The following is a 48,612-nucleotide window of genomic DNA, read 5'->3' on the forward strand; positions in this document are numbered from 1 at the left end:
GGTGTCGTCGATGCGGCTGTGGATGCCGAGCGTGAGACCGAAGCCAGTGGCGTTGATTTGCTCGACCACCTTGTCCAACTCCGAGCCCTTCCAGCGGATCACGTGCAGCACGGGGCCGAACACTTCGCGGGTGAGCACGTCGAGCGACGGGATCTCGTAAGCACGCGGCCCGAAGAACGTACCGTTCGCGGTGGCGTCGTTGAGCGGCACCTCGCCGATCTTCTTCGCTTCCTTGTCCATGCGTGCAGCATGGTCGACGAGGATCTGCAGTGCGTCGTTATCGATCACCGGGCCGACGTCGGTCGAGAGCAGGCCGGGATCGCCGATCTTCAGCTCGGCCATGGCGCCGGCGAGCATCGCGGTGACCTTGTCGGCGATATCTTCCTGCACGAACAGGACGCGTGCCGCCGAGCAACGCTGGCCTGCGGATTGGAAGGCCGAAGCGATCACATCCTTGACGATCTGTTCCGGCAGCGCCGACGAGTCGGCGATCATCGCGTTCTGGCCGCCGGTCTCGGCGATCAGCGCGGCGATAGGCGCGTTACGCGCGGCCAGGGCACGGTTGATCGCCCAGGCGGTGTCGGTCGAGCCGGTGAAGGCCACGCCGGCCACGCGCGGGTCACGCGTGAGCGCGGCACCGACGGTGGCACCGTCGCCCGGCATGTACTGCAGGATGTCGGTCGGTACGCCCGCGGCGTGCAGCAGCTTCACCGCGGCATAGCCGATCAGTGCGGTCTGCTCGGCCGGCTTGGCGATGACGGCATTACCGGCGGCGAGCGCCGCGGCGACCTGGCCGAGGAAGATCGCCAGCGGGAAGTTCCAGGGGCTGATGCAGACGAAGACGCCGCGGCCGTTGAGGAACAGCTGGTTGCTCTCGCCGGTGGGGCCGGGCAGCTGCTCGGGCTGACCGAACAGGCGGCGCGCCATGGTGGCGTAGTAGCGGAGGAAGTCCGCGGCTTCGCGGATTTCCGCGATGGCGTCGGGCAGGCTCTTGCCGGCTTCGCGCACGCACAGCGCGATGAACTCGGCGCGGTTGTGCTCGAGCTGTTCGGCGGCGTGCTCGAGGATCGCAGCGCGGCTGGCAGCCGGCAGGCGGTCCCACGCGGGCTGGGCCTTCACCGCGGCAGTCAGGGCACGATCGACCAGTGCCGGGTCCGTGTTCTCGACCGTGCCGACGATGCGGCGACGATCCGACGGATCGGTCACCTCGACCTTCGTGCCACCCGTGGCGCCACCGGCGACCAGCGGGGCGGCGGTCCACGGACCACTGTGGCGGTTGACGGCGTCGGCGAGCTCGTGGAGCTCGTTGTCGTTAGCGAAGTTCATGCCCATGGAATTCTTCCGAAGTTCACCGTACAGATTGACCGGCAGGGGGATGCGGGGATGGGGAATGGAGGCGAAGGCGCGCACCGTCTCGCACGGGTCGGCGACGAGGTCGCGCACCGGTACGCTCTCGTCGACCACGCGGTTGACGAAGCTGGTGTTGGCGCCGTTCTCGAGCAGGCGGCGCACGAGGTAGGGCAGGAGGTCTTCATGCGTACCGACCGGCGCATAGACACGGCACGGTACGTTGAGCTTGTCCTTGCCGATCACTTCGGCATAGAGGTCCGCGCCCATGCCGTGCAGGCGCTGGTTTTCGTACGGACGGCCCTGCGCCAGGTGGTTGATCGCGGCGATCGTATGCGCGTTGTGCGTGGCGAACTGCGGGTACACCGCGTCGCCGCCGGCGGCGAACAGGCGGCGTGCGCAGGCGAGGTAGGAAACGTCGGTGTTCGGCTTGCGCGTATACACCGGGTAGCCGGTCAGGCCATTTTCCTGCGAGCGCTTGATCTCGGCGTCCCAGTAGGCGCCCTTGACCAGGCGCACGAACCAGCGACGGCCGGTGGCACGGGCCTTCTCGGTGACCCAGTCGATGACGAAGGGCGCGCGCTTCTGGTACGCCTGGATCACGATGCCGAGACCGTTCCAGCCCTCCAGCGACGCGTGCTCGAAGACATCGCCGATGATGTCCAGCGAGAGCTCGAGGCGATCGGTCTCTTCGGCGTCGACCGAGAGCGCGATGCCGTTCTTGTGGGCCAGCTGCGAAAGCTCGAGCAGCTTGGCGCCGAGCTCGATGCGCGCGCGGGCGCGGTTGGCCACTTCATAGCGCGGATGCAGCGCCGAGAGCTTCACCGAGATCGACGGGGCTTCGAGATTGCTCTTGAACGGGCCGCGGGCACCGAGCGCGTTGATCGCGTCACGGTAGTCCTGCTGGTAGCGCTCGGCGGTTTCCTGGGTGAGCGCCGACTCGCCGAGCATGTCGTACGAGTAACGGTAGACCGCGTGTTCCTTCTCGGCGGAACGGTCCAGCGCTTCCTTGATGGTGCGGCCCATGACGAACTGGTGGCCCATGATGCGCATGGCCTGGCGCACGGCCAGACGCACGACGGGCTCGCCTGCGCGACCGACCAGGCGGCGCAGCGCGGAGGTGAAGTCGTGGCGGGTCTCTTCGGCGAGGTTCACCAGGTGGCCGGTGAGCATCAGGCCCCAGGTGGACGCGTTGACGAACAGCGACTCACTCTGGCCCAGGTGCTTCTTCCAGTCGGCCTCACCGAGCTTGTCGCGGATGAGCTTGTCCGCCGTCGCCTTGTCCGGAATGCGAAGCAGGGCCTCGGCTACGCACATCAGCAGGACGCCTTCCTCGGAGGAGAGGTCGTACTGGCGCATGAAGGACTCGACCGCGCTCTGGTCCTTGGCTCGCGCGCGGACGCGCGTGACCAGGCCGGCAGCGACGTCGATGACGTGTTCGCGCTCGGTGGGCGGCAGGGTGGCCTGGACCAGCAGGTCGTTGACGGCCTCGGTTTCGTCGCGCAGCCAGGCGGCCGTGATACGCGCGCGCGCCGGCTCGGCGCCAGTCGGGAGTTCGGGGAGGAGGATCGATGGGTTCACGGGGGAGTGGGGTGCGTGAGGAGACCGCCCATTGTAGGGGAGCGGGGCCCTGGGTGTGTGTTGCATAGCGGAAGGGTGCCCTGCGGCGTGCGGCCTGCGACAACACGTCCCTTCCCAACCTTGCCGCTTCTTGACCAGCGCCCTATCATCCCTCGGGTTCCAGGCACGCTGGACTTTCCATGAACGTGCTTCGACCGACCGTCGCGGGTCAGCCGCGCGTGTTGTGGCTCAGGCCCAACCGTGCGCTGGACAAGCTTGGTCTGCGTCGACTGATCATGGGTCTGGCGGCGATAGCCCTGGCGACGGCGTCGTTTGGCGCGTGGCAGGGGAATGTCTTCGCTCCCGTGTTCGCCCTGATCGAAACCTTCGTCGTGGGGTTCGCGCTTGGCGCGGCCTGGAAGGCCGGCGACAGGGGTGAACGTATCGCCATCGGGCCGGATACGCTGGAAGTGAGGGTGGTGCCCGGACGCCGGGTGCAGCGCTTCCAGACGTATTGGGTCAGGGTGGGTCTGGCTCCGGGGGACGGACGCCAGCGTCTGTTGCTCAAGTCACATGGCAACGAGCTCGAAATCGGCGCCTTTCTCGGGGAAGAGGAACGGGTCGAGGTGTCAAGGAAACTCATGGTGCTGCTGGCCGAAGTCTCGAGCCAGACGCGCAGGTAGGTTCATTAAAGGTGCAAGACATGACATCTGGCGGCATCGGACGATCGGTTTCGGCGTGGGCGGCAGGCGCGATGGCGCTGTTCGGCGGGGAGGCGTGGGCCAATCCCGTTCCTAACCAGATGAACATGACCCAGGGTGTGAGCGAGTGGTCGCCTTACGCCATGCACATGGTGGCCCTGTGGGTCTGCGTGGTCATCGGCGTCATTGTCTTCGGCGCCATGTTCATCGCGATGTTCCGTTTCCGGAAATCGCGCGGGGCCGTCGCCGAGAAGTGGGCGCACAGCACGAAACTGGAAATCGTCTGGACGGTCGTCCCGGTCATCATCCTGATCTTCCTGGCCAACCTCGCCACGGGGGGGCTGACCACGTTCGCCGACACCACCGGCGCCGACATGACGATCAAGATCACCGGCTATCAGTGGAAGTGGCGCTACGACTACGTCGACTACAAAGGCAAGGGCGTCGACAAGGTCGGCTTCGTGTCCAAGCTGGAGGAGTCCTCGGACCGTACCCGCCAGCTCAAGTCCAACCTCGACCCGGACAAGATCCAGGTCGACGGCTACAACACCTATCTGCTCGATGTCGACAAGCCCCTCGTGGTGCCGGTCGGGGTCAAGATTCGCTTCATCATCGTCGGCGGCGACGTCATCCACTCCTGGTGGGTGCCGGCGCTTGGCTGGAAGATGGACGCGATTCCGGGCATCGCCAATGCGGCCTGGACCAAGATCAAGGAGCCCGGTGTCTACCGCGGCCAGTGCGCCGAACTGTGCGGCCAGGACCACGGCTTCATGCCGATCGTCGTGAAGGCCGTGCCGAAGGCCGAGTTCGAACAATGGCTGGCGACCCAGGAAGACGAGGCCAAGATCCAGAAGGCCGCGCAGACCGCCCAGAACGCTCCCGCCCCGGTCCCCCAGGGTTAACCGAACAGTCTTTTGCAGGTAGAGGTGCAAGGCCATGGCGCACGCAGCCACCCACGACCACGATCACCACGGAGCCCCGAAGGGCTTCTTCCAGCGATGGGTGATGTCCACGAACCACAAGGACATCGGCACGCTGTACCTGATCTTCTCGCTGACGATGTTCTTCATCGGCGGCGCTTTCGCGATGGTTATCCGCGCGGAGTTGTTCAAGCCGGGCATGCAGCTCGTGCAGCCGTATTTCTTCAATGAAATGACGACGATGCACGCCCTGGTGATGATCTTCGGCGCGATCATGCCGGCCTTCGTCGGCCTGGCGAACTGGATGGTTCCGCTGATGGTCGGCGCGCCGGACATGGCGCTGCCGCGCATGAACAACCTGTCGTTCTGGATTCTGCCGTTCGCCTTCTTCATGCTGCTGTCCACCCTGTTCATGCCGGGCGGCGGCCCCGCCGGCGGCTGGACGATGTACCCGCCGCTGTCGCTGCAGGGCGAGTCGGTGGCTTACGTGATCTTCGCGATCCACCTGATGGGCATCAGCTCGATCATGGGCGCGATCAACATCATCGCCACCATCCTCAACATGCGCGCGCCGGGCATGGACCTGCTGAAAATGCCGGTCTTCGTCTGGAGTTGGCTGATCACGGCGTTCCTGCTGATCGCGGTGATGCCGGTGCTTGCCGGTGCGGTCACCATGCTGCTGACCGACAAGTACTTCCACACCAACTTCTTCAATGCCGCCGGTGGCGGTGACCCGGTCCTGTTCCAGCACATCTTCTGGTTCTTCGGGCACCCCGAGGTCTACATCATGATCCTGCCGGCGTTCGGGATCATCTCGGAAATCATCCCGACCTTCGCCCGCAAGCCGATCTTCGGCTACCGCGCGATGGTGTTCGCGATCGCTTCCATCGCCTTCCTGTCGTTCATCGTCTGGGCGCACCACATGTTCGCCGTGGGCCTGCCGATGGGCGCGGAGATCTTCTTCATGTACGCGACGATGCTGATCGCGGTGCCCACGGGCGTGAAGGTCTTCAACTGGGTGTCGACCATGTGGGGCGGCTCGATGACCTTCGAGACCCCGATGCTGTTCTCGATCGCCTTCGTGATCCTGTTCACCATCGGCGGCTTCTCCGGCCTGATGCTGGCCCTGGCCCCGGCCGACTTCCAGTACCACGACACCTACTTCGTGGTCGCGCACTTCCACTACGTGCTGGTGACCGGCGCCGCGTTCTCGATCATGGCCGCCGCGTACTACTGGATCCCGAAGTGGTCGGGCCACATGTACAGCGAAACCTGGGGCAAGATCCACTTCTGGTCCAGCGTGATCTCGGTCAACGTGCTGTTCTTCCCGCAGCACTTCCTCGGATTGGCGGGCATGCCCCGACGCATCCCGGATTACAACGTCGCCTTTGCCAACTTCAACATGATCAGCTCCATCGGCGGCTTCTGGTTCGGCGCCTCGCAGCTGATCTTCCTCGGCGTGATCATCCACTGCGTCTTCTTCTCGAAGAAGAAAGCGGCGGACCGCTCGTGGGAAGGCGCCAAGGGCCTGGAGTGGACCGTGCCGTCGCCGGCACCGTTCCACACCTTCGACGTGCCGCCGGTCATCCACGACGACGAGCTCGCCCACGGCAACACGGACCACTGATCGATGCAGGACATGACGGACATCGAGATGACAGCGCGCCGCAAGCGCGCCCGCGTTACCGCACTCATCGCGGGCGGCTTCGCGGTGGCGGTGTTCCTACTCTCGATCGTGCAGATGCTGAAGGTCTGAGCGGCTAAACCAAGCGACATCCACGGGAAACCACCATGGGTCACCAGCAACAAGACGTCTATTACGTACCGAGCAAGAGCTACTGGCCCATCGTGGCGGCGGTCTCCATGTTCGTCACCGTGTACGGTGCCGCGCACTGGCTGAACTCGCAGCCCGGCGACAGCAGCGCCTTCGGCAAGCCGATGTTCTGGGTCGGCTTCGCCATGATCCTGGGCATGTTCTTCGGCTGGTTCCGTTCGGTCATCCGTGAATCGATGGCGGGAAGCTACAACGGCCAGGTGGATCGCTCATTCCGCATGGGCATGATGTGGTTCATCTTCTCCGAAGTGATGTTCTTCGGTGCCTTCTTCGGTGCGCTGTTCTACGCCCGCATTTTCTCGGTGCCCTGGCTGGGCGGTGAAGGCCATGGTGTCCTTACCCACCAGTTCGTCTGGCAGGGTTACGAGGCTTCGTGGGGCGCGAACGGTGGCGGTGGTCCGCAGAAAATCGGCGGCTCGTTCCAGACCATCGCGGCCTGGGGCCTGCCTTTGCTCAACACGCTGATCCTGCTGTCGTCCGGCGTGACCATCACCATTGCGCACCATGCGCTGAAGGCTGGTCACCGCAAGGCGCTGCTGATCGGTCTCGGTGCGACGGTGCTGCTCGGTTGCGGCTTCCTGTGGTTCCAGGCCCACGAGTACGCCGAAGCGTACGAGCACTTCAACCTCACGCTGGGCAGCGGCGTCTACGGCGCCACGTTCTTCATGCTCACCGGCTTCCACGGCCTGCACGTGACGCTGGGCACGATCATGCTGGCGATCATCTGGCTCCGCTGCGCCAAGGGCCATTTCACCAAGGACGATCACTTCGGTTTCGAAGCCGTCGCCTGGTACTGGCACTTCGTCGACGTGGTGTGGCTGGCGCTGTTCCTGTTCGTTTACGTGCTTTGACCTGTGACGTAGGCGCTGCCATGTGAATCGAAGAACCCGCCGTGAGGCGGGTTTTTTTTGGTTCATCGCGGAATGTCGGGAATGCCACGGAGGGCTTAGGCGTCGCGTCGTAGAGCCCTCGATGCTCGGACGCAGCGGAGCAGAGCCTTCGGTGCCCACCCTCGCTGCTCAGACAGGTCCTCCGCGTTCCGTATCGGAAAGTCCGCTGCGCGGGCCATGTTCTTATAGGCCTACGGCCGCTCCACTTGTGCGGAACTCGCCTCGAGGGTGGGCACCGAAGACTCTTCCCATCCTGAGGCTCGTGTGGGTCGAGCCGACGAAGCAACACTGCTTCGGCTGCTGGCGCGTCGACATTGTCGGACGGTCGAGCCGAGCGCGCCGGTCGAGATCGTCCGCGCGAGCTTAAGAGTGCCCGGTCTGAAAGCTGAGCGCCCGGGCCTGATAATCCGCGATATTTTTTTAGGAAAGTACGCCATTGACGCACGTACGTCAATGGCGTACTTTTACCTCGTGACCTTCGTAGAGACGCCTGCTTTCACCAGGCGGATCACGGAATGGCTGGAGGACGACGAGTACGCCCGACTTCAGGGCTGTCTCGCGGCTCATCCCGATGTCGGGGATGTGATGGCAGCGCAAGGCGCTTCAAAAAATCATCGAGACATGGAAGCGACACTTTGAGCAAATTCTTTGAAGACTTGATGGGAAGCGTCCAGGAAATGGACGAAATCCTGCGCGGCGAGCGACCGCCATCCCGTGTGTTCCACGTCGATCCTGCAGCGATCAAGGAGCTTCGGGAGACCACGGGTCTTTCGCAGGCGAAGTTCGCGTTGTTGCTAGACGTCGATGTGGGAACGCTGCGCAACTGGGAGCAGGGCAGGCGGGCGCCGACAGGGCCAGCCCGGGCGCTTCTCCGTGCCATCCGTAAAGATCCCAAGCACGTACTTGCCGCACTGGCTTGACTTACTCGCGAACGAGCGAGGCTATTCGCCCGTCGAGCGGGGATCCGATTCCGCGGTTCGCTCACGTGTCAGTTGCCAGATTCCAGCAACGACAAGGACGCCGTCCAGCCCGGCGATCCACACGCCGAATATGACGCGCTGATACATCGAGGGCGCGAGGCTCACGTATCCCCCGAGAAACAAGGCCATAAACAAGGCACAGACGTAGGGTCGCCGGCCACGGGTGAGGAATGCGCCGGCGGCCATCGCGGCGGTCATACCCCAGCCCGTGAGTAGTGCGGGAGATGCCTCGTGAAAGCTCTTCAGGGCGGCCGCGTAGCGGGTCGGGAAAATGCCGAACATCCCTTCGAGTCCTGTCATGACGACCGAGAAGGCCAACCATCCGACAGGAATCAGCGCGAAAAACAGCGCGGTAGGCAACGGCCTGCGTATGGCTGACGTCATCCTTGCTCTCCCCTTGTGGCTAGCCTATGGCACCCGTCGCCGCTCGTGCTCTGGCTGGCAGTAAAAAAAAATCAGAGAAATGCCCTAAAAGTAAAAAAAAATGTGGCAAAGTAAAAAAAATGAGCCGATGTGGCCCTTTTGAACCTTTCCACAGGCCTCCCATGAGCCGACTAGGTTACGCCTATCTGCACTCCTCTCTAGGTCTGACGGCTTTCGAACCCCGGCGTCCTGCGTTGGTGAAGCCCGTCTCGAAATTGGTGGAGAACGCTGATCACCTGGCCGTGCCGGCTGCCGTTGTGGAGCGCATGGAGCTCGACCATGGCGGGATGCTAGCCCACCTCTTGTTCGCCCTGAAGCACGAGGGCACGAATCTAGCCATCCTCATGGAGGCACTGACGCACCTTCCGGAGGAGGCGCTAGTCGCGGCAATGACGCGCACCCCGGGTAGCGTCTTCGTTCGAAAGGCCTGCTATCTCTGGGAGGCGGCCAATAGCCGGACATTGGACGCAGCGCCGGCCGCGAAGGGTGCCATGGTGGATCTCTTCGATCCGGCCCGTTATGTGACGATGGAAGGAGAGCGACACCCCAAGTGGCGTGTCCATTTCAACGGTTTGGGCTCCCTTCGCTATTGCGCCACCGTCGAGCGAACCGATGTTGTCGAAAAGGCTCTGGCGAGCGAGCTGATCGAACGGATTCACCGGTATACCGATGATGTCGGAACGGCGGTGAGGGATCGGGCCCTTGAATGGGCCTACCTCGACGAGACACGTAGCAGCTTTGCGATCGAGCGGGAAACGCCGAGTGAAGAGAAGCAGCGCGCCTTCGTAGCCCTCCTGCATTCTGCACACAAAAAGCGGGATATCAGCGAAGACTATCTCGTTCAACTGCAGACCACCGCCGTGACCAATCCGCTTGATCGTGCGTTGGGTTTCCGCGCGCAACAGAACTATCTGCAAGGGCCGCTCCGTGGGGCTCCAGGCGTGACCTATGTGCCGCCACCGCCCGTTCTTGCAGGCGAATTGATGGACGAGTTGATGGCTTTCATCAACCGTGCGCCGACAGCCCTTGACCCACTTGTCGCGGGTGCCGTGGCTTCGTTCGGATTCGTCTTCGTTCACCCCTTCATGGACGGCAACGGCAGACTTTCACGCTTCCTCGTTCACTACGCCCTGTGCCAGTCGGGTCGCATGGATAACGGGCTCATCCTCCCTGTTTCGATCGCCATGAACGCCCATGAGGCTGATTACCTATCCACCCTCCAGATTTTCTCGGTACCCGCGCGCGAACGTTGGCGCGTCGGCTGGATAGGCGAAGACGAGTACGACCTGCACTATGAGGGCAGCGCAGGGCACGAGCTCTACCGCTATTGGGATGCGACCCCCGCCGTCGAGTTCTGCTACCGGATGGCCGATCAGGCGCTGGAGGTCAACCTTCGCGAAAACACCGAGTTCATCCTTCGCTACGACCGGGTCGTTCGTGAAGTGGAGCGCCGCTACGATCTTCGCGGGAGCGACCTGGCCACGCTGGTGACGAGTGCTCTGACACAGAATGGCGTCGTTTCGAAGCGGCGCCGCGATCAGTTCGCTGACCGTGTCCCGGCTGCCGTATTCGACCTTATTGAAGAAACGTCGAAGGCGGCCCTCGCTTTGACCGGATAATCCCCGTTGCGATCAACCCCTGTAGTTACCCCACGGCACCAAATGCCGCACCGCGCCTTGGCCCCCCGGCCTGGCGCGTTAGAATTGGCCGACCCCATGGGGGTGCAGCCAGCCCATGAAGATGCCCAGCGCGACCATGGCGATGAGCAGCAACGACAGACCAATGCGACGGGTGAGCGCCCACACCGTGCGCTTGCTCTGGCCTTTGTCGGTCATCATGAAGAACAGGGCCTGGCCAAGGTTGAAAAGCACAACCAACAGCAGGATCACCAGCGCGTACTTATAGATGGTTTCCACGTGACCCTTCCGCCTGATATCGACAATCCGAGTATAGCGGTGGCCACGGGGCGTCTGGCATGACCTTCTTGCGTCGTCCGACGTGGTTCGCTGTCGCACTTACCGTGGTCGGCGTGCTGGCCTTCGTGCGCCTGGGTGTCTGGCAGCTGGATCGCGCCGACGAGAAGGACGAGCTGCTGCGGCGCTACGCCGCATCCGCCGCCGCGGCCGTGGAGGACTTCGGCATGATTGCCGACGCACCTCCGGTGGATCGCTACCCGCGTGTGGCGTTGCATGGCCAGTTCGTGCCTGGCCACACCTACATCCTCGACGACCAGACCCATGCGGGCCAGGTCGGCATCCATGTTTACGTGCCGTTCTCGCCGCACGGACACGTGCCGTACGTGCTGGTGGACCTCGGATTCCTGGCCAAGGAGGCCGGCGCCAACCCGCGACTGCCGCCGTTGCCCAGGGGCGAAACGACGATTCGCGGGCTGTACGTGCCGTCGCCCGGTGTCGGTGTTCGCCTGGGCGGCGATCGCCTGCCGGAACAGCACGGTGCGGAAAAATCGATGGTGTATGTCGACATAAAGGAGATCGGCGCCGACGTCGGCCGCGCGCTGTATCCTCGCGTGTTGCTGCTCGATGCCGATCCGGCCAGCATCTATACGCGCGACTGGACGCCCGGCTTCATGCCGCCGGCGCGGCATCGCGCCTATGCATTCCAGTGGTTCACCTTCGCGCTCGCCGCGGTGGTGATCTTCGTCCTCCTGCATCGCCAGCGACGCCCGAAGCGGCCCGAGCAACCATGACCGATCCGAACGTCTCCACCAAGAACATCCGTAGTAGCCGCATCAAGCTGATCCTGATCATGCTGGTGTTCCTTGCGCCCATCATCGCTGCGGGGCTGCTTACCCTCAGCGGCTGGCAGCCGGAAGGGAAGGGCAACGGCCGGCCCATCGTGCCTCAGCGCAGCGTCAACGATGTGCGTATCGACGTGAACGGCAAGCCCTGGGTGTGGCGAGACAGTGAGCCGCGCCTGACCCTGATCGCCTTGCCGGGTCCCGGCTGCGCCGACCATTGCCTGCAGACCCTGGCGCTGATGCGCAACGCGCGCATCGTGCTCAACGCCAATGCGGATCGCCTGCGCCTGCTCTATCTGGGAACGCCGCCGACCGCGCCGGGTGCCGATGGCGTCATGCCTTCCTGGAAGGTGGGCGGTGATATCGCCGATGCCTTCGGAGAATTCCGTTCGACCGAGCCGGACAGTGTCTCCGCCGTGCTTATCGAGTCCAACGGCACAGCGTTGTCTTACTATCCCGCCGGTTTCGACCCGAGCGGCCTACGCAAGGACATGCAGAAGGTGATCCGCTGATGCCGCCGCGTACCGTGAAAATCCTGCGCACGCTCGGGCTTCTCGCTGCACTGTTCGCCTTCTGCATCGTGATGTTCGGCGCCTTCGTCCGTCTTTCCAATGCCGGGCTTTCCTGTCCGGATTGGCCGACCTGCTACGGCAAGGCCTCGTGGCCCGGCCACGCGCAGGACATCGCGCAGGCGAACGAAGCGTTCCCGGATCGCCCCTACGAAACGCACAAGGCCTGGCGAGAGCAGGTCCATCGTTTCCTCGCCGGTGGCCTGGGCTTCATGGTGCTGGCCATCGCGCTGATCTCGGCCTGGCGCCGACGCGTGGCGGTGGTCGCGGTACTGCTCGCCGCCGCGTTCGCCGTGGTGGGCGTCGTGATGTACATGCGCGGCGAGCATGTCGTCTCCTCGTTCCTTTCCGCTTTCGCGATTGCCTTGCCGCTGATCGCCGCAGCAACGCTCGACCGACCGGGTGCGTGGAAGATCGGCATCGCGGCGCTGGCGGTGATCATCTTCCAGGCCATGCTCGGCATGTGGACGGTGACCCTGTTGCTGAAGCCGATCGTGGTGATGGGCCATCTGCTCGGGGGCCTTGCTACGTTCGCCTTGCTAGCGTGGGCTGCGCTGCGCTGGTGGCGCGTAGGAACGCCGGACGACCGCTTCGCCGCACTGCGTGCGCCCATCGCGATCGGCATCGTCGTGCTGGTCTGCCAGATCGCCCTGGGCGGATGGACGAGCTCGAACTACGCGGCGCTCGCCTGCGGCACGGATTTTCCGAAGTGCCTCGGCCAGTGGTGGCCGCAGACCGATTTTCCACAGGCCTTCGTACTCTGGCGCGGCATCGGCGTGAACTATGAAGGCGGTGTGCTCGATATGGCGGCACGCAGTTCGATCCAGCTCGCGCATCGCATCGGTGCGCTGGTGACGTTCTGTTACCTGGCGTGGCTCTCGCACAAGCTGGCGCGCGCCGGTCTGCGCAGGATCGGTATCGCGGTCGGCGTGGTTCTGATCGCGCAAGTCCTTCTTGGTGTCGGCAATGTCCACCTCGGACTGCCGCTGCCCGTGGCGACGGCGCACAATGGCGTGGCGGCCCTGCTTCTCTTCACCCTGCTCGCGGCCCTGGCCAGCACGCAGCGCCTGCCTGCGACGACGGAGTCCCTGTGAGCAAGATCGCCCAATACTACGAACTGACCAAGCCGCGCGTCGTCGCGCTGCTGGTTTTCTGTGCGGTTATCGGCATGTTCCTCGCCGTCGATGCCTCCGGCCAGCGCGTGTTGCCGACCTGGCATGCGGCGGTCTTCGGTACGCTCGGCATCTGGCTGGCATCGGCTTCGGCGGCGGCGTTCAATCACCTCATCGACCAGCGCATCGACAAGCTGATGGCGCGCACCTCGCACCGTCCCCTTGCGACGGGGCAGCTCACGCCGATGCAGGTGTTCATCTTCGCGATGTCGCTCGGCATCGTGTCGATGCTGGTGCTCGTGTTCCTGGTGAACATGCTCACCGCCGTGCTGACCTTCTTCTCGCTGATCGGCTACGCGGTGATCTACACGGCGTACCTCAAACGTGCGACACCGCAGAACATCGTGATCGGTGGTCTCGCTGGTGCGGCGCCGCCCATGCTCGGCTGGACGGCGGTGACCGGTTCGCTGCATCCGTATGCGTTGCAGCTGTTGCTCATCATTTTCGTCTGGACGCCGCCGCACTTCTGGGCCCTGGCGATCTTCCGCGTCGATGACTACTCGCGTGCGCAGGTGCCGATGCTGCCGGTGACCCATGGCGTGGTCTACACGCGCTGGCACATCCTGTTTTATACGATCCTGCTTTGCGTGGTGACGTTGCTGCCTTTCTTCACCGGCATGAGCGGGCTCATTTACCTGTTCGGCGCGGTGATCCTCGGCGCGGGCTTCCTCTGGTACGCCATCCGCATGCTCAACCCGCCGGACGAGCTGTTTGCGATGAAAATGTTCAACTATTCCATCGTGTACCTGATGGTCTTGTTCGCCTTCCTGCTGGCGGACCACTGGCTGGTGGATCCGATGGTGCAGCCGGCGTTTAGGCTGGAGCCGGTGGTCTGACGGGACAGCATCGCCGATGAATCGGCTCCCACAGAGAGCTCCGCAGACATGTGGGAGCCGCTTCAGCGGCGATGCTTCAATGCCCGTGTAGGAGCCGATTCATCGGCGATCCTACAGCGCGCTGCGCAACCACTCGGCCACAGCCCCCGGATGCTCCAGGTGCAAATGATGCCCCCCGTCCATCCGCGTGACAGTGATGTCATCCACGCAATCGATCCGTACCTGCAACGCCTCCGGTTCCAGATACGGCGGATGCGGTCGCGCCAGTAACAGCGACGTCGGCGCCGCAAGGCCGAGCAACAGCGACATCACCTGCGTCTCGGCGAGGCGGATGGCCGTCGGCTTCGACAGGCGCGGATCGCTGCGCCAGCTGTAGCCACCCTCTACTTCCCGTAATCCGCGTTCGACGATATGCCGGGCCAGCGAGCTGTCCAGCCCACTGGCCAGCGCCCGCGCCCGAGCTGCATCGTCGATAGACGGGAATACGCGCAGCGGGCGGCTGCCCTCGTCCTTGATGGCCAATGCGTCGCGAAAGCGATCGAGCGTGCGGGATCCGTCGTCACCGAGAGGGCCAAGGCCTTCGATCAGCGCCAGGGCGCGAATGCGCTCCGGCGCGGCGATCGCGACCATGGTCGCCACGCCCGCACCGAGCGAGTGGCCGAGCAGATGAAACCGGGGCAGGGCGAGCGAATCGACCGCTGCCAGCACCGCCCGGGTGTAGTCGACGTGCTGATAAATCGTGCCTTCCGGCAGATGGTCGGAATGACCGTGGCCTGGTAGGTCCAGGGTGATGACATGGAAGCGCTCAGCCAACAACGGCGCCAGCAGGGCAAAGCTCGCGGCGTTATCAAGCCACCCATGCAGAAGCACGAGCGGGGGCGCATCCGGCTCACCCCAGGTCAGCCCGGACAGCTCCAGTCCGGGGATGGAAATGCGCAACTCACGCATCGTCGCGGACCTGTCGGGCGCGTTCTCGGCTGGCGGCAAGCCGGCGTGCCGCCTCGGCAGCGTCGTAGTCCGCAGCGAACTCGGGCCAGCCCTGCGCATGCCTCAGCACCAGGTCGGCGATCGTCCCGACATGGGCGGGCGTCGCATTGAGGCAGGGAATGTAGTTCAGGGTTTCGCCGCCGGCCTCTTTGAAGAAGTCGGCGTTCTGCATGGCGATTTCCTCGAGCGTCTCAAGGCAATCCACCGCGAAACCAGGGCTGATGACATCGATCCGCTTGATGCCATTGGCGCCAAAGACTTTGACCGTCTCATCCGTGTAGGGGTGCAGCCAGCGCTCACGACCCACGCGCGACTGGAAGCTGAGCGGTGCCTCGACTTCGGACAGTCCCAGGGCTTCGCGCAGCAGGCGCGCCGTGGCGTGACACTGGCAGAAATACGGATCACCGTTACGCACGTAGCGTTCGGGAATGCCGTGGAAGCTCATGAGTAATTTCTCGCCGCGACCGTGTCGATCCCAGTGCGCCCGCACGCTATCGGCCAGCGCGGCGATATAGCCCGGCTCCGCATGGTAGTCGTTGATCTGGCGCAGCTCCGGCGGCCAGCGGAGGCCTTTCACCGCATCCGCCACCGCGTCGAAGACACTCCCGGTCGAGGTGGCCGAGTACTGGGGGTAAAGCGGCAGCACGAGCAGTCGCCTGACGCCTTCGCGCTGCAACTGCGCAATGGTTTCCGCCACGGCGGGCTTGCCGTAGCGCATGGCGAGCGCCACGCGGATCGGGCCGGGCCGACGACGACCCAGTTCGGCCTGCAAGGCGGCGGCGAGCGCTTCGCTACCTACCCTTAGCGGCGAACCCTGCTCCGTCCAGATCCGCGCATAAGCGTGTGCCGACCGCTTCGGTCGCACGCGCAGGATCACGCCATGCAGGATGGCCAGCCAGAGCAGGCGCGGGTATTCGATGACACGCGGGTCACCGAGGAACTGCGCCAGATAGGGCCGTACAGCAGCGGCGGTAGGCGCTTCAGGTGTACCGAGATTAACCAGCAGCACACCGACCTGGGGCAGGTGGTCATGGGAATACCCGGCAAGGCCGGTATAGTTTGGCGTACCTGGCATCGGCGTCGGGCACTCGCGGGAATTCCCGCAGTCTGCCATAGCGCGGTGTAACGCCGAAGCCGTCATGTGTATGAAAGGAGCCACGCGATGACCCCACGTCTTTCCCGCCTGCTTGTTCTCGGCCTTCTTGCCTTGCTGCCCATCTCGGCAGTCCAGGCCGCCGACCCGCCGAAGGAGCAGGCAGAGAATGCGGTGCGCGTGCTCAAGGAAATCATGGACGATGCCCCGGACAAGCAGTTGCCGGCCGATCTCCTCAAGAACGCGAGGGCCATTGCCGTCCTCCCCGACATGGTCAAGGGCGGCTTCGTCTTCTCGGGGGCCAAGGGCGAAGGCCTGATCTCGATCAAGAGCCCCGATGGCACCTGGTCCAACCCCAACTTCATCTCCATGGCGGGTGCCGGGGTAGGCTTCCAGATCGGGATCCAGTCGGCCGACGTGATCCTGGTCTTCCGTACCGATCGGGGCGTGCAGGGCATCATCGACGGCAAGTTCACCCTGGGCGCCAACGCCTCCGCCGCCGCCGGCCCGGTGGGCCGCTCAGCCACGGCGGCCACCGATGGCCAGCTCAAGGCCGAGATCTACACCTATTCGCGCGCGCGCGGCCTGTTCGCCGGCGTGGCCCTCGATGGCACCCACTTCAGCATCGATGACGACACCAACAAGGAGGTCTACGGCCCGGGTATCACCCCCCGCCGCATCTTCGAGACAGGCGGTATCACCAACGCTCCAGCCTATGTCGTCAATTTCCGCGACACGCTGGAGGAGTACACTAACCGCTGAATCTGAACCATCCGGCGTCACGCAAGGGCGCCTGTCCGTCCCATCGGTGCCCTGGCGGGCGCCTGCGAGGTTTTCATGAGCATTACCCATATCGTCCTCTTGCTTCTCGTCGTCGTGCTGATCTTCGGCACGAAGAAGCTGCGCAACATCGGCTCGGACCTGGGCGGTGCCATGCGCGACTTCAAGAAGGGCATGGATGGCGACGAAGAGGCCAAGGCGGCCCGCGAGCGTGAAGACAAGCTGCGCGCGGATCCCCCGGTAACGGGTCAGGTCCCGCCGACCCACACCGAATCCACCGAGCCGCGCGACCGCGCTCCGTGATCCCGGCGGCGCCATGATCGAGATCAGCTTCGGTAAATTGCTGCTGCTCGCGGTAGTGGCGCTCATCGTCCTCGGCCCCGAGAAGCTTCCGCACGCCGCGCGTACCGCGGGCTTGCTCCTGCGGCGCATGCGCAACGGCTGGGATAACGTCAAGGCCGAGGTCGAACGCGAAATCCAGGCTGAGGAAATCAAGCGCACGCTGCGCGAGACGGCCGAAAGCGCCCGTTCCGCGCATGACAGCATGCGCGACGAGATCCGCGGCGCCGGCAAGGACATCCGCGACACCGGTGACCGCGTCCGCGACACCTTTACCGAAACGCAGACAGCGCGTATCGAAGGCCGCGAGGCCGACCCGGCGCGCGACATGCTGCCACTGGCCCATGGTGTGACGACGCCACCTGCGCCGCCTACGGATGAACCGCATGACCGCAGCTGACCCCGGTCCGTCCGCCGACGACGCGATCGAAGAGGGCCTGTTTTCCCACCTGATCGAACTGCGCTCCCGACTCCTTCGCGCCGTCGTCGTCCTGCTGCTGGTGCTGCTGGCCCTCGTGCCGGTGGCCAACCATCTCTACGCCGAACTGGCCAGGCCGCTGGTCGAGCGCATGCCCCAGGGTGCGCACCTGATCGCGACCGAAGTGGCCAGCCCGTTCGTGACGCCGTTGAAGCTCGCCTTCTTCGTGGCGCTGTTCATCAGCATGCCGATGATCCTGTACCAGCTGTGGGCCTTCGTCAGTCCGGGCCTGTACAAGCATGAGAAGCGTCTGGCGCGGCCGCTGCTGGTAGCCTCGCTGGTGCTGTTCTACACGGGCTGCGCGTTCGCGTATTTCGTGGTGATGCCAGCGGCCTTCAAGTTCCTCAACGCCGTCACCCCCGAAGGCGTGGAGATGATGACGGACATCACGCATTACCTCGATTTCGTGATGCTGATGTTCTTCGCCTTCGGACTGTGCTTCGAAGTGCCGGTGGCCGTGGTGATCCTGGCGGCGATCGGCGTCGTCGACGCGCAGAAACTCAGCAAGGGCCGGGGCTACGCCATCGTCGGCGCCTTCGCCATCTCCGCCTTCATCACCCCACCGGATTTGTTGTCCATGGTGATGCTGGCCGTGCCTATGTGCCTGCTGTACGAAGTGGGCCTGCTGTCGGTGCGCTTCCTGCTGAAACCACCCGAAGGGGATTAACTCACGGGCGTGTCCATCGGCTGGCTGGCGGCAAAGGGCAAGAACTCGCAAGGGGCTGCTCCCGCTCAAATACTCCTTCAGGGTGCGGCTGATGGCCGCGCCCTGGGCTGGTCATCGGCTAATGCCGATGTCGATCCGTAGCGACTCCACCACCGGACCCGTCTGAATCCAGACTCTCTGCAGGACTAATCGCCCCGTCCAAAGCTTCCCCGCAGGAAGGTCGGGGTTGTCCGAGGCAAGGTACTCAATGCATAGAGCACTTTCGCCTGAGTTGTCAGCTACGCCACCTGGGGCATAAGCGGAATGGTTTATCCCGAAGGCCGCTTCGCCTGCCCAGGTCAAAGTTCCCCTGAGCTTGAGGGAGTACTTGCGTCCCTTGTCGTCGACCACCGTCGTCCTGAGCTGCGTGGGGGCCGTAGGAAAGCCTGCTAACGATACGGGGCCTTCATCGTCGGAGACCGCGAGGTAACCGGGGCGGAAGCCGATTTCCTTCGTGGCTGGCGGTGTATGGAGAATGGACTGTTTTCCATCCAGGAAATGAAACGCAGTTGACGGAATATCGAGGGAAAGTATGGGGAATTCGACGGCAGATGCTTCCTCGTCGCCGCCATGCAGGGCAACTTTGAGCACGATTCGCAAGACGCTATTGGTGCCGAGTCCGTTGAGGTAGAGGTAAGGAATCGTAACGCTCAGTCCCGCACTGACTTCATCCTTCGTGACGGTTCTTGGCGAAGGAAACAGGTCCAGGTCATTTTTGGAACGATTCTGCTTCGTTCCCTGGCAGCGTAACCAGATGCGCTGACCTTCCTGGATAGTGGGCCACGCCGCTACGGTAAGCGTGCCGCCGCTCGTTGTGTCCCGCCAGTCGAGCGCATTGCGCGCGAGGACCTCGGCAAGCACCGGGCGAGGAAGGTTCGCGATGTTTGCGGTGCTGCCAGACGGTGGCGGCTTTGGGTCGGCAACGGGAGCGGGCTTCGGTGCCACAGCCGGTTTTGGGGTTGGAACCGGAGAGGGTGTGGGTTTCGGTGCCACAGCCGGTTTTGGGGCTGGAGCCGAAGAGGGTGCGGGTTTCGGCGTCGGAGTCGGCGGTGTGGCCGGAGCCGCGTACGTGCAGTTCACCTCGAGCCGAATGGACTCCCGCACCCTCGCTCGCATCCCCGGCACGGCCCAGCTCATGAGATGGACCGTGGTACGTCCCCGATACGTACCGAACGGCAGGTCCGGGTTGTGTTCGGCCCTGACGACGGCGCGCAGTCTTGTGGAATTCTGGTGGTCCCGGCCCTCCGCCTCCGAGGGTTGGTCCCAATAGGTGTCCTTACCGAATCCATCGCTTTGAAACACCCGGCGACGCAGCTGACAACGGATGATCTGCTTCTCTCCGTTGGTGTCCACGACCTGGACGTTCAGAAAGTCTGCAGTCCCGTTCAACGAGAGCGACGTGGACCCTTCCTCGGCGGACATCGCGACGTAGGCGTAGTCGCATGGCAACGAAGGATCGGGAGGGGATTCCAGTTCGGATACCTCATCCATCTTCACGCGCAATGTGGAGCACTTCGGGATATCGAGCATGAGTTCCGGAAACGTGGTCGCTGTGCTCGATGCACCGCTTCCGTCGAGTGACGCCTTGAATACGACCCTTACCTGCGCGTAGTCACCGAGCTCTTCCAGATAGTCATGTGGGATGGTTGCCTCGATGCCTTGCAACACCTCGTCAAGAGTGACGGGTTTGCTGGATGCTCGCAGCGAGCGGGGCACGGAGGTGCCATCCGCTCGTGTTCCCAAACACTGTAGCCAGATCCGCTGGCCGTTACGAATAGAGGGCCAGGGCGCGATCGTAAGGGCCGCACCGTTGGGAACGTCGCGTCGGTCAACGGCGTTCAGGCCACGAGCGTCCAGCGCACGCGGGGTCGGGTAGACGGTGGCGTCGACAGGAACGTCGGTTGGAAGGTCTTCTTTACCGGTCTGAGCGGGGGGTGACACGTCCCCTGTGTCCTTGCCAGGTAGTGACGCGAGCAAGCCGTCCACTTTCTCCTTGAACTCGATGCCACCCCAGGCTGCGGAGTAGTCGAGATGAATTTCTATATCGGCGATCTGGCCGCGGAGGGTCGTGTCGTCAAGAAGATCGAGCTTCCAGGACGAGACGGCGCCGGCACCTTCGAACAAGCCGTAGCGTCCATCCGCGAATTCGTTGCGCAGCGCGATGGTTTCCAGTGGGTCGGCGCCCGGTCGGGGCGACGCGTGCGAGAGCACCATCTGCTGGTCGCCACGCAGGTCGCGCAGGACGGCTTCCGCACTACCTTTGGTTGGGTCGTAAAGCGATTCCACGCCCATGGGATCGGCTCGATACAGAAGCGCGCTGGACGTTTGCGTGAGTACGGCGCGGATCTCCGTATCGGCGTTCAGCTTCGGAGTGGGCACCTTGGGGCTACCCTCCGCCGGCACCAACACGACCGCGAGGTATCGTATCTGGCGAAGGTAGTGACCGGGAAAGTCCTTGTCGAATAACGCTTCGGTCAAATCGAAAGATAGCTTTCCTGTGACCAGTGCGGCGTTCCATTTCTCATCGCCCAACAGGGTCTTGAGCGAAATCGTCTTGTGAATGCCCAGGCGCCGCACGTGGCGCCGTAGGAAGGCGCCCTGCATGACGTGAAGATCGTTCTGCAGAGCCTCGCCGGCGAACATGCCGCGCTGTGCGCCTTCCCATGCGGTGAGCCGTATGTGCCGGCTATCGAAGTCGCCGGTCTCAAGACGATAGCTGGCCTGAGCATCCAGACAGAGGTCGAAGACGGACTGGTAGGTCGAGGCGAACAGCTCGCCGAGGCGACCCAGCATCCAGGTGTAGGTGGATGCGGTGGCGAACCCCGTGGTTTGCACCTCGAATTCGCTACGCAACGCATTGCGTCGCATGATCGCTTCGTTGAGTTCGATCGTCGCCGAATCTGCGCGAGAGGTCTGTTCCTCCATCTGCGAGGCGAGGATGGCGAGGTCGTGTTCAGCCTGAGCCTTTTCGTGCGTCCACTCCTGGTTACGGCGTTCGTAGGCTGCTTCGACCCGGAGGTCTTCGGCAAGCAGGCGGCTGGCTTCGGAGGCGGCGTCTAGCGCATCGCCGATCGCCTGGGGTGCTCCCTCGGGCTCGCTACCACCGAAGGACAAGCCGAAGATATTCGGTAACGATGCCAGCACGCCTTCTGTAGCGAAGGTCGGCAAGCGCGCGAGCTGCAGGGCGACACCAGCAGCCGCCGTCGTCGTGCCGGCGATCTCGATCGCGCTGCGGGTGAACGCAAGCTGCCCCGTCAGATACTGAATCCGCGTCTCTATGGCCTGTTGGCTCAACTGCAGGGTGTTGCGTTCGCGTCTGGCGGTTTCGACCGCCCGTCGCTTCAGCGATATATCGAAATCGGCAAGCGCCACCAGGTTCTTCAGCTGTTCCACTTCCAGCGCGTTATCGGCTTCATGTTCATAGATTCGGAACAGGTATCTGCCCAGATCGGTAAGGCGTTCCACCGCAGACAGCGCCATGGTTATCACGTCACGAAAGCGGTAAGCCGGCATGGTGTGGAGCGATAGTAAGCGCAGGCCACTCGCCGATCCGCGACGACCGCCACTCCATCCGTCTTCCGCATCTTCGTCGCCGTAACCCAGATAGGGAATGAGCACACCGTCGATGGTGCGCCCATGGCGGAGATTCTCGAGTCGGGCCAGTAACAGCGCGCGACGACGCAGCAATGCCTGATCGACCGGCTGGACGAACAGGTCACGCGCAACCACGCCCAGCTTGATCGGTGTCCAGGGACGCGTTTCGGCGGGTTCCTGTAGCGTGCCGATGAGCTGCAGCGCCTTCTGGTAGCAAAGGTTCGCGTCACGCAGGGTGTCGGGAGTCAGCCGCCGGAACTGTTCGTCGCCTTCCTTCCGCCACAGGTCGACCAGGAACGCGTGGATGGCCTTACGGAAGTGAATGGCATTCGCGTAACCCGCCAACTCCGGTGCGTCACCCGTGTTGCGAGCCCCATCAAGGGGGTAGATGAGCGGCAGGCAGTTCCAGAAAGGGATCGGCGCCGTCGTTTCGTTCGCGCTCCCTCGGTAGGGATCGAACAGATAGCGGCTGCACCAGTGCCATGCCTCCGCGTAATGGCCTTTTTCGCGCAGGCTCCAGGCCACCAGCCAGGGCACGTGAAAGAACAGTTCCCAGAAGTACAGGCCGTTGGCACCGCGGAAGTCCACGAATCCACCACTGCCGCCGGCACGCAGCGCGGGTTCGGGCAATGTCTGCGCATCGATCGACAGCGCGGCGTCCACCGAGCGCGTCGCGCGGGCGACGAGCTGCTTGCCGAACAGGGTGTTCAGGCGAATCGGCGGTAGGTTGGACTCGTCGAGGTCAAGGTATTGCGCCTGCGCGCGGTTGCGGCGGATACGAGCGGTGCGTACGCGGTCGTCCGCCGTCAGGGTGTCCGCCTCGGTGAGGTTGGCGAGCGTGTGCGGCGCGGTGAGACGGATCCACTCCTGGTAAGCGTCGCCGGGGGGACTTGTCGTCGGATCGTCCGTAGCGCTGAGGACCAGGCGAAACGTGTAATCGGTCTCGTCGGTATTCACCGGAATGCTCGCCGCGATACGCTTGGTTCCGCGAGTGTGAGCAGCCCATAGCTCGGTCTTGATAACCACACCGGCGCTATTGCCACCGACGAGTTTCTCCAGGTCCGCCATGAGTTCACGATATCGGGGCTGTTCGCTGGCGGCGAAGCGGACAAGCGCGGTGCGAATCTCGGCAGGCAATGCCGCGCGCGTGGTGTCGGGAAGCGAGGCGCCCAACTGACCGACCAGGAGATCGATGAAGGCGTCATGCAGCTCTCGCCGGCGGGTCGCATGCATGGCCTGCAGGAACGGTAACGCGCCTGAGAGCGCGAGTTCGTTCGAGGTGCCGAATTCAATCTTCTCCTTGCGCAGCGCCTTGTAGTAATTGCCCGCAGGGATGCGCCAGGTCTCGGTGAGTGACGGTAGCCATGCGCGCAGGGTGGCGCGGTTCGTCGTTGCCAGCGTGTGCAGGGTTTCTGTCACCTTCGACGGAATGGTCGGGTATCTTTTTTTCAGATCCGCCAGGGCGGCTTCATCGGACGCTGTCTCGCCGGAAAATGGCGTGTTGCCGACCCGGATGAGTTCGGCCTTCATCGAGATGGGGCATTCCTCCAGTAGGGCGCCGCTGAGCACGCAGGGGATGTCGAACTCGGTAAATCCCGGGGATTGGAACGTCAAGAAAGTTGTTTCGGATTCTTCTACCCAGAAGGCTTTTACCTGCGCTGGTAACTTTCTCTTCTCGATCAAATCGGAGAGTGTTGTCTTTATCTGAAGTGATTTTGCCTTCACGTCGAGTGTCGGCATCATGTGCTCGATGATGCGTATCACGAGAGACGACATATCTTCGTTCTTACGCTGGTACCTCTTCAACTCTTCCTTCTTTAGGATATTGAGGTCGATGCTTTCGAACTGGATTTTCTCGCTGTCCCACGATTCGGACGTGATGGACGCCCGAAGAACGCATTCGGCGACTGCGGATTCGCCTGCGGCGTGGTTCGTCCCTCCCTCCCATACAACGAACTTGTTGATAGCGATGACGTGATCGATGGTGATAAGGTCGATGTCGTCGACGGTTCTGACCTCTCCTCGCGGTCCCGCTTTCGGCGACCATACGCCGCCGAAAGTACCGGCGATCTCGATGTGTGTTCCGTCTCTCGTGAGTGCAGCGGTTAGGCCGATACTGTGCTGGCTTCCCATTCGCAGTTTTTCGTTCAGCGCATCGATTCTGGCCTTTGCGGGCTCGGTGGCACGTTCGCCGTCCCGGGCCTTCAATTCGTACTTCGCGCCGATATAGGGATGCTGCACCACACGCGGATCCCGGAAGAGGCTGTACCAGTTGCGAACGAGTTGCTTCTCCAGCGTGCTGCCGGTTTTGTCTCCGTCCAGAAATTTCTCGTCGATCAGGAGCAAGTCACGGACGGCGAGGAAGTAATCCTTTCCGGCTGTCCACTTGCTTGTGTCTTCCGGTGTCGCCCCACTTGCGCTGTCGAACAGCATGGCCACCAGATAGGGATCGGCCTCGCGTTGGCCCTTGCGGTTCTCCATGACGATGAGGCCGGGCTGAAAGCTGCGGGTGAACAGCTTGCTTTCGGGCAGATTGACTACTTTCGCCGGTTCGGAAGCCAACCCTTCCGGCTTCGTTCGTTTACCCTCAGTCCGCCCATCCAGCGTCAGCAGGGTGTTCGACGCGCTCCAGTTGCCGTTGGTGTCCAGGTAGCTGTAGCACACGCGTAACGCGTAGTACGGGCTGACCGTGGTCTCGTTGTCGAAGGAGAGTGCGGTACTGTCTCGCTCCACCCAGACGATATATTTACGACCGTCGATGATAAGCGGCCGAATGGTCTCGATGCTGTCCCGCGAATCGTCCTCGTCGTAGCGGGCGACGGTCAGTGCGGCTGTCGCGGCACGGGCGGCTTTCTGGTCGCTACCTTCGATCTTGGTCTTCAACGCTGCTTCGAGCTCCTTCACGGAGCGTTTGGCAATCTTGGTGCGCGTCAGCGTGCCGTTGATCGGCAGTTCGATCTTCTTCCAGCCGCTCCAGGCGAGCATGCCGGTCTGCTCGTCGTTCGCCTTGACATCCATTCGACCGGATTGCCAGAAATAGTCGTAAGGCTCGATATTCCTGCGGCCGATCAGGTGAAGTTCGTCTTTGGATGGGTCGGTGCCGTCGTGATAGGCGGAGATAATCTGGGTGTTGCTGACCTGTTCGAAATCGGCGAGGTAGGCCAGCAACGTGGTGTCGATGTCGGTGGGGCGTGCCTGGCCCTGGGCCAGTTGGGTCTCCAGATCGAAGAAGGCGCTGGTCTTGCGCTCGCGGTTTGCCGGGTGGATGTAGTTCTCCGGGTAGGCCCGGCGGTCTCTATCTCGCCGCCAGTCGACATAGCGGGAGTGATAGCTACTCCATTTCTGGTTCTCTTGTTTGATATCCGCGTCAGGATTCACGTGTTTCTCGAGACCGCTGAGCAAACGGTGGATATACAGCTGGAGGCTGTCGATGGCGGCGGCCAGTCGCGTCGTTTCGGGTTCGGGGCCAACCTCCAGATCGGTCAGAAGCCACGTGGAAAGTTCATTCGTGTTGGCGAACTTCCGGCCGTCTATGTCGGTCGCTCGCGGTAGGGTCCAGGCGACCATGGCATCGCACCACGCTTTGTTATGCGCTCCCACGATGGCGTCGCGCTCGGCGGCCTCGCAGGTGGCGAGCAACAGCTGACCGGCAGCCTCCACGTCGTCGGTGGAACTTTGCGGTTCAAGACGAGCGAGCGCGAGCAACGCACCGACGGATATCGTCGTTCGTTCGGCGAGTGCCTGCAGGCGAAGTAGCCACCCGATTTGGCTGCTGGTGGTCAGGCTTCCTGCGGTTTTGTCGCCGAGGTTAGCCGCGACCGCCGCCACGGAGGATATGTCGACGCGCAAGAGCGTGGCCAGGCGCGCGGTGGGATCGCCGTTGGTCGTGTCGCGGGCGGTTGCCAGGTAAGCGAGCAGTTCGTCGCGGGCTGGCTCTGGATCGAGGCCGGAGCGAGCGACGACGTTGCTTATCGTGGCGTCCCATTCTGCGAGGCGATAAGCGAGAATCAAGCCAGGGTTCTGGGTATCGGACGGGCGCAGGTCGAAGCGCTCGCGATGTGAACGGATCGCATCGATCGTCGGCGCGTCGACGTTCAGAAGGCAGGCTAGCTTCGCCTGCCGGGCTAGCGTCCCCACCCACGCGAGGGCGCCTTCTTCGGGCGAGTGTCTGTTCCGTAGCAGTCCCACCACCGCGGTGGGCGTGGCGCCAGCCCACCGGGCCAGCGCGGCGCGCAGAAGCGGGTCGGCGATGTCGGGAAGCAAGGACTTGAGGACGTCTCCTAGCAGGCCACGTTGGCCCTCGAGCAACGGGGCGAGGCATTGCGCGACGCGCACCTTGGTTCGCTCGAACTTCTCTCTTATCGTTACCCGGTCAACATCGGTGGTATCCGTCGACGGCTCGAGCGCCGAGTCAATCATCATGTCCAGCGTGTCGCCGTCCATGTCGAACACGGTGTCCTTGAACATGCCACCGCTATCGATCAGTGATGACAGCACTTCGGTCGGGGGGCGTTTGGCATCTTCTGCAAAGGGCATCTCGAGGAAGGCGTCTTGCAGGCGGCTATTCGTTGCGGTATGCGCCAGGAGGGACATCTCGGGAATGCGACGAATCAGGTCGGTCGCCTGAATCGTTTCATGGCTCAGTGCCGTGGTGAGCGATGTGGCGTCGAGGTGGTTCCCACCACGCCCGCCAAGCTGACGAAGCTGACGAAGCCAGTCGGACAGGTTGATCAGGGTGACGATCGCATCGACGATATCGAGCGTCTCGTCGGTGTTCCCGCGGGAGAGCCTCGGCTCCCCGGCGAGCTGGGCAAACAAGCCGGGGTGCGTCTGCTTGAACAGACGCAGCAGCGCCAGACCTTCCTTTTCGTTCAGGCCAAGCCAGCGTGGCACGACGACCATGCGGTGGCAGGCGGAGATGAGTGACAGGTTACGGACGGGGGCCAGGATCTTCCTCGCCTTGGTCGCCCATCTGAGCATGTCTGAGAGCGTGTCGACACCGATAGCCAAGCCGGCGCAAAGGCGCTGCATCGTCGGATCGCTGCTGGCATTGACGAACGGCTCGCCGTCCATGGTGAGTCGTGTAGCCGAACCGGCAAGGTCGCTGCAGCCAGCGCCGGGACGAAACAGTTTGTCGTAGTAAGACGTATCGCGTCCGGTGGCGTAGGGGGATATTTCATGCAGGACGGCTCCGTAGGCGTCCAGGTCCACCCGGCGGCTGTCGCGGAGATGGCAGTAGAGGCCCAGGGCGCGCAAGGCATGGACGTCGATCTGGAAATTCTCGTCGACGCGCTGGGCGCCGAAGATGGCCTGGAGAAGACGATCGAGCGCCGCAAAGGGCAAACCGGTTCCGTTATGCAGGCGGAGCATCGCTTCGATGCGATGGATATGCCCGGTGCTGAGGTTCTTGATGCGTGTGCCCCCTCCTGCCTTCTCGTCTGCACTGAGGCCTAGCGCCGGCGTCCTGCCGTCGTTGACGAAGCGCGCGCCGAAAGCGCTGCTATCGGCTTGTCCGTCGGGTTTACCCTCCGTGCTGACTGTTACCGAGGTGTAGCTACCGGCGTCCGGAGCCTTGGCGACGCCGTTGACGGCAAGCAACTGCCGAAGGCGTTTGCGGTTCAGACCAGTCAGTTTCAGAAACGTTGCCGTATCAGCAAGGTCTGCCACTGTGCTGTTCGCCGGCCACCCCAGGCCCGTCCACAATGCACGGTCGGTCAGCGGCTGAGCTAGCTGTAGCGCCCTGAGTTGCGCCGGCGCGAGCCCTGTGCAGAGGGTAAGCGCGTTACGCATGGAGGCGTTGACGACCGTCCGATGGGAAAAATTGGGATAGTCCTCGTCGGTCTGGCGCAGCAATTGCCAAGGGTGCTGGCGTTTGCTTCGTAGCACCTGGATCACCAGCGCCCAGGCGCGGTCGAAGGGCAGGTGTACCGGCGATGTCGCGGCCGCCAGCACGGCTGCTGCCTTTCGATGGTCGCTATCGGTGGACGTCACCATGGCTTCGAGGCATTCGATGGCCAGGTTGAGGCGGGGCACACGCCGGTTCAGTGCCGGCTCGTCCAGGAGCAGGTCGGGTATATCAGCACGTCGGCTTGCCAGAGGGCTCGAAAGCGGGCTGCCGACCTTCGCTTCAAGTCTGCGCACCATCACCAGGAGTGCATCCGCGTAGGCGAAAGGGCCGAGGCGGCTTTCCAGCGCTTCATCCGGGCAGAGATCGATACCCTGATCGCCGAAAAGGCTTGGGTAGTCGGCGGCGAATGGATGGGGCGCCGGGAGGTTGGTGAGGGGAGTGGACGCAGGCATGGCGAATCCTTTCGCTTTGTGTGGGGTTTGCTTCGCATGACCGACCCTGGTGTGGTCGGTCATGCGGTCGCCGCGCGAGCCGGGCTAGCCTTGTTCCTTGTTCTCGTAGATATAAGCGGCAAGCTCCGCGATCGTCCCCTTCGTCCTCATGTCCTTGGGTAGTGACGCGTTGTAACGCTCAGTGAGCTCGGCGGCAATAATCTTGAGTGCCCTGCTGTCGCTTTGATAGTCCATCAGGTTCGTATCGGCTGTGATGGTCTCGCTAACTTTATCGTTGTCTTCGACATCGAGATCGAGATGCTTGCTGATCGCAAGTTCGACAATCAGGGTCTGAATATCTTGTTTACTCGCACCCATGGTGTGTTACTCCTTTAGCGAATGCATGACTTCCGTCTCAAGGGGCTAGCCGGGAAAGTAGCCCGCCTCCAGCTTGTCGTGCATTGGTCATCCAAAGCCATATCCCCTTGGATGTAGGCGCAACTGGGAAAGGCGAGCGCACACCGCTACTTGCTGCCCGCCTGCCGATTCAGCGCCATTCCTTTCAACACATTCAACGCCTGCGACAACGCGTAATCCTCGATGGCCAGCTTGCCGTCGTCGTCGGATGCGTTCTTGTCGTCCTTGGCAGCCTTCTCGTTAACGAGATGATTCGGCAGGTCCGCCTCCGAACCAATCAGCTGCGGCGCCGTGTCGCTCTTGTTCACCGCAAGATCGGCAAGCGGAATATCCGGCTTGATTCCTTCGGCCTGGATGGATGTACCGTTGGGCGTGTAGTAACGCGCTGTAGTGATCTTGACGGCATGATCCTGATCCAGCGGCAGCACGGTCTGCACCACGCCTTTGCCGAAGGTGCGACGGCCCATGATCAGTGCACGATGGTTGTCTTTCAGTGCGCCGGAAACGATCTCCGCTGCGGAAGCCGTGCCGTTGTCGGTGAGGATCACCATCGGTGCGCCCTTGAGCAGGTCGCCAGGGTGCGCGTCGAAGTTGAGGTTCGCGTCCTGCAGGCGACCCTTCGTCGTCACGATGACGCCGGAGTCGAGGAACGCGTCCGCCACCGCGACGGCGGTGGTGAGCAGGCCGCCCGGATTCGAGCGGAGGTCGAGAACGGCGCCTCGGGGTGCGCCGTTCTTCTTGATGAAGTCGGCGAGCTTCTTGTCCATGTCCGTCGCCGTGTCTTCCTGGAACTGGCTCAGGCGAATATAGACGTAGCCCGGATCGAGCTGGCGCACCTTCACGCTGGTGACGGCGATGCGCTCGCGCACCAGCGGCATGTCGATCGGCTTGTCCGACTTCTCATGCAGGATGGTGAGGGTGATCTTGCTGCCGGGGTCGCCGCGAAGCTTCTTGAACGCTTCGTCGATGTTCTGGCTGTCGACGACCATGCCATCGACCTTGAGGATCGTGTCGCCGGGCTTGATGCCGGCGCGAGAGGCGGGCGTGTCGTCGATCGGCGAGACGATCTTCAGGTTGCCGTCCACCTGGAGCACCTCGATGCCGAGGCCGCCGTACTGACCGGTGGTGTCCTCGTCGAGTTCGTCGAGGCCTTCCTTGTCCAGGTACTCGCTGTGCGGGTCCAGATTCTGCAACATGCCGCTGATCGCGGCCTTCATGATGGTCTTGTTGTCGAGCTTCTCGACGTACGCCTGGCGCACGATCTGGTAGACCCGCGTGAAGTTGCGGATGTCGTCCAGGTCGACGGTGTCGTCCGCTTGGGCGGCCACCGCCGCTGCGGATGTCGAGGACGCTGCAGGAGCATCGGGTTGTTTGAGTGGCTTTTGCTGGGCCTGGGCGGCGGGTATCGCCACCACGGTGCCGAGGGCAAGCGCGAGGGCGAAACGAAGGGGGTGCTGGCGCATGCCTGTCTCCGGGGTCAATGCCGTTTACCGAGCCAGCCGCGCGCATCGATGGGCTTGCCACCCTGGCGCAGCTCGAAATAGGCGCCGTTGTCACCGGCGGGCGCCGCGGCCGTACCGACGGTTTCGCCAGCCTCGACCATGTCGCCCACGCCGTGCAGCAGCGTTTCGTTGTTGCCGTACATACTCATGAAGCCGTTGCCGTGGTTCACGATGATCATCATGCCGTAGCCGCGCAGGAAGTTCGCGAAGACGACGCGGCCACGCGCTACGGCCTTCACTTCGCTGCCGCGCGCCGCGACGATGATCACACCGCTGCCGTAGGCGTGCACCGGACCGTTGGTCGGCCAGGGCAGGTTGCCGCGAAGGTTGCCCATGGGTGCGGCGGCAGGCGCGCCCTTCGGCGTGGGAGCGGGCTCGGCGGCCTTGGCCGCTTCGTCGATCACCTTCTGCAGCCGGGCGACCAGGGCATTCATGTCCTGCTCGTTCTGCTTGAGCGCGGCGATGCGCTGGGCCTGGTCCTTGTATTTGGAATCCGCCTCGACCACCAGTTTCTGTTGCTCGCTGCGTTGCCTTTCCAGTTCGCCGGTGCGCTTTTCGCGTTCGGCCCGGGTCGCCTCGAGCTTGTCCTGCTCGGCGGTGATGGCGGTTTCGACCTCCTGCAGGCGGGAAAGATCCGCGAGCAGGCCACGGATGCGCTCGACCCGGTTCTCCTGGAAGTAGCGGGAGTAGGCGAGGGCGCGGGAAATGCGGTTGACGTCTTCGTCGCCGAGAAGGAGTTGGAGGTCGGATCCGCGGCCGAGGGTGTACGTGGCCCGGAGCAGGTCGCTCAGGGCGCCCTTCTGCTGGTCGAGGCCGGCCTGCATCCCGGCCCGTTGGTCGTTCAGTTGGGCGAGGTCGCGCTTGCGCGCTTCCAGCTCCGTATCCGTTTCACGAACGGCCTTGGCTGCGGCCGAGACCTGCTCGGCCTGCCTGGCCAGGGCGGCATTCGCGCTGTCCCGGGCGTTGGCGGTGTCCCGCTGGTCCTTGGTCAGGCCCTCGATCTCCTTGCGCACCCCGTCGAGCTTCTGCCGGGCGTCGTCCTGCTCGGACCGGGTCTTGGCGTCCTGTGCAGCGAAGGCGGGCGGTAAGGGAGCCGTGGCGAGCAGGATGAGGGTCAGGAGGAGGGGGAGGCGAGGGAGTGGGCGCATCCGGCGATTATTACCTATACGGTGGTGGGGCCGCCTGCCGGCGGTTCGCCGATGAATCGGCTCGTACGGGGCAGGGCCCGGTCCGGCCCATTCGTCGGGTTGCTGGCCTCGCCGTGGCTTGGCAGGAGCCGATTCATCGGCGATGGCTGGTATGGCCCTCAACCCGCCCCGTAGCCCGTTTCCACGAAGTGGTCTCGGCACACGCGACGTAAGAATTCCGTTCGCTTTCCGTTTGGACGTCTGAACGCTTTGACGCAGCGCGACAAATATGACTAAAGTGGGCCGCAAGCCCCTTCGCGTGCACGTGATGGTCGACCGTTCCAGGTCGCGGGGCCACGTGCTCGCCAGATTTCCCAGCACAACCTTATGCCCCAGGAGGCGGATGGTGAAGCAAGGCACTCCGCGCCTCTACGACGAGGCGTTCGAACACGACAGCTGCGGCTTCGGCATCGTTGCGCAGATAGACGGCCATGCCAGTTCGGCACTGGTCGATACCGCCTTTTCGGCACTCGCCAAACTTTCGCATCGCGGCGGTGTGAACGCGGACGGCATCAGCGGCGACGGGTGCGGCGTACTGATTCGCCGGCCGGTGGAATGGCTGCGCGCGCTCGCGCGGGAATCCGGCATCACGCTGGCTACGCACTTCGCTGCCGGCGTTGTCTTTCTCGATCCCGAAGGCGACGGCAGTGCTGCCGGCATACTCGAGGCCGAACTCGCCTCCGTGAATCTTCACGTGGCCGGCTGGCGCGATGTCGCCGTCGATACGGCGGCCTGCGGACCGCTAGCGGCCTCGTCCATGCCGCGCGTACGGCAGATTTTCGTCGATGCACCGGGCGACCTCACGACGGCGCAGTTCGAAGCTAAGCTATTCCACGCGCGTCGTCGTGCGGAGCTCGCGCTTGCCGGCGACACGCAGTTCTACGTGGTGTCGCTTTCGGGCGAGGTCGTCGGTTACAAGGCCATGGCCGCTCCCGGGCACCTGCGGGATGTCTACCCCGACCTGAAGCACCCGGCGCTCGTTGCCGACGCCGTGGTCTTCCACCAGCGCTTCTCGACCAATACCTCGCCGCAGTGGCGCCTTGCGCAGCCGTTCCGCCTGCTCGCGCATAACGGCGAAATCAACACCATCCGCGCGAATCGTCGCTGGATGCAGGCCCGCACGTCCGTCATGCGTTCTGAGCTGGTCGACCTCTCGGACATCGGTCCGCTGGTGCGGCAGAGCGGCTCGGACTCTGAGAGCCTCGATAACGCACTCGAAGTGCTGCTCATGGGCGGCATGGACCTGCTCACGGCGATGCGCGTGCTCGTGCCGCCGGCGTATTCGGCGCGCGAAGACATCGACGAAGACCTCGCCGCGTTCTATGAGTACTACGCGCTGCACAGCGAGCCATGGGATGGCCCGGCGGGCCTGGTCATGTGCGACGGCCGCTATGCCGCCTGCACGCTCGACCGCAACGGCTTGCGTCCGGCGCGTTGGGCACTCTCCGACGACAACCATCTCATCGTCGCTTCAGAAGCGGGCCTGTGGGATGTCCCGTCGGCTCGCATCGTTGCCAAGGGACGCCTTGCGCCGGGCGAGATGATCGCCGTGGATTTTCGCGAGCACCGACTCCTGCGTGATGCCGACATCGATGCGATCAATCGCCAGCGCGCGCCGTTCCGCGACTGGCTGCGCGATGGTGTCACCTATCTGGAATCCGATCTCATCGATCCCAGTCTCGCCGCCGAGCCGCTGCCTGCCGAGGAGCTGCGTCGCTACCAGAAGCTCTTCGGCCTCTCGCGCGAAGAATGCGAGTCGGTGCTGAAGGTGCTCGCCGAGACCGAAGCGGAAGCCACCGGCTCCATGGGCGACGACACGCCGATGGCCGTGCTGTCGCGACAGATCCGTCCGTTGTTCGATCGTTTCCGCCAGGGCTTCGCGCAGGTGACCAACCCGCCGATCGACCCCCTGCGCGAGCGCCTGGTCATGTCGCTCGTGACCCAGATCGGGCAGGAGCGGAACATTTTCGATCTCGGTCCCGAGAACGCGAAGCAGATCCTGCTCAATTCACCGATCCTTTCGCAGCGCAAGCTGCGCCAGATCCTCGCGAACGCGGAGTATGCGGACACGCCGCGTTTCGACCTGATGTACGGCGCCGACGAGACGCTGGAACAGGCGCTTCTGCGTATCTGCGACGCCGTCGAAACGGCCGTGCGCGGCGGCGTGAAGATCGTCTTCCTGAGCGACCGCTATCCCCGTCGCGACCTGCTGCCGATCCACTCGCTGCTGGCGACGGGTGCCGTGCATGCGCGTCTGGTCGATCGTGGCCTGCGATGTCAATGCAACATCATGGTCGAGACGGCGACGCCGCGCGACCCTCACCACTTCGCCTGCCTGCTCGGCTTCGGCGCCACGGCGATCTATCCCTGGCTGGCCTATCAGAGCCTGTTCGACATGGGCCGCAGCGGACACATCCGCAACGGCGAAGGCGCGCCGCGGGAGATCGGTCGCAACTACCGTCGCGGCATCCGCAAGGGCCTGCTGAAGATCCTCTCGAAGATGGGTATCTCCACCGTCGCGGGCTACCGCGGTGCGCAGCTTTTCGAGATCGTCGGCCTGTCGCGCGACGTCGTGGATATCTGCTTCCCCGGCACGCCGTCGCGCATCGGCGGTTCGACCTTCGACGATCTCGAGAAAGAGCAGCGCCTTCTTGCCGCCGAAGCCTGGGATGAAGCGCACGCGCTTCGCGCAGGCGGGCTGTTCAAATACGTGCATGGCGGCGAGTTCCACATGTACAACCCGGACGTGATCGCCAGCCTGCAAGTGGCGGTGCGCACGGGTGACTGGGACGACTATGCGAAGTACGCGCACTACGTGGATGCGCGTCCGCCCTCGGCGTTGCGCGACTTGCTCGTGCCACGTGAAGGTACACCTGTCCCGCTCGACGAGGTCGAGCCGGTGGAAAGTATCCTCAAGCGCTTCGACTCGGCCGGTATGTCGCTGGGCGCCTTGTCGCCGGAGGCGCATGAAGCGCTCGCCATCGCGATGAATCGTCTCGGTGCGCGCAGCAATTCCGGCGAGGGTGGTGAAGATCCCGCCCGTTACGGCACCGACCGCGCGTCGAAGATCAAGCAGGTTGCCTCGGGTCGCTTCGGGGTGACGCCGACCTACCTGGTCAATGCCGAAGTGCTGCAGATCAAGATCGCCCAGGGCGCCAAGCCGGGCGAGGGCGGTCAGCTGCCCGGCCACAAGGTGGACGCGACCATCGCCCGCCTGCGTTACGCCAAGCCGGGTATCGGCCTGATTTCACCGCCGCCACATCACGACATCTATTCCATCGAAGATCTTGCCCAGCTCATTCACGACCTCAAGGAAGTGAACCCGAAAGCACTCATCTCGGTGAAACTCGTCTCGCACGCGGGTGTGGGTACCGTCGCCGCCGGTGTCGTGAAGGCCGGCGCGGACCTGATCACGGTGTCGGGCCACGACGGTGGCACGGGTGCAAGCCCGCTCACCTCCATCAAATATGCCGGCACGCCGTGGGAACTCGGTCTCGCCGAAACACAACAGACGCTGCGCCTCAACGACCTGCGTGGACGTGTTCGCCTGCAAACCGATGGCGGGCTCAAGACCGGCCTGGACGTGATCAAGGCGGCCATGCTCGGTGCGGAGAGCTTCGGCTTCGGCACGGGCCCGATGGTGGCGCTGGGCTGCAAGTACCTGCGTATCTGCCATCTCAACAACTGCGCCACCGGCGTCGCGACGCAGCACCCCGTGCTGCGTCAGAAGCACTTCCTCGGCTTGCCGGACATGGTGATGAACTACTTCCGCTTCGTCGCGGAAGACGTGCGTCGCCATCTCGCGCGCCTGGGCGTGCGCACGCTTGAAGAACTCGTCGGCCAGAGTGGCCGCCTCGAGCAGCGCGATGGCGTGACGGCCGTACAGGACCGCCTCGACCTCTCGCCTCTCATCGCCGAGGACGGCATGGGCGAGAAGGTCGACTTCGCCTGCACGTTCGCACGTAATCCCATGCGCGATCCCGCCACGCTGGCCAGCCGCATCTCGGCCGATACGCGTGCCGTGGTCGCCGACGCGCTCGGCGGCACATTTCGCTACGACATCGCGAACACGGACCGCGCCATCGGCGCACGCCTTTCCGGGGACGTTGCGCGTCGCTGGGGCGATGTCGGCATGGTCGAGAAGCCGGTTCACCTGCACCTGACCGGTTCGGCCGGCCAGAGCCTCGGTGCATGGAACGCATCCGGCGTGCATATCGACCTGACGGGCGAAGCCAACGATGGTGTGGGCAAGGGGATGGCCGGTGGTCGTCTCATCATCCGGCCACCGGCGGACTCACCGTTCGCCAGCCAGGAAGCGTCGATCATCGGCAATACCTGCCTCTATGGCGCTACCGGCGGCGAGCTGTTTGCCGCCGGGCAGGCCGGTGAACGTTTCGCCGTGCGCAACTCCGGTGCGCTGGCTGTCGTCGAAGGCGCAGGCGATCATTGCTGCGAGTACATGACCGGCGGCGTCGTCGCGGTGCTGGGTCGCACCGGTCTCAACTTCGGCGCCGGCATGACGGGTGGCTTCGCTTATGTGCTCGACACCGAGCGCAACTTCGTCGACTGCTACAACCACGAACTCGTCGACATCGTGCGCATTTCGCACGAAGGCATGGAACATTACATGCAGCACCTGCGCCAGCTCATCGCCCGCCACGCCGAACTCACCGACTCCGCGTGGGGGCGCAAGGTCCTTGGCGATTTCCGCGGCCTGCTGCAGCGCTTCTGGCTGGTGAAACCGAAAGCCGCCAGCCTCGATGCCCTGGCCGAAGAACTCCGGAGTGCCGCATGAGCGCGAAGGACTTCCGTTTCCTCGAGGTACCCCGGCAGACACCGCGCACCGTGCCCGTGGCGGTACGCGTACTCGGCTACGGCGAAATCTCCGGTGAGTTCGCGCCGTCGGAGGCCGCCTCGCAATCGGAGCGCTGCATCGATTGCGGCAACCCGTATTGCGAGCACGCCTGTCCGGTGCACAACTACATTCCGAACTGGTTGAAGCTGGTCCAGGACGGCCGCCTGTTCGAAGCCGCGACGCTCATGCACGAAACCAACCCGCTGCCCGAGATCTGCGGCCGCGTATGCCCGCAGGATCGTCTGTGCGAAGGCGCGTGCACGCTGGAGCAGGGTGATTTCGGTGCTGTAACGATCGGCAGCGTTGAAAAATGGGTCACTGACGAAGCGATTCGCCAGGGCTGGCGTCCTGATCTTTCGCGCGTCCGCGAAACCGGTCAGCGCGTCGCCATCGTGGGTGCCGGTCCGGCGGGCCTGTCCTGTGCCGACCGTTTGCGCCGTGCGGGTATCGCTGCGGATGTCTACGACAGCCAGCACGAAATTGGTGGCCTGCTCACCTTCGGTATCCCGCCCTTCAAGCTGGACAAATCCGTCGTGCGCACGCGGCGCATGGTGCTCGAGGGCATGGGCGTGCGTTTCCATCTCGGCGTAGAGATCGGCCGGGACATCGCCTTTGACGAATTGCTCGCCGACTACGATGCCGTGTTCGTCGGCACGGGTGCCTACACCTATGTCGATGGCCAGCTCGAGGGGCGCGACCTCGGCGGCGTGCACGATGCGCTGCCCTTCCTCATTGCCAATGTCGAACGCCTGCTGCGCGACGAAGAACCGGCACCGGGCTATGACCTTGCCGGGAAACATGTCGTCGTACTCGGCGGCGGCGACACCGGCATGGACTGCAATCGCACGGCGATCCGCCTCGGCGCCGCTTCGGTCACCTGCGTTTATCGTCGCGACGAATCCAGCATGCCCGGCTCGCGGCGCGAAGTGGGTTACAGCCGTGAGGAAGGCGTGCGCTTCCTGTTCCAGCAGCAGCCCATCGCGCTGGTCGGCGAAGGCGGCAAGGTCACCGCGGTTCGCGTGGTCGAGACACAGCTTGTCGACGATGGCGATGGACGCCCGCGTCCACGCAACGTCGAAGGCAGCGAAACCGACCTGCGTGCCGACGTGGTGATCCAGGCCTTCGGCTTCCAGCCGAGCCCGCCTGACTGGTGCGATACCTTCGGTGTGGAGCGCGATCGCAGTGGTCGCATCGTCGCCGGTGGCGAGGGTCGCTTGCCCTTGCAGACCAGCAATCCGCGCATCTTTGCCGGTGGCGATAATGTGCGTGGCGCCGACCTCGTGGTGCGCGCCGTCTATGACGGACGTGAAGCGGCCGGGTCGATCGCGCTGATGCTGGCGAATGCGAAGCTGGCGTTGAAGGTGGCGGTCTGATCGACCGCCCGGAGGCCGAGCCGTTTCTGCAAAACCTTGCGGCAGCGGGTAGGGCACAATAGGTCCATGCTCCTCCGGGCCACTCCCCACCCATGTGCCTGATCGCCTTCGCCTGGCATGTCCATCCGCGCTGGCGGCTGGTGCTTGTCGGCAATCGCGACGAGTTCCACGCGCGTCCGACGGAGCCGCTCGCCCCGTGGGTTGAAGCACCCGATGTGATCGCCGGGCGCGATCTCGAAGCCGGTGGCACCTGGGCAGGCGTGGCGCCGCATGGCCGCGTCAGCGTCATCACCAACGTGCGCGACATGACGGCGGACCACAGCGGGCTGTCGCGTGGGCTGTTGGTGGCGGACTACCTCGGCTCCAACGTGCCAGCCCGCGCCCACGCGATCGAACTGATGTCCAGCGCCAAAGGCTACCGCCCCTTCAACCTGCTGACCTTCGACCACGACGATGCCTATTACCTGGGCAATCATCCGAACGCCCGGGCGCAGCGGGTCGAGCCGGGCGTGCACGGCCTGAGTAATGCGGACTTCAACGCCCCCTGGCCGAAGACGCAGGCCCTGGTCGAGCACCTCACGACCTGGGTGGCCAACGACACGGAGACCGATGTCGATGCGCTATTCCAACTGGTTGCCGACCAGGGTGCGTGGCCGGACGATGTCCTCCCCGATACAGGCGTCGGCATCGAACGCGAGCGATTCCTTTCCAGCGCCTTCATCGTCGGTGAGACCTATGGCACCCGCGCCAGCACGGTCATCCTGGTCGATCACGACGATAGCGCGGTGATCGCGGAGCGCCGGTTCGGCCCCCACGGCGTACCGCAGGGCGAGACCCGCTACGACGTCGCCCGCGCCTGACCGACGCGGTTGTTGGCGTAGAAGCGAGAGTCTTTTGCCTGAAGGGCGATTGATCCACACCCTGCCAGCCCCGACGATGAGTGGGTCAGACATCCATTCCCCCTCTTTCGGAGCTTTCCCATGAACATCGATCTCAGCAAGCGCAGCGCCATCGTCAGCGGTTCCACCGCCGGTATCGGTCTGGCCATTGCCACGGGTCTCGCGGCCGCCGGCGCCGAAGTGGTCGTCACCGGTCGTACCCAGGCCCGCGTGGACGAAGCCCTCGCCACCATCCGCAAGGACGTACCCAACGCGAAGCTCAAGGGTGTCGCTGCCGATCTGGGCACGGCCGAGGGCGCCGCCACGCTGATCAAAGCCGTGCCGGAGACCGATATCCTGGTCAACAACCTCGGCATCTTCGAACCCAAGGGCTTCTTCGACATCGACGACGCGGAGTGGACGCGCTTTTTCGAAGTGAACGTGAACTCGGGCGTGCGCCTCTCGCGTCACTACGCCAAGGGCATGGCCGAGCGCGGCTGGGGCCGCGTGCAGTTCATCTCCAGCGAGTCCGCCGTGCAGGTGCCGGCCGAAATGGTCCACTACGGCGTGACCAAGACGGCGCAACTGGGTGTCTCGCGCGGCCTGGCCGAGGTGATGTCGGGCACCGGCGTGACGGTTAACGCGATCCTTCCCGGTCCGACCCTGTCCGAGGGCGTCAGCGAATTCTTCGGCAAGATTGCCAAGGACCAGGGCAAGTCGCTGGAAGAGGTCGAGCGTGACTTCATCCAGACCCACCGCCCCACGTCGCTGATCAAGCGCCTTCTGAGCGTTGAGGAAGTGGCCAACGTGTCGGTGTACCTGGCCTCGGAGCAGGCGTCAGGCACGACAGGCGCGGCGATCCGCGTCGACGGCGGCGTGACCCGCTCGATTATCTGAACGCGCGCACCGATCGCCAGGGACGGCGATTGACAATAATGGACGTGACACCTAGATTGCCGCGATAGCCGACCTGGGATCGGCGCACAGGATCAAGGAATGTTCAGTGCTATCGCGGCGTTCGTCATCGCCTGCCTCATGCCGTCCTTCGGGCGGTGGTACGCGAAACGCCGGAAGAAGCGTCAGCCAACCGTACCGTAGAACGGCTCTCGTGCAGCCACGTACTTGTCCAGACGCATCGCCACTGTGGTTGGCTTCAAGCGCGGACCGCGGGCGAAAGTAGCAGGCCAGCACGGTGAAGATCATCGCCTCATGCAGCGGCCGGAAGTCCGCGGTGAATGGGCAGTTGATGAATACGCTGGTGAGGTCGCGGTCGATCCCTCGAGCCATGGTGGCTTACTTCCTGTTCGGCATTTTCCGCGACGTATCCGTCGTCGTCGAGGCGGACGATGGGGCCTTTGGCAGTTCACCGCGCATGTTTCAGCAGCTTCCCCGTCGCACTGGACTACGTCAGGCGCGGAGCTCAATGAGGAACATCTTGCCGCGCACCGGTCTTTGCATCCGTCGCGGAATGATCGGCTTAAGAAAGATCAGTCGAGGGTGCCGTCGACGTAGAACCAGCGCCCGCCTTCGCGCACGAAACGGCTGGTCTCGCGCATGCGCTCCGCACTGCCACCGCCCATACGTAGCCGCGCCACGAACGCCACGATCGCCGTGTCCGGCGTCGGGTTTTCGTGGCGCTTCACGCTGAGACCCAGCCACGTCGGTTTGGGCGATTGCGTCGCCAGACCGAGTTCGACAGGTCGTGTGCTTTCGTGCCACGTCGCCAGCAGGTAGTCCTCGAGGCCGAGCACGTAGGCGCTATAACGCGACCGCATCAGCGCTTCGGCCGTCGGTGCCGCTTCACCGGCATGCCAGCGGCCGCAACAGGCCGCGAGGCTGGCGCCGGACCCACAGGGACAGGGTGTGGAGAGGGGCATCGGCAGGGCCACTGATTCGGGGACCGGCATCCTAGCAGGCAGCGGCCTTAGTCGATCTTGCCGGACACGATGAGTGGCGTGAGGTCGTAGCCCATCGCTGTGGCCTGTTTCTTCAATGACTCGAAGGTCGCCCGATCCATCGTGGGTTCGCGCGACAGGATCCAAAGATACTTCCGCCCCGGCTGGCCCACGAGGGCCCATCGGTAGTCGTCATCCAGGGCGAGCACCCAATAATCGGCCCAGACCATCGGCACCCACGACAGCCAGGCCGGGGCGAAGCGCACCTGCAGCTTGCCTCGGGCGAAATTGTCCGGGCGGCGAGCCACGCCATCGCTGGCGATGGTCTTCCCCTCGGCCGTGACGCAGGCGTTGTGTACGGCGACCGTGCCGTCCGGATTCGGCTCGTAGTGGGCGGTGACGTCGCGCTCGCATTTGCGCTGGAACCACATGGGCAGGCGGGCGATCTCGTGCCAGGTGCCGGCGTAGCGGGCCAGATCGAGGTCGGGCACGGGCGCAAGGGGAACGGTGGCGACGGCGGTGGACGTGACCATGGCCAGAGAAAGGGCGACGAAAAGATCGCGCATGGCGGTGCATTCCTGTGGAGCGGATTCCCTACGATGCCCTGCGGCGGTGAACTACAACTAAATCCTACGAGTTCCCGGCCGATAACGAGGTGGAGCCGACCAGAGACACCGCCGCGATGGGCCCCAAATCAACGCCCCGACCCCTATGGACCCGCCTGCGTGAGAACCTCACCTGGCGGCCGAAGGTCCATTTCGACCAGGAGTCAGGCGTTGTCGTGGTTCACTTGGGCCCGTTCCGTACGCGCGAGGTGGCGATGGAGCGGATCCGGCGCATCGAGGCTGGCAACCGGGACAATACGACGGCCGACACGGTGTTTGTGTTCTTCCATATCGACGGTGAGCCCGTGCTGGCGGTATCCGAGCTGGATAGCGGCTTCGCGGCCTTGGTCGCGGTGATGCGCGAGTACTTCCCGGGCATCGAGAAGTGGGAGGAGGGGGTGCCGCCGGCCCGCTTCCAGCTGGCCTCGGTAGAGTTGTGGAAGCGGCCAACGATCGATAGCAACCCGACCGACGACGATCCGCTCAGTCCGCCGCAGCCCTGACCCGGACGAGCAGGGCCGTGGCGTCTGCTGCTAGCGTGATCTCGCCGACGCCACGCACGCTGTCGCCGGCATGCACGGGCCGCGTCGCGTTGCCATCGATATGCGCTTCGCCGCGAGTCAGATAGACCAGGGCGGCGTCGTTATCGAGCATCAACGTCTTGGGCCCGCGCATCACCTCGATGACGCCCCGCATCGCACCACGACGCACCATCAGATTGAAATCCCGCGTCGCGCCGCCGGCCAGCACGACTTCGACAGCGGCCTCACCCGCGAAGGCAAACGGCAGGCAAGGCGTCGTCAGCGCATGCTCGCGATCGTCATCCAACCTCATCGTGAAGCCATCGCCCTCGAGCAGCACGATGGTCCGATCGATACCCGGAAAACGCGAGAACGGCGATGCCGTGTCGACGTCCGCAATGCTCACGCGCCAGACGAAGTCATCCATCGTCGCGCCGCCTGGTTCAACCGCGATCTCACGCGTGATACCCAGGCCGTTCTTCCACGGCACGGCCTTCAGCGCGGCAAAGGGAATGATGGTCATGCGACGCGCTCGATGTTGCGGGCGAACGGCGGCAGGGCGCGAAGCATGCCCGTGCCGTAGCGTTTGGTAATGACGCGGCGATCCAGCAGCACGATACGCCCGGTATCGGTCTCGGTACGGATCAGGCGGCCGCAATACTGGGTGAGGATGCGCGTGGCATCCGGCACGCTCACTTCGATGAAGGGATTGCGCCCGCGCGACTCCAGCCACTCCGCATACGTCGCGCCCACCGGGTCGGTGGGTACGGCGAAGGGCAACTGCGTCACGACCACGGTCTCGCAGAGCTTGCCCGGCAGGTCGAGACCTTCGCCGAACGAGGCGAGGCCGAACAGGGTGCTGCCCTTGCCGGCTTCGATGTCTTCACGGTGCTCGGCGATGAGTTGCGCCTTCGACAGCGAGCCCTGCGCGCGTACCTTGCGCACGAACTCGATCGGCAGGATCTGCAGCACGCGATCGAGCTTGGCACGAGAGGTGAACAGCACGAGGTTGCCAGCGTCCCAGTCGAGGTTCTTCGCCAGCCAGCCTGACACTTCGCGCGCATGGCCTTCGCGATCGTCCGGCATGGCGGTGAGTGCGGGCACGGTGAGCGTGGCCTGCCTTTCCAGGTCGAAGGGCGAGGGCAGGCTGAGCGTGAGGGCGTCGTTGGGCAGGCCGACCGAATCGGCGAAGCCGCGGAAGTTGCCACCCGCGCTCAGCGTGGCCGAGGTCATCACCACGGCCGAGGCGTTGTCCCAGAGCACGGTGCGCAGCAGGCCACCGGCCGACACCGCGGAAGCATGGCAGACGAGCTGCTGCTCGGGCGTCATCGTGACCCAGCGAGCAAGCGGGGGCGCGTTCTCGCGATCGTCGGTGGACCACGCATACCAGGTGCGTACCTGGCGATCGAGGCGCTCCAGCGCCACGCCGAGTTCGCGCGACAGCGCTTCCTGGGTCGGACCACCGGCCTCCATTTCCACCACGGTACGGCGGACTGTGCGCAGCCAGCGCTGGATGTCCTTGGTCACCAGGTGCAGATGCTCGGCGTGCATCTTCCAGTTCTCCGGAAGTTGGCCGAGCGAGGCACGGAACACGGGTTCGGTTTCGCTGGACGATGGCGTCCACGACATGCGGATCTCGCGCTCGATTTCCTCGAGCGCGCCGGACATCGTCACCAGCTTCTCGTCGCCCGCTTCGAGCGAGAGGTTGCCGATGCTTTCCTTGTCGGTCAGCGAATACGCGGCGTGGATCTGGTTCTGCAGGCGGCCGATGCGACGCACGGCCGTGGCCAGGTGCACATCGGCGGCGCCCCGGTCGATCGCCTTGGCGGGCACGTGGTGTGCCTCGTCGAAAATGTAGAGGGTCTCTTCCGGCTTGGGCAGGATCACGCCGCCGAAGGTGTCTTCGTCGCGCGGCATCGTCAGGTCGGCAAGCACGAGGTCCTGGTTGGCGACCACGATATCGGCCTCACCGATGAGCCGCCGTGCGACGAAGAACGGGCAGACAGCGAAAGCACCGCACTTGCGACCCGTGCAGCCGCCCGCGCTCGTGGTCACCATGCCGCGCACCAGGTCCGACAGCGGCTCGGGGCTGGTGTCGATATCGCCATTCCACTCGCGCGATTCGAAGGCCTGGCTGAGTTTCGCCACGGCCTTGGTATCGCGCTCGGCCGGCGGACGTGCCCAAAGCGCGACGTCGGCGTCGAACTCGAAGCCCCCCTGGGCCGTCGGCTCCGCACCGGCCATGCGCAGATTGCGCGGGCACAGGTAACGGGCGCGGCCCTTGGCCAGGGCGATCTTCGCCTCGACACCGCAAAGGGTCAGGTACTGGGGAATGTCGCGCTGGACCAGCTGTTCCTGCAAGGCCACCGTGGCGGTGGCGATCACCAGCTTCTTCTTCTGGGCGCGAGCGACTTCCAGGCCGGCGATGAGGTAGGCCATGGACTTACCGGTACCGGTCGGCGCCTCGATCACGGCCGCGCCGCCGGGCTCCGCCAGTGCCTTGGCCACCTCGGCGATCATCTTCAGCTGCGAGGCACGCCCGCGGAACCCCGCAAGGCCGTCCTTCAGCCGCGTATACGCCGCGCGGATCGCGGCTTTGGTGTCGTCGGTGAGCATAACCGACCAAGGTTACCTCATACCCGTCTCACCTCACGACGCTCAGGCGTGTCGGTTGATGCCGACAGGGGGCGCCGGGGTACCAGCGACAAGGCCGGCGACCACGTAGGTATGTTCTTCCCATGTGCCATCGGCCTGCTGGACATGGATTTCGACCGGCCGACCCAGGCTGTCGGACAGTCCGGGGGCCAGCGCCTCTGCGGCGGCGATCGCCATGGGCTGCGAGGCGTAACGGCCGAGGGGCATGGAGGCACGGCGTACGATCCACGGTCCCTGTGTCGATTCGCTGTACGGAATAAACAGTTGGGCGGAGCTCGAAGCCATGGGAACCCTCGCTATCGGTGGGTAGACCTGAGATGGGTAGACCTGACGAAACGCGCCCCGGGGGCGCTGAGTCCACGCTACGCCGCCCCGCCGAAAAAACCCGTTAACCCTTGTCGCGCAAGGTCTTGCGGGCGACTTCCTTGCGCCGGAAACAATACGGGGCATGCGAGTTGATCAGGCCGGTGGCCTCCAGCCAGGCGAACACGATGGTCGGCCCGACGAAGGTGAAACCGCGCTGGCGCAGGGCCTTCGAGATGTCCGCCGAGAGAGGGCTGTTCGGCGGCACCGGGCCTTCCCAGGCGATCGGCGCGCCACCCACGGCATCCCAGCAGAACCGGGAAAAATCCTCGCCCGCATCGCGCATGGCGAGGTAGGCCTTCGCGTTGTTGATCGCAGCGCCGATCTTGCTGCGTGAGCGGATGATCCCGGCGTCGCCGAGCAAGCGGGCGACATCGTCGGCCCCATAGGCGGCCACGCGCTCCGGATCGAAGCCCTCGAAGGCCCGTCGGAACCCGTCCCGGCGAGCGAGGATGGTGCGCCACGACAGGCCGGCCTGGAAGCCGTCGAGGATCAGCTTCTCCCATAGCTTGCGTCCGTCGCGCTCAGGCACGCCCCACTCGGTGTCGTGGTAGGCGCGCATGAGCTCGTCGGACTCGCCCCAGGCACAGCGGGCCTTGCCATCGGTCACGCGTTGAAACCGAGGTAATCCAGTTTGCCGATAGCCACGCCGTTATGGCGGAGGATGTCGTACGCGGTCGTCACGTGGAAAAAGAAATTGGGGATGGCGAAGGTCAGCAGGTACGACGCGGCGGTAAAGCTGTGTTCGGTGCCCTTGAACTTGCGCGTCAGGGGGCGTGTTTCGCCGGCCTCGATGACGGCACGGTCCACCGATTCGATCCAGGCCACCGTGCTGTCGATACGTTTGCGCAGATCGGCGAAGGTGGTCTCGTTGTCGTCGAAGGAAGGCGGCTGCACCTCGCCGATACGGGCGATGGCGAACTTGGCCGTGTCGCTGGCGCGCTGCACCTGGCCGGCAAGGGTCAGCATGTCCGGGGCAAGACGGGCGTCGATGAACCGGGCACCATCAGGATGGGCCTCGGCCTTGTCCAGCAGCTCGGCCAGCACGCGGAAACCACGGATGAAGACAGGTACTGACGCGTCGTAAGCGGAAATGGTCATGGCGGGCAGGGCCTCTGGGTTGGGCAATCCGCTTCGATCTGGGGGTGGCAAGGGCATCCGACAAGGCAGGCAGTCTTCGCCCAATCGGTCTACCATCGGCCGCCTTACCCATCGATCCGCGGGTCCCCATGTCGCCAGTCCAAGCCACGACTTCCTCACCCGATGCCATTGTCTCGGTGCGCGGGTTATCCAAGTACTACAAGAGCGGCCTTCGGGCGCTCAACAAGGTGGACCTCGAGATCCGCCGTGGCGAGATCTTCGCCCTGCTCGGCCCTAACGGTGCCGGTAAAACCACGCTCATCAGCATTATCTGCGGCATCGCCAATGGCAGCGAAGGCAGTGTGCATGTCGATGGCCACGACATCGTGCGCGACTACCGCGCGGCGCGTGGCCTGATCGGCCTGGTGCCGCAGGAGTTGTCCACCGACGCCTTCGAGACGGTCTGGGCCACGGTGAAGTTCAGTCGCGGCCTGTTCGGCAAGGCGCCGAACCCGGTGCATCTGGAACGCATCCTGCGCGACCTGTCGCTGTGGGAAAAGAAGGATTCGAAAATCATGGCGCTCTCCGGCGGCATGAAACGACGCGTCCTGATCGCCAAGGCGCTCGCGCACGAACCGCGTGTCCTGTTCCTCGACGAACCGACGGCGGGTGTCGATGTGGAACTGCGTCACGACATGTGGGAGATGGTTCGTCGCCTGCGCGAGTCGGGCGTCACCATCATCCTCACGACGCACTACATCGAAGAAGCCGAGCAGATGGCCGACCGCATCGGCGTCATCAATCGCGGCGAGATCGTGCTGGTGGAAGAGAAGCACACGCTGATGCAGAAGCTGGGCAAGAAGCAGCTCACGCTGTCCTTGCAGAGCCCGCTCGAATCCGTACCGGAAGGCCTGCGCGAATGGCCGCTGGAACTGTCAGGCGACGGCCAGTGCCTCACCTATACCTTCGATACGCAGGGCAACGACACCGGTATCGCCATGCTGTTGCGCAAGCTGGGCGAGCTCGGCATCGACTTCAAGGACCTGCACTCGAGCGAGAGTTCGCTTGAGGATATTTTCGTTAGCCTGGTGAGGGGCGGCGTATGAACATCCATGCGATCCGTGCCATCTATCGCTTCGAAATGGCTCGCACCTTCCGCACGCTGATGCAAAGCATCGCGTCGCCCGTGCTGTCGACGTCGCTGTACTTCGTGGTCTTCGGCGCGGCGATCGGATCGCGCATGGGCGCGATCGGCGGGGTGAGCTATGGCGCCTTCATCATTCCCGGCCTGATCATGCTGTCGTTGCTCAACGAGAGCATTTCCAATGCATCGTTCGGCATCTACATGCCGAAGTGGGCCGGTACGATCTACGAGCTGTTGTCGGCGCCCGTGTCGTATGTGGAAGTGGTGATCGGTTACGTGGGTGCGGCGGCGACCAAGTCGGTGATCCTCGGCCTGCTTATCCTGCTGACGGCGCGTTTCTTCGTCGCCTACGAAATCCAACACCCGTTCTGGATGCTCGCCTTCCTGATCCTTACCGCGGTGACCTTCAGCCTGTTCGGTTTCATCATCGGCCTCTGGGCGGACGACTTCCAGAAACTGCAGGTGGTGCCGTTGATGGTGATCACGCCGCTCACCTTCCTCGGTGGCAGCTTCTATTCGATCAACATGCTGCCGCCCGTGTGGCAGAAGATCACGCTGTTCAACCCGGTGGTGTACCTGGTCAACGGCTTCCGATGGAGCTTCTACGGACAGGCCGACGTGAACGTGCTGGTGAGCGCCGGTGCGACGGTAGGCTTCCTGCTGGTCTGCCTCGGCGTGGTCTGGTGGATCTTCCGCACCGGCTGGAAGCTGAAGGCATAAACAAAATGCAGGAGCCGATTCATCGGCGATCCCGCAGTTGCGGGGAAGGGTGCCGCTAGCACCCAATCGCCGATGAATCGGCTCCTACAAGGAGCAGGAGCGGACGCTTTACGGCTTGCCGATGAAGTCGCTCTTGCCCAGCACGACGCCGACGCCGCGCAGGATGGCGTATGCCGTGGTGCTGTGGAAGTACACGTTCGGCAGGACGAAGCCCAGCAGGTAATCCTGGCCGCGGAACGTCTGTTCGCCGCTACGCGACTTCAGAACCACCACGCGATCTTCGCTGCCATCGATCTGCGCCGGGGTGTACGCCTGAAGCTGCGCGATCACCGTGGCGATGCGCGTCTGCAGTTCCTCGAAGGTGGTCTCGTTGTCTTCCATCTTCGGCGGCTCGACGCCGGCGAGGCGGGCGCCTGCACCCTTGGCCATGTCCGTGGCGATCTGCACCTGGCGGATCAGCGGGAACATGTCAGGGGTGATGCGCGTGTGCAGCAGCACGTCCGGTGCGATGTTGCGCTCGGCGGCGTGGGCAGCACCCTTGCCGAGAATGGCGGAGAGGTTGTTCAGTGCGCGCACGAGGACGGGCACGCAGGTCTGGTACATGGAAATGGACATGGAGGGACTCTTGTCGTGGGTAGCGGCCGGTTGGCCGCGGCGGCGTAGTTTGCGGGTTCGTTGGCGGCGCGTCGACGGGGTCTACGGGTACGATGTCGCCATGAGTCCTCCCGAACCGAATGAAGGCCCCCGCAGGTCCCTGCTCAGGCTGATCCGGCTGGGTCGGGCCCAGGCCGCGCTGGACCGCCTCGCCCGCGACATGCCCCTGCACCGTCGCGTGAGCCAGGGCCTGATGATGGCGGTGAAGGTGCTGGCGGCATCTCTGCTGGCGTACGCCATCGGCCACGCATTGCACACGGAGCAGGCCTTCTGGGCGGCGATCACCGCGATTGCAGTGACCCAACCCAACTTCGGCGACACCCGTGGCGCCGCGCGTGACCGCTGCCTCGGCACCGCCATCGGTGCGGCCGCGGGCCTGCTCGGCCTGTGGATCGGCGGCCCCGGCGAGATACTCTCCTATGCACTGGCCGTGGGCCTGGTGACGCTGGCCTGTTGGACCGCCGGCGCGGGTCCTGCGGCACGCCTGGGCGGCATCACCGCGACCATCGTCCTGCTC

General features: G+C 64.1%; 40 protein-coding genes. 23 read left to right on the top strand and 17 right to left on the bottom strand.

Annotated features, from left to right (window positions below):
* Positions 1-2,916, bottom strand: a 2,916-nt coding sequence (gene putA, locus AC1DSN_RS01650) for a bifunctional proline dehydrogenase/L-glutamate gamma-semialdehyde dehydrogenase PutA (protein ID WP_477329374.1), incomplete at its 3' end; no start/stop codon positions are given.
* 191 nt (positions 2,917-3,107) lie between these two features.
* On the opposite strand from putA, the gene AC1DSN_RS01655 reads away from it, so the two are divergent.
* From AC1DSN_RS01655 to nadS, 6 genes are all read left to right on the top strand, one after another.
* Entirely contained in the window at positions 3,108-3,590 is a 483-nt protein-coding gene (locus AC1DSN_RS01655) for a DUF2244 domain-containing protein (protein WP_477296629.1), read from the top strand.
* 20 nt (positions 3,591-3,610) lie between these two features.
* Positions 3,611-4,510, top strand: coding sequence for a cytochrome c oxidase subunit II (gene coxB, locus AC1DSN_RS01660; protein ID WP_213949296.1), 900 nt, complete (start codon positions 3,611-3,613; stop codon positions 4,508-4,510).
* A gap of 34 nt (positions 4,511-4,544) precedes the next feature.
* Positions 4,545-6,155: a cytochrome c oxidase subunit I gene (ctaD, locus tag AC1DSN_RS01665; RefSeq protein WP_063573036.1), complete on the top strand. Its 1,611-nt coding sequence runs from the start codon at positions 4,545-4,547 to the stop codon at positions 6,153-6,155.
* A gap of 164 nt (positions 6,156-6,319) precedes the next feature.
* On the top strand, positions 6,320-7,213 hold the full coding sequence (locus AC1DSN_RS01670; RefSeq protein ID WP_477329353.1) for a cytochrome c oxidase subunit 3: 894 nt from the start codon (positions 6,320-6,322) through the stop codon (positions 7,211-7,213).
* Positions 7,214-7,480: 267 nt separating this feature from the next.
* Positions 7,481-7,891, top strand: coding sequence for a hypothetical protein (locus AC1DSN_RS01675; protein WP_477297511.1), 411 nt, complete (start codon positions 7,481-7,483; stop codon positions 7,889-7,891).
* Positions 7,888-8,172 (top strand): NadS family protein, encoded by a 285-nt coding sequence (gene nadS / locus AC1DSN_RS01680; protein ID WP_477297512.1) that lies wholly within the window; start codon positions 7,888-7,890, stop codon positions 8,170-8,172. Before AC1DSN_RS01675 ends, nadS begins: the two co-directional genes overlap by 4 nt.
* A 21-nt stretch (positions 8,173-8,193) precedes the next feature.
* On the opposite strand, the gene AC1DSN_RS01685 is transcribed toward nadS, so the two are convergent.
* Positions 8,194-8,592: a hypothetical protein gene (locus tag AC1DSN_RS01685; protein ID WP_477329355.1), complete on the bottom strand. Its 399-nt coding sequence runs from the start codon at positions 8,590-8,592 to the stop codon at positions 8,194-8,196.
* Between the two features lie 260 nt (positions 8,593-8,852).
* Here AC1DSN_RS01685 and AC1DSN_RS01690 point away from each other — a divergent pair, with 260 nt between their 5' ends.
* Positions 8,853-10,274 (top strand): Fic family protein, encoded by a 1,422-nt coding sequence (locus AC1DSN_RS01690; protein ID WP_477329376.1) that lies wholly within the window; start codon positions 8,853-8,855, stop codon positions 10,272-10,274.
* Between the two features lie 78 nt (positions 10,275-10,352).
* Here AC1DSN_RS01690 and AC1DSN_RS01695 read toward each other — a convergent pair whose 3' ends face one another.
* A complete protein-coding gene (locus tag AC1DSN_RS01695; RefSeq protein ID WP_036139356.1) occupies positions 10,353-10,571 on the bottom strand; it encodes a twin transmembrane helix small protein in 219 nt (72 codons plus the stop codon).
* Between the two features lie 59 nt (positions 10,572-10,630).
* On the opposite strand from AC1DSN_RS01695, the gene AC1DSN_RS01700 reads away from it, so the two are divergent.
* From AC1DSN_RS01700 to cyoE, 4 genes are read left to right on the top strand one after another with little or no spacing between them, the layout of a single operon-like run.
* A complete protein-coding gene (locus AC1DSN_RS01700; RefSeq protein WP_477297207.1) occupies positions 10,631-11,362 on the top strand; it encodes an SURF1 family protein in 732 nt (243 codons plus the stop codon).
* Positions 11,359-11,925: a hypothetical protein gene (locus tag AC1DSN_RS01705; protein WP_477297206.1), complete on the top strand. Its 567-nt coding sequence runs from the start codon at positions 11,359-11,361 to the stop codon at positions 11,923-11,925. Before AC1DSN_RS01700 ends, AC1DSN_RS01705 begins: the two co-directional genes overlap by 4 nt.
* Positions 11,925-13,076, top strand: coding sequence for a COX15/CtaA family protein (locus AC1DSN_RS01710; RefSeq protein WP_213949300.1), 1,152 nt, complete (start codon positions 11,925-11,927; stop codon positions 13,074-13,076). Before AC1DSN_RS01705 ends, AC1DSN_RS01710 begins: the two co-directional genes overlap by 1 nt.
* Positions 13,073-13,990 (top strand): heme o synthase, encoded by a 918-nt coding sequence (cyoE, locus tag AC1DSN_RS01715; protein ID WP_477297204.1) that lies wholly within the window; start codon positions 13,073-13,075, stop codon positions 13,988-13,990. The genes AC1DSN_RS01710 and cyoE overlap by 4 nt, the downstream gene beginning before the upstream one ends.
* A 111-nt stretch (positions 13,991-14,101) precedes the next feature.
* Here the strand turns inward: cyoE and AC1DSN_RS01720 are convergent, their stop codons facing one another.
* A complete protein-coding gene (locus AC1DSN_RS01720) occupies positions 14,102-14,938 on the bottom strand; it encodes an alpha/beta fold hydrolase (protein WP_477297414.1) in 837 nt (278 codons plus the stop codon).
* Positions 14,931-16,052, bottom strand: a complete 1,122-nt coding sequence (gene hemH / locus AC1DSN_RS01725; protein ID WP_477329357.1) for a ferrochelatase — start codon at positions 16,050-16,052, stop codon at positions 14,931-14,933. The genes AC1DSN_RS01720 and hemH overlap by 8 nt, the downstream gene beginning before the upstream one ends.
* Positions 16,053-16,139: 87 nt before the next feature.
* On the opposite strand from hemH, the gene AC1DSN_RS01730 reads away from it, so the two are divergent.
* From AC1DSN_RS01730 to tatC, 4 genes are all read left to right on the top strand, one after another.
* Entirely contained in the window at positions 16,140-16,832 is a 693-nt protein-coding gene (locus AC1DSN_RS01730; RefSeq protein ID WP_477329359.1) for a lipid-binding SYLF domain-containing protein, read from the top strand.
* Positions 16,833-16,907: 75 nt separating this feature from the next.
* Positions 16,908-17,153: a twin-arginine translocase TatA/TatE family subunit gene (tatA, locus tag AC1DSN_RS01735; RefSeq protein WP_063570436.1), complete on the top strand. Its 246-nt coding sequence runs from the start codon at positions 16,908-16,910 to the stop codon at positions 17,151-17,153.
* A gap of 13 nt (positions 17,154-17,166) precedes the next feature.
* Complete coding sequence (gene tatB / locus AC1DSN_RS01740; RefSeq protein ID WP_477297419.1) at positions 17,167-17,589, top strand: Sec-independent protein translocase protein TatB; 423 nt, start codon at positions 17,167-17,169, stop codon at positions 17,587-17,589.
* The gene (gene tatC / locus AC1DSN_RS01745) at positions 17,576-18,334 is read left to right on the top strand and encodes a twin-arginine translocase subunit TatC (RefSeq protein WP_477297420.1); all 759 of its coding nucleotides are present in this window, start codon (positions 17,576-17,578) and stop codon (positions 18,332-18,334) included. The genes tatB and tatC overlap by 14 nt, the downstream gene beginning before the upstream one ends.
* 111 nt (positions 18,335-18,445) lie before the next feature.
* Here tatC and AC1DSN_RS01750 read toward each other — a convergent pair whose 3' ends face one another.
* The 4 genes from AC1DSN_RS01750 to AC1DSN_RS01765 form a co-directional block, all read right to left on the bottom strand.
* The gene (locus tag AC1DSN_RS01750) at positions 18,446-28,267 is read right to left on the bottom strand and encodes a Tc toxin subunit A-related protein (RefSeq protein WP_477329361.1); all 9,822 of its coding nucleotides are present in this window, start codon (positions 28,265-28,267) and stop codon (positions 18,446-18,448) included.
* An 84-nt stretch (positions 28,268-28,351) separates the two neighbouring features.
* Positions 28,352-28,624, bottom strand: coding sequence for a phosphopantetheine-binding protein (locus AC1DSN_RS01755; protein ID WP_477297432.1), 273 nt, complete (start codon positions 28,622-28,624; stop codon positions 28,352-28,354).
* Between the two features lie 146 nt (positions 28,625-28,770).
* Positions 28,771-30,126, bottom strand: a complete 1,356-nt coding sequence (locus AC1DSN_RS01760; protein ID WP_477297433.1) for a S41 family peptidase — start codon at positions 30,124-30,126, stop codon at positions 28,771-28,773.
* A gap of 14 nt (positions 30,127-30,140) precedes the next feature.
* On the bottom strand, positions 30,141-31,313 hold the full coding sequence (locus AC1DSN_RS01765; RefSeq protein WP_477329363.1) for a murein hydrolase activator EnvC family protein: 1,173 nt from the start codon (positions 31,311-31,313) through the stop codon (positions 30,141-30,143).
* A gap of 382 nt (positions 31,314-31,695) precedes the next feature.
* On the opposite strand from AC1DSN_RS01765, the gene gltB reads away from it, so the two are divergent.
* The 4 genes from gltB (at position 31,696) to AC1DSN_RS01785 (ending at position 39,355) form a co-directional block, all read left to right on the top strand.
* Complete coding sequence (gene gltB / locus AC1DSN_RS01770) at positions 31,696-36,147, top strand: glutamate synthase large subunit (protein WP_477329365.1); 4,452 nt, start codon at positions 31,696-31,698, stop codon at positions 36,145-36,147.
* Positions 36,144-37,580, top strand: coding sequence for a glutamate synthase subunit beta (locus AC1DSN_RS01775; RefSeq protein WP_477329367.1), 1,437 nt, complete (start codon positions 36,144-36,146; stop codon positions 37,578-37,580). Before gltB ends, AC1DSN_RS01775 begins: the two co-directional genes overlap by 4 nt.
* Positions 37,581-37,672: 92 nt before the next feature.
* Positions 37,673-38,440: an NRDE family protein gene (locus AC1DSN_RS01780; RefSeq protein WP_213949328.1), complete on the top strand. Its 768-nt coding sequence runs from the start codon at positions 37,673-37,675 to the stop codon at positions 38,438-38,440.
* A 120-nt stretch (positions 38,441-38,560) separates the two neighbouring features.
* A complete protein-coding gene (locus AC1DSN_RS01785; RefSeq protein WP_107915744.1) occupies positions 38,561-39,355 on the top strand; it encodes an SDR family NAD(P)-dependent oxidoreductase in 795 nt (264 codons plus the stop codon).
* A 590-nt stretch (positions 39,356-39,945) separates the two neighbouring features.
* Here the strand turns inward: AC1DSN_RS01785 and AC1DSN_RS01790 are convergent.
* The gene (locus tag AC1DSN_RS01790) at positions 39,946-40,335 is read right to left on the bottom strand and encodes a YchJ family protein (protein WP_063574118.1); all 390 of its coding nucleotides are present in this window, start codon (positions 40,333-40,335) and stop codon (positions 39,946-39,948) included.
* 47 nt (positions 40,336-40,382) lie between these two features.
* On the bottom strand, positions 40,383-40,919 hold the full coding sequence (locus AC1DSN_RS01795; RefSeq protein ID WP_477293378.1) for a lipocalin family protein: 537 nt from the start codon (positions 40,917-40,919) through the stop codon (positions 40,383-40,385).
* Positions 40,920-41,035: 116 nt separating this feature from the next.
* Between AC1DSN_RS01795 and AC1DSN_RS01800 the strand changes: the two genes are divergently transcribed.
* The gene (locus tag AC1DSN_RS01800) at positions 41,036-41,461 is read left to right on the top strand and encodes a hypothetical protein (protein WP_477329369.1); all 426 of its coding nucleotides are present in this window, start codon (positions 41,036-41,038) and stop codon (positions 41,459-41,461) included.
* Here AC1DSN_RS01800 and AC1DSN_RS01805 read toward each other — a convergent pair.
* The 5 genes from AC1DSN_RS01805 to AC1DSN_RS01825 form a co-directional block, all read right to left on the bottom strand.
* Positions 41,442-42,002: a HutD/Ves family protein gene (locus AC1DSN_RS01805; protein WP_477293382.1), complete on the bottom strand. Its 561-nt coding sequence runs from the start codon at positions 42,000-42,002 to the stop codon at positions 41,442-41,444. The genes AC1DSN_RS01800 and AC1DSN_RS01805 overlap by 20 nt on opposite strands.
* A complete protein-coding gene (gene dinG / locus AC1DSN_RS01810) occupies positions 41,999-44,095 on the bottom strand; it encodes an ATP-dependent DNA helicase DinG (protein ID WP_063573846.1) in 2,097 nt (698 codons plus the stop codon). The genes AC1DSN_RS01805 and dinG overlap by 4 nt, the downstream gene beginning before the upstream one ends.
* Before the next feature lie 42 nt (positions 44,096-44,137).
* Positions 44,138-44,419 (bottom strand): DUF2188 domain-containing protein, encoded by a 282-nt coding sequence (locus AC1DSN_RS01815; RefSeq protein ID WP_477293386.1) that lies wholly within the window; start codon positions 44,417-44,419, stop codon positions 44,138-44,140.
* Between the two features lie 103 nt (positions 44,420-44,522).
* Positions 44,523-45,107: a DNA-3-methyladenine glycosylase I gene (locus tag AC1DSN_RS01820; RefSeq protein WP_477293388.1), complete on the bottom strand. Its 585-nt coding sequence runs from the start codon at positions 45,105-45,107 to the stop codon at positions 44,523-44,525.
* Complete coding sequence (locus AC1DSN_RS01825) at positions 45,104-45,598, bottom strand: DUF1993 domain-containing protein (protein ID WP_477293390.1); 495 nt, start codon at positions 45,596-45,598, stop codon at positions 45,104-45,106. Before AC1DSN_RS01825 ends, AC1DSN_RS01820 begins: the two co-directional genes overlap by 4 nt.
* Positions 45,599-45,726: 128 nt before the next feature.
* Between AC1DSN_RS01825 and AC1DSN_RS01830 the strand changes: the two genes are divergently transcribed.
* Positions 45,727-46,683 carry an ABC transporter ATP-binding protein gene (locus AC1DSN_RS01830; RefSeq protein ID WP_063572863.1) on the top strand — a complete coding sequence of 319 codons (957 nt, stop codon included), beginning with the start codon at positions 45,727-45,729 and terminating at the stop codon, positions 46,681-46,683.
* Positions 46,680-47,441: an ABC transporter permease gene (locus tag AC1DSN_RS01835; RefSeq protein ID WP_063572864.1), complete on the top strand. Its 762-nt coding sequence runs from the start codon at positions 46,680-46,682 to the stop codon at positions 47,439-47,441. The genes AC1DSN_RS01830 and AC1DSN_RS01835 overlap by 4 nt, the downstream gene beginning before the upstream one ends.
* A gap of 108 nt (positions 47,442-47,549) precedes the next feature.
* Here AC1DSN_RS01835 and AC1DSN_RS01840 read toward each other — a convergent pair whose 3' ends face one another.
* Positions 47,550-48,056, bottom strand: a complete 507-nt coding sequence (locus tag AC1DSN_RS01840; protein WP_477293392.1) for a DUF1993 domain-containing protein — start codon at positions 48,054-48,056, stop codon at positions 47,550-47,552.
* A 100-nt stretch (positions 48,057-48,156) separates the two neighbouring features.
* Between AC1DSN_RS01840 and AC1DSN_RS01845 the strand changes: the two genes are divergently transcribed.
* Positions 48,157-48,612: FUSC family protein (locus AC1DSN_RS01845; protein ID WP_477329372.1), on the top strand; the 456-nt coding region annotated here is incomplete at its 3' end.

The organism is Luteibacter sp. P4_D7_3 (assembly GCF_056401735.1).

Bases quoted from the DNA above. Each gene is read 5' to 3' on its own strand.
- AC1DSN_RS01830 (WP_063572863.1), top strand. From the start codon at position 45,727: ATGTCGCCAGTCCAAGCCACGACTTCCTCACCCGATGCCATTGTCTCG.
- AC1DSN_RS01720 (WP_477297414.1), bottom strand. From the start codon at position 14,938: ATGCGTGAGTTGCGCATTTCCATCCCCGGACTGGAGCTGTCCGGGCTG.
- AC1DSN_RS01730 (WP_477329359.1), top strand. From the start codon at position 16,140: ATGACCCCACGTCTTTCCCGCCTGCTTGTTCTCGGCCTTCTTGCCTTG.
- AC1DSN_RS01750 (WP_477329361.1), bottom strand. From the start codon at position 28,267: ATGCCTGCGTCCACTCCCCTCACCAACCTCCCGGCGCCCCATCCATTC.
- AC1DSN_RS01825 (WP_477293390.1), bottom strand. From the start codon at position 45,598: ATGACCATTTCCGCTTACGACGCGTCAGTACCTGTCTTCATCCGTGGT.
- tatC (WP_477297420.1), top strand. From the start codon at position 17,576: ATGACCGCAGCTGACCCCGGTCCGTCCGCCGACGACGCGATCGAAGAG.
- AC1DSN_RS01800 (WP_477329369.1), top strand. From the start codon at position 41,036: ATGGGCCCCAAATCAACGCCCCGACCCCTATGGACCCGCCTGCGTGAG.
- AC1DSN_RS01710 (WP_213949300.1), top strand. From the start codon at position 11,925: ATGCCGCCGCGTACCGTGAAAATCCTGCGCACGCTCGGGCTTCTCGCT.
- AC1DSN_RS01655 (WP_477296629.1), top strand. From the start codon at position 3,108: ATGAACGTGCTTCGACCGACCGTCGCGGGTCAGCCGCGCGTGTTGTGG.
- AC1DSN_RS01785 (WP_107915744.1), top strand. From the start codon at position 38,561: ATGAACATCGATCTCAGCAAGCGCAGCGCCATCGTCAGCGGTTCCACC.
- AC1DSN_RS01765 (WP_477329363.1), bottom strand. From the start codon at position 31,313: ATGCGCCCACTCCCTCGCCTCCCCCTCCTCCTGACCCTCATCCTGCTC.
- gltB (WP_477329365.1), top strand. From the start codon at position 31,696: ATGGTGAAGCAAGGCACTCCGCGCCTCTACGACGAGGCGTTCGAACAC.
- AC1DSN_RS01755 (WP_477297432.1), bottom strand. From the start codon at position 28,624: ATGGGTGCGAGTAAACAAGATATTCAGACCCTGATTGTCGAACTTGCG.
- tatA (WP_063570436.1), top strand. From the start codon at position 16,908: ATGAGCATTACCCATATCGTCCTCTTGCTTCTCGTCGTCGTGCTGATC.
- AC1DSN_RS01775 (WP_477329367.1), top strand. From the start codon at position 36,144: ATGAGCGCGAAGGACTTCCGTTTCCTCGAGGTACCCCGGCAGACACCG.
- tatB (WP_477297419.1), top strand. From the start codon at position 17,167: ATGATCGAGATCAGCTTCGGTAAATTGCTGCTGCTCGCGGTAGTGGCG.
- AC1DSN_RS01780 (WP_213949328.1), top strand. From the start codon at position 37,673: ATGTGCCTGATCGCCTTCGCCTGGCATGTCCATCCGCGCTGGCGGCTG.
- AC1DSN_RS01790 (WP_063574118.1), bottom strand. From the start codon at position 40,335: ATGCCCCTCTCCACACCCTGTCCCTGTGGGTCCGGCGCCAGCCTCGCG.
- AC1DSN_RS01815 (WP_477293386.1), bottom strand. From the start codon at position 44,419: ATGGCTTCGAGCTCCGCCCAACTGTTTATTCCGTACAGCGAATCGACA.
- AC1DSN_RS01670 (WP_477329353.1), top strand. From the start codon at position 6,320: ATGGGTCACCAGCAACAAGACGTCTATTACGTACCGAGCAAGAGCTAC.
- AC1DSN_RS01760 (WP_477297433.1), bottom strand. From the start codon at position 30,126: ATGCGCCAGCACCCCCTTCGTTTCGCCCTCGCGCTTGCCCTCGGCACC.
- hemH (WP_477329357.1), bottom strand. From the start codon at position 16,052: ATGCCAGGTACGCCAAACTATACCGGCCTTGCCGGGTATTCCCATGAC.
- AC1DSN_RS01805 (WP_477293382.1), bottom strand. From the start codon at position 42,002: ATGACCATCATTCCCTTTGCCGCGCTGAAGGCCGTGCCGTGGAAGAAC.
- AC1DSN_RS01835 (WP_063572864.1), top strand. From the start codon at position 46,680: ATGAACATCCATGCGATCCGTGCCATCTATCGCTTCGAAATGGCTCGC.
- ctaD (WP_063573036.1), top strand. From the start codon at position 4,545: ATGGCGCACGCAGCCACCCACGACCACGATCACCACGGAGCCCCGAAG.
- coxB (WP_213949296.1), top strand. From the start codon at position 3,611: ATGACATCTGGCGGCATCGGACGATCGGTTTCGGCGTGGGCGGCAGGC.
- AC1DSN_RS01705 (WP_477297206.1), top strand. From the start codon at position 11,359: ATGACCGATCCGAACGTCTCCACCAAGAACATCCGTAGTAGCCGCATC.
- dinG (WP_063573846.1), bottom strand. From the start codon at position 44,095: ATGCTCACCGACGACACCAAAGCCGCGATCCGCGCGGCGTATACGCGG.
- AC1DSN_RS01700 (WP_477297207.1), top strand. From the start codon at position 10,631: ATGACCTTCTTGCGTCGTCCGACGTGGTTCGCTGTCGCACTTACCGTG.
- AC1DSN_RS01840 (WP_477293392.1), bottom strand. From the start codon at position 48,056: ATGTCCATTTCCATGTACCAGACCTGCGTGCCCGTCCTCGTGCGCGCA.
- AC1DSN_RS01795 (WP_477293378.1), bottom strand. From the start codon at position 40,919: ATGCGCGATCTTTTCGTCGCCCTTTCTCTGGCCATGGTCACGTCCACC.